32 protein-coding genes (2 of these 32 running past the window's edge) are annotated in these 57,671 nt (G+C 36.7%); 31 read left to right on the plus strand and 1 reads right to left on the minus strand.

The window, feature by feature from the left end:
• The 17 genes from EZJ43_RS09460 to EZJ43_RS09535 all read left to right on the plus strand — a co-directional run.
• A protein-coding gene (locus EZJ43_RS09460; RefSeq protein ID WP_133262466.1) for a SusC/RagA family TonB-linked outer membrane protein crosses the window boundary here: on the plus strand, positions 1 to 1,404 show its final stretch. The gene continues 1,764 nt to the left of window position 1, outside the view; the window shows 1,404 of its 3,168 coding nt (coding positions 1,765-3,168); the start codon falls outside the window, past its left edge; it ends in the stop codon at positions 1,402 to 1,404.
• 16 nt (positions 1,405 to 1,420) lie between these two features.
• The gene (locus tag EZJ43_RS09465) at positions 1,421 to 2,956 is read left to right on the plus strand and encodes a RagB/SusD family nutrient uptake outer membrane protein (protein WP_133262467.1); all 1,536 of its coding nucleotides are present in this window, start codon (positions 1,421 to 1,423) and stop codon (positions 2,954 to 2,956) included.
• 20 nt (positions 2,957 to 2,976) lie between these two features.
• Positions 2,977 to 3,708, plus strand: a complete 732-nt coding sequence (locus EZJ43_RS09470) for a hypothetical protein (RefSeq protein ID WP_133262468.1) — start codon at positions 2,977 to 2,979, stop codon at positions 3,706 to 3,708.
• Between the two features lie 34 nt (positions 3,709 to 3,742).
• Positions 3,743 to 5,413, plus strand: coding sequence for a DUF5008 domain-containing protein (locus EZJ43_RS09475; RefSeq protein ID WP_133262469.1), 1,671 nt, complete (start codon positions 3,743 to 3,745; stop codon positions 5,411 to 5,413).
• Between the two features lie 23 nt (positions 5,414 to 5,436).
• Positions 5,437 to 7,140, plus strand: a complete 1,704-nt coding sequence (locus tag EZJ43_RS09480) for a DUF4983 domain-containing protein (RefSeq protein ID WP_133262470.1) — start codon at positions 5,437 to 5,439, stop codon at positions 7,138 to 7,140.
• Between the two features lie 22 nt (positions 7,141 to 7,162).
• The gene (locus EZJ43_RS09485) at positions 7,163 to 9,109 is read left to right on the plus strand and encodes a M60 family metallopeptidase (RefSeq protein WP_165953126.1); all 1,947 of its coding nucleotides are present in this window, start codon (positions 7,163 to 7,165) and stop codon (positions 9,107 to 9,109) included.
• Positions 9,110 to 9,121: 12 nt separating this feature from the next.
• Positions 9,122 to 10,840, plus strand: coding sequence for an alkaline phosphatase family protein (locus EZJ43_RS09490; RefSeq protein ID WP_133262472.1), 1,719 nt, complete (start codon positions 9,122 to 9,124; stop codon positions 10,838 to 10,840).
• A 395-nt stretch (positions 10,841 to 11,235) separates the two neighbouring features.
• A complete protein-coding gene (locus tag EZJ43_RS09495) occupies positions 11,236 to 13,284 on the plus strand; it encodes a hypothetical protein (protein ID WP_133262473.1) in 2,049 nt (682 codons plus the stop codon).
• 270 nt (positions 13,285 to 13,554) lie between these two features.
• A complete protein-coding gene (locus EZJ43_RS09500; protein ID WP_133262474.1) occupies positions 13,555 to 14,817 on the plus strand; it encodes a metallopeptidase domain-containing protein in 1,263 nt (420 codons plus the stop codon).
• Between the two features lie 147 nt (positions 14,818 to 14,964).
• On the plus strand, positions 14,965 to 16,245 hold the full coding sequence (locus EZJ43_RS09505) for a M24 family metallopeptidase (protein ID WP_133262475.1): 1,281 nt from the start codon (positions 14,965 to 14,967) through the stop codon (positions 16,243 to 16,245).
• Positions 16,246 to 16,297: 52 nt separating this feature from the next.
• Positions 16,298 to 18,718 carry an alpha-amylase family protein gene (locus tag EZJ43_RS09510; protein WP_133262476.1) on the plus strand — a complete coding sequence of 807 codons (2,421 nt, stop codon included), beginning with the start codon at positions 16,298 to 16,300 and terminating at the stop codon, positions 18,716 to 18,718.
• 181 nt (positions 18,719 to 18,899) lie between these two features.
• On the plus strand, positions 18,900 to 21,503 hold the full coding sequence (locus EZJ43_RS09515; RefSeq protein WP_133262477.1) for a sugar-binding domain-containing protein: 2,604 nt from the start codon (positions 18,900 to 18,902) through the stop codon (positions 21,501 to 21,503).
• 78 nt (positions 21,504 to 21,581) lie between these two features.
• Positions 21,582 to 23,828 (plus strand): alpha-N-acetylglucosaminidase, encoded by a 2,247-nt coding sequence (locus EZJ43_RS09520; RefSeq protein WP_133262478.1) that lies wholly within the window; start codon positions 21,582 to 21,584, stop codon positions 23,826 to 23,828.
• Positions 23,829 to 23,927: 99 nt separating this feature from the next.
• A complete protein-coding gene (locus EZJ43_RS09525) occupies positions 23,928 to 25,367 on the plus strand; it encodes an alpha-L-fucosidase (protein ID WP_133262479.1) in 1,440 nt (479 codons plus the stop codon).
• Between the two features lie 109 nt (positions 25,368 to 25,476).
• On the plus strand, positions 25,477 to 26,859 hold the full coding sequence (locus EZJ43_RS09530) for a glycoside hydrolase family 28 protein (RefSeq protein ID WP_133262480.1): 1,383 nt from the start codon (positions 25,477 to 25,479) through the stop codon (positions 26,857 to 26,859).
• A gap of 82 nt (positions 26,860 to 26,941) precedes the next feature.
• Positions 26,942 to 27,124, plus strand: coding sequence for a hypothetical protein (locus tag EZJ43_RS17105; protein WP_165953127.1), 183 nt, complete (start codon positions 26,942 to 26,944; stop codon positions 27,122 to 27,124).
• A gap of 10 nt (positions 27,125 to 27,134) precedes the next feature.
• Positions 27,135 to 29,621: a beta-galactosidase gene (locus EZJ43_RS09535; RefSeq protein ID WP_133262481.1), complete on the plus strand. Its 2,487-nt coding sequence runs from the start codon at positions 27,135 to 27,137 to the stop codon at positions 29,619 to 29,621.
• A 502-nt stretch (positions 29,622 to 30,123) separates the two neighbouring features.
• On the opposite strand, the gene EZJ43_RS09540 is transcribed toward EZJ43_RS09535, so the two are convergent.
• On the minus strand, positions 30,124 to 30,930 hold the full coding sequence (locus EZJ43_RS09540; RefSeq protein ID WP_133262482.1) for an L-rhamnose mutarotase: 807 nt from the start codon (positions 30,928 to 30,930) through the stop codon (positions 30,124 to 30,126).
• Between the two features lie 470 nt (positions 30,931 to 31,400).
• Here EZJ43_RS09540 and EZJ43_RS09545 point away from each other — a divergent pair, with 470 nt between their 5' ends.
• The 14 genes from EZJ43_RS09545 to EZJ43_RS09610 form a co-directional block, all read left to right on the plus strand.
• Positions 31,401 to 33,665 (plus strand): glycoside hydrolase family 3 N-terminal domain-containing protein, encoded by a 2,265-nt coding sequence (locus EZJ43_RS09545; protein WP_133262483.1) that lies wholly within the window; start codon positions 31,401 to 31,403, stop codon positions 33,663 to 33,665.
• A 220-nt stretch (positions 33,666 to 33,885) separates the two neighbouring features.
• On the plus strand, positions 33,886 to 36,561 hold the full coding sequence (locus EZJ43_RS09550; RefSeq protein WP_165953128.1) for a glycoside hydrolase family 3 C-terminal domain-containing protein: 2,676 nt from the start codon (positions 33,886 to 33,888) through the stop codon (positions 36,559 to 36,561).
• Positions 36,562 to 36,921: 360 nt separating this feature from the next.
• Positions 36,922 to 40,074: a SusC/RagA family TonB-linked outer membrane protein gene (locus EZJ43_RS09555; RefSeq protein ID WP_133262485.1), complete on the plus strand. Its 3,153-nt coding sequence runs from the start codon at positions 36,922 to 36,924 to the stop codon at positions 40,072 to 40,074.
• Positions 40,075 to 40,102: 28 nt separating this feature from the next.
• On the plus strand, positions 40,103 to 41,575 hold the full coding sequence (locus EZJ43_RS09560; RefSeq protein WP_133262486.1) for a SusD/RagB family nutrient-binding outer membrane lipoprotein: 1,473 nt from the start codon (positions 40,103 to 40,105) through the stop codon (positions 41,573 to 41,575).
• Between the two features lie 203 nt (positions 41,576 to 41,778).
• Positions 41,779 to 43,197 (plus strand): glycoside hydrolase family 28 protein, encoded by a 1,419-nt coding sequence (locus EZJ43_RS09565; RefSeq protein WP_133262487.1) that lies wholly within the window; start codon positions 41,779 to 41,781, stop codon positions 43,195 to 43,197.
• A gap of 275 nt (positions 43,198 to 43,472) precedes the next feature.
• Positions 43,473 to 44,558, plus strand: a complete 1,086-nt coding sequence (locus EZJ43_RS09570; protein WP_133262488.1) for a mandelate racemase/muconate lactonizing enzyme family protein — start codon at positions 43,473 to 43,475, stop codon at positions 44,556 to 44,558.
• A 3-nt stretch (positions 44,559 to 44,561) separates the two neighbouring features.
• Complete coding sequence (locus EZJ43_RS09575; RefSeq protein ID WP_133262489.1) at positions 44,562 to 45,323, plus strand: SDR family NAD(P)-dependent oxidoreductase; 762 nt, start codon at positions 44,562 to 44,564, stop codon at positions 45,321 to 45,323.
• Positions 45,324 to 45,329: 6 nt separating this feature from the next.
• Positions 45,330 to 46,271, plus strand: a complete 942-nt coding sequence (locus EZJ43_RS09580; RefSeq protein ID WP_133262490.1) for an aldo/keto reductase — start codon at positions 45,330 to 45,332, stop codon at positions 46,269 to 46,271.
• Complete coding sequence (locus EZJ43_RS09585; protein WP_133262491.1) at positions 46,272 to 47,294, plus strand: zinc-binding alcohol dehydrogenase family protein; 1,023 nt, start codon at positions 46,272 to 46,274, stop codon at positions 47,292 to 47,294.
• A gap of 22 nt (positions 47,295 to 47,316) precedes the next feature.
• Positions 47,317 to 48,945 carry a sodium:solute symporter family transporter gene (locus tag EZJ43_RS09590; protein WP_133262492.1) on the plus strand — a complete coding sequence of 543 codons (1,629 nt, stop codon included), beginning with the start codon at positions 47,317 to 47,319 and terminating at the stop codon, positions 48,943 to 48,945.
• Positions 48,946 to 49,107: 162 nt separating this feature from the next.
• Positions 49,108 to 51,573 (plus strand): glycoside hydrolase family 95 protein, encoded by a 2,466-nt coding sequence (locus EZJ43_RS09595; RefSeq protein ID WP_133262493.1) that lies wholly within the window; start codon positions 49,108 to 49,110, stop codon positions 51,571 to 51,573.
• Between the two features lie 97 nt (positions 51,574 to 51,670).
• On the plus strand, positions 51,671 to 53,896 hold the full coding sequence (locus EZJ43_RS09600) for a S9 family peptidase (protein ID WP_133262494.1): 2,226 nt from the start codon (positions 51,671 to 51,673) through the stop codon (positions 53,894 to 53,896).
• A gap of 1,061 nt (positions 53,897 to 54,957) precedes the next feature.
• Positions 54,958 to 56,514, plus strand: coding sequence for an L-serine ammonia-lyase, iron-sulfur-dependent, subunit alpha (locus EZJ43_RS09605; protein ID WP_133262495.1), 1,557 nt, complete (start codon positions 54,958 to 54,960; stop codon positions 56,512 to 56,514).
• Positions 56,515 to 56,626: 112 nt separating this feature from the next.
• Positions 56,627 to 57,671, plus strand: partial view of an aminopeptidase P family protein gene (locus EZJ43_RS09610; RefSeq protein WP_133262496.1) — the 5' portion only. The gene runs 338 nt beyond the window's last position; the window shows 1,045 of its 1,383 coding nt (coding positions 1-1,045); the start codon lies at positions 56,627 to 56,629; the stop codon falls past the right edge of the window.

Genomic DNA, 57,671 nt, shown 5'->3' on the forward strand with positions numbered 1-57,671 from the left:
AGTCAGTTATCATATAACTACAAACAAAAATATATAATCGATTTGAATTACCGTGTAGATGGAACATCATCGAATGGGCCAAATGCAGGTTATAAGAAAAACCCAGCGATTGCTTTAAAATGGAACTTTGATAAAGAAAACTTTATGCAAGGATTTAGTAAATGGTTAGATTATGGCGATTTTAGATTAAGTTACGGATCTAATATTCAGCCAAATGGAACTATTTATGATGCTTATGGCCGTTATGCCGGTGGTCCGAAGTACAACGGTCAAACTACTGTATTGCAAGATTTAGGAATATTGCCGAATTTAGATTTGCAACCAACTAAGGCAACAACTTTAAATGCAGGTTTTGATATTTCGGTATTGAAGAATAAATTTACCATTGCATTTGATACGTACTACAAACAGAATGATAATATTTTTCAACCTAAACCGCTGTCAGAAACTACATCATTTGCTAGTATCGCATCAAACGAAATTAGTAATGTAAATTACGGTTACGAGTTCCTTTTAACTACCCGTCCATTAAACACTACAAGTCCGTTTAAATGGTCGTTAAGTGCAAATTTTGCAATTAATAGAGAGGTATTAGCAGCCTTGCCAGATGGATTGCGTGAGAAAATTTACGAAGACACGTCAAACCCGAATCTAGATCAGGACACTTATTTTAGATTAGGTACAAACTCACTTTCAAATTATCTATTTAATACAAAAGGGGTTTACAGTACAAATGGCCAAGTAGCAGTAGATCCAATTACGGGTTTGCCGCTTAGAGTTGGGGGTAAAGGCCTTGCTAACTATTTTAGAGCGGGTGACCCAATTTATGCGGATATTGATGGTAACTACGTTATCGATGATTTTGATAAAGTAATTGCGGGTAATTCCCAGCCCCAAATTACAGGTGGTATCAATTCGTTGGTAACTTGGAAAAACTGGAGTTTAGAAGTTAATGCTTCTTTCACTTTACAAAGAGATATTTTGAATAATGCTTTGGCACAACAGTTTTTAAATTTCAACAACCCTACTAGTTTAGGTGGTCTTTCACCTCTTTCAGGCTATAATGTATATTCATCTCCTGGTCAAGTTGCTACCTATGGTACTCCTTACGATTTTTTAAGAGCAAGGTTGATTAATCCCTTTAGATACTCGCAAACGCTTTTCCAAGAAGATGGATCTTATTTTAAGCTTAACTCCATCAAGGTTTACTATAACTTCAATCAAAAATTTACACAAAAGTTTGGTATGAATCGCGTTAGTATAAATTTAACAGCTTCAAATTTAGGTTTTATTACAAATTATTCTGGGCCTAACCCCGAGAATGTAACAGCGCTAGGTAGAGATAGTTCAGGTGGTTATCCTTTATCTAAAGAGTTTGCTCTTGGTTTAAACGTAGAATTTTAATAACAATACAATAAACATGAAAAACATAAAATATCTTTTACTTGCGTTATTTATTTTTCTCGCTACCCCGGGTTGCAAAAAGTTTTTAAACGTAGAGCCGATTGATGCGCTTTCGGGAAATAATTTTTGGAAGTCTAAAACAGACGTGGAAAACTTCATGAACGGAATCTATTATAGATTAAGAGATAAAGTAGGTGGCACGCAAGATTTTTACAACTTCAACGAACGAAGCTTCTTCCCTATGTTGGAAATGAGAGGTAACTTTATAAACTCTAATGGTTTTGAAGGTAGCCAAACCGTTTCGAATTTGGTAAATAACAACATGAACGCTATTTACTATGGTAATGGAAGGTTTGATTATTTAGCACAGCAAGTGATGAGTTGGAAAGTATTTTACGACATCATCGCAGCGTCAAACATTTTGATTCTCGAATCAGATAAGGTGCCATCGAGTAGTTTGTCTGATACAGAAAAGAAACAATACAAGGCACAAGCAGTATTTATGCGCAACTTGAGTTACTTATATATTTGTAGGCTTTTTGGCGATGCTGTTTATTATACAGATGCCTACCACAGTAAACCATTACCTAGAATAGACCAAGTTGAGGTAATGGATAAATGTATTGCAGATATGGCAGCTTACAAAAATGATTTGCCGGTTGCTTATGCTGATGCGAGTTATAAGGGGTTTAGGCCTACCCAAGCAAGTGCTGATGCGTTAATGATGCACCTGAATATGTGGGCATCTGCTTTTACTAAAAATGATAAAAATGTTTACTATAGAAATGTGTTAACTTTAATGGCCGATCTTGATAAATATACGGCCTATAAAGTTTTACCAATTACGCCTGCGAATACAAAATTAATTTTTAAGGGCAACAGTGTAGAGAATTTATTTGGGGTATTGCAAAGTTCCAATACTGGAGAGTCATTTTCTCGCACGGCTGGGTATTCATTTTATTTTTCACATTACCCTTATGCTGGTAACGTAACACAAACTAATAGCTTTTTGTCTTATAGTTCTTATAATATTTCACTTTTATTTAAGCCAGGCCAAGCAGACAATAGAAAGGATATTTGGTTCGATAACTATGATAGCGGGAATGGTAGTTTTCAATTTAAAAAATTTGCAAACACTTTTTCTACTGGATCAGGTTCTAGCAGTTATGTTGGAAGTGATGATGCAGCGATAATATTTAGATTGCCTGATGCCATTTTATTGGCTGCGGAAGCAGCTGCAGAGCTTGATAATGATGACTTAGCTAGAAGTTTAGCAAATAGAATTACTGCGGCAGCGGGCGCATCGCCGATTAGTATTGGTGGAGAGTTTTTAAAGGATTTAATTTTTCAAGAGCGGACTAAAGAATTAATTGGTGAAGGACAGTTTTATTTTGATTTGGTGAGGACAAAGAAAATACTCAATTTCAAATATACCGCAAATGCAATGTCTGTTTCAGATTACAATGCAAAAGCATGGACATGGCCTTTATATCTCTCGCCAGAAGAGAAAGCGGCAAATCCATTTTTAGTTGGTAATAGTTTTTGGAATTAATAGTTATGAAAATGCATAATATGAAAAAGTTTTTATTTTTAATGCTGATAGCAGCAACAATGTTAGCTTTCGGCTGCAAAAAGTATTATTTTGATGGTGGTTTGCACCAAGCAAATTACAGTGGCAATATGCTACAATATTTGCAATCAAACCCCGCTATGTTCGACTCTACAGTTAGGGTGATAAATTTAGCTGGCATGAAAGATGTTATTGAAAAAGAGCAGGTTACTTTTTTTGCGCCACCAAGTGGATCAATATTTAAAACCATAAAGCGGTTAAATCAATATTTAAAATTTAAAGGAAAGGATACCGTTTCAAAATTAGAACAGATTAAGCCGGAAGTTTGGAGAAACACATTGGCCGAGTATGTATTTAAAGGGAAAAATCTGCTTAAAGACTATCCTCAAAGAGATACACTTTCTTTTGTGGCTTTTCCGGGGCAAAGTTATACTTCTTACGATGGACGCATCATGAATGTTGGCGTAATATTTAACGATGTGGTAGTTCAAAATGGTGAGGGCTCAGTTGTATCAAGAGTAGCTTACGCAGGCTATAGGCAATTATATCTTGCGTATATTCCCGATTTATCTAATCCAAAGGTTTCTTTGGTAAATATTCCGGTGGCAACTTCAGATATACAACCTACTAATGGTGTGCTACACGTTCTTAATAGAAACAGGCATAATTTCGGTTTTGATACCGACGAATTTATAGACCGTGCCATCTCGGCTGGAATTACGCCAGCACCTTAAATTTATTTTGATATTTTATAAATACAATAAAAATATGACAACAAAAATTAAAAATTATAGAAGCTACCTAACCATGTTTGCATTTTTAGTAGCGTTAGTTGTTGTTTCTTGTACTAAAGAAAAGCAGTTGGGCGTAAACCCGTACGACGGCAGACCGCCATTAGGTATTTCAATTTCGACCAAATCTATTGATCAAACAGAGGTAAGTTCGGGCGAATCTGTAGAAGTAGCTGTAGGTGGATTAAAAATGAAAGATTATAAAGACGCAGACATAAAAATCTACGTTAATGAAATTTTAGCACCTTTAGCCTCTAGAACTGATACAACGCTAACATTTAACGTACCCCTTGATGCCAGTACTGGTAGCATGTGGATTACCGTTAACAACCAAACTTTTTTTGGTCCAGTAATTAAAATTGCAGGTAAGGTTGAGGTTGATGATCAGTTTAAAATTGTCAATGGCCCATCTAATTTACTTGGAAGTAATACCGTTTTCGATATTGAAAAACTGCCTAGTGGTAAGTTTTGGTTGGGTGGTGCTTTTACTGATTTCGAGCAAAAAGGTACTCAAAAATTGCCGATCGGCGGTATAGTACAAGTAGATGCCAGTGGTAAGTACACTACCGAGGGTATAGATTTTGGGAAAGGTGTGGGCGGTGGAGCTGGTGTAGTGTTTACTATGGCGCGAATACCTACCGGAACGCAACAGGACAAAGTAATTATTGGTGGAAACTTCTATAGTTTTAATTCTACAAGAGTAAATAGACAAGTTTTAAATAGCTTAGCTAGATTAAACGAAGATGGTACGCTAGATAGTATTGTGGTACAGGTTGCTAACCCTAAGCCTGGTGAAACTTATAAAAATTTAGACACCGTACCTGCATTTAATGCAGGTGTTAATGGTTTCGTAACTAAAGTAATCCCTTTTGGAGATAAGGTGTATGTTATTGGCGATTTTACGAGTTTTACCAGAATATTTTATGATAACTCTACCTACGACCAAAAATATTACGATAACACGAAGATGAGACAATTGGTGAGGGTTAATGAAGACGGATCGTTAGATTCAACTTTTCATTACAATAAGTTAACACGTCAAAGTGCGATTGGTGCAAACGGTGGTATAAGCAGTGCAATTATGCAACGAGATGGTAAATTGATTCTCGTAGGTTCTTTTACAACTTTTAATGGCACTCCAGCTAACCGTATTGTACGCCTAAACTTAGATGGTAGTGTGGATAACAGCTTTAATGTTGGGTCTGGTGCTGATAATGACATATACACGATCCGCTACAACGAAAATACAGATCAAATAACATTGGCCGGTTTGTTTACCAAATTTAATGGTAAAAATTTAACAGGTTTAAATTTACTTAATGCTGATGGATCAAATAACACTAATTTTGTACCTTTAAAGACAGCGGGCGGAGTAACTAGTTTTGCTGGACAACTAAATAATGGAAAAATTATTGTTTCAGGTTCATTTAAGACGTATGGAACGTATCTGCGACAAGGATTTATGATTTTGAACAGTGATGGATCACTAGCTGTAGGTTACAACAATACTGGTGGTTTCCAGGGCAACATTACAGATATGGTAGAAACGCCGTTGTTTAATGGTACGCAAGTAACTTTTGTAGGGAACATTCAAAGGTTTAATACTATTCTTCCGCATAACGTACTTCGAATTATTATCAAAGATTAATTCAATTTCTAACCTAACAGATTATGAAAAAAAATATAAATAAAATTCTTACATCGCGCTTATTCCTAATTGTGTGCTTTTTTGGTACTATTTTAGGTGCATCGTCTTGTAACAAAGAATTCAATAACGTGTTGCCACAGTCATTTAAGAATGACACTGCTGGTTTGGGTGCAGGTAGTAAGGTCTTGTATATCATTTTAGACGGAGTTAAAGGGTCAGAACTACAAACCTTAGCGCCAACAAACATTACCTTATTAAATAGAAAAGCTACGTATTCTTTTGATGCGTTGTCAGATTCTAAAACAAACGTGATTACAGATGCATCGGCATGGACAACTATGATCACCGGTGTCGATTATACCAAGCATCATGTTACATCAGAAGATTTTGCTGGGTTAGATTTACAAGCTACGCCTACAATTTTTAAGAGAGTTAAGGACAACAAAGCTAACGCACGTACCGCATCCTTTGCATCAGTGGCTTTATTTAATGATAAGTTGGCCGGTGATGCAACCGTTAAACAGACTTTGGCAACCGATGTGGCAGTGAAAACAGCAGCAGTGAGCGAAATATCGGCAAACAATCCTACCCTTGTAGTGGCTCAATTTCATGGAGCAGAAACTGCAGGCATACAGGGCGGTTTTGTATCAACGAATACTAACTACGCACAATCTATTAAAACTTTAGATGGATATGTTGGCGAATTATTAGCTGCTATTAAGGCACGTAAGGCTTATGGAAGCGAAAATTGGTTAATCGTTATTTCTTCTAACAAAATAGGCGGCCCCTCTGGTGGCGATTTTAGTGCTAATCCATTTGAGGATCAATCAAGGAATATTTTTATGGCGTATTATAATTTAAAATTTGCGCCCACCAAGGTCGCCAAACCCGATCCAAATAGTTTTCCTTTTACAGGTACGGCACCTCGTATCTCGGGTGATAAGTCTGCAGTGCAAACCAATACAGCTATTGGCAACTTTGGTAATACTGGAGAGTTTACCTACATGTTTAAATGGAGAGATGATAACGGGAATGGTCAATATTATCCGTATTTTATGGGTAAACGACAAGATTTGGGTGCAGTGCACGGTGGCGACCCTGGGTGGACATTGTTAAAGGCTGGCAATGATTTTCAGAGTTATATATTTGGAAGTAGAATAGACAAGGGTGATAGTATGTCTGATGGAAAATGGCACACTTATGCATTTACGATTCGTAACATAAATGGAACTAGGACTTTTACTGTTTATTTTGATGGACAAAATATAGGTAGCAGAGGCTACACTAATACAGATAATAACTTCCCATTGAGACTGCAAGGCGAACCAAATAACGGTATTAACATGTTGTTTAGAGATATTGCCTTATTCAATGTTGGGATGAATGACGCTGATGTAGCTAAAACGATGAGGTCTCAGTTAGCTCCTGGAGATAATTTTTACGACAAACTAATTGGTTACTGGCCTGGCGATGAAACTGAGGGAACCATTATGTATGATAAAGTCGGTAATAATAACTTTACATATAGTGATGGCATGCAGTTTTCAAGTTTTGAAGAGATTTCTCCAAATATTTCTCCAAGACTTACTGAAGATACATTTAGGTCTGTACCTAATGCTGTGGATGCGCCTTTGTTAGTTTATAATTGGTTAGGTATTGCCGTTTCTTCGCAGTGGAATTTGTCTGGAAAATTGTTTATTCCAAAGTTAAATTTACCTACAAATTAATTTTAAAATTATGAAACATAATATGAAACATAATCTTCTTACAAAATTAATCGTATTATCCTGTATAAGCGTTTTCTTTTCTTGTAAAAAATATGGTTACGATGTTCCGGATGGTTATGCAGATGCATCAGGCAATGTAGCTAACGGACAGATAGACACCAATATGAAGTTTATTGATAAATCTTTATATGGTAAAGCTAGGGTTTTTCCTGGTTTGGTTGATGTAAGTGAACCACGTGTTAAAGATGCCAAATTTACATTAGATTTAAATTTTACGGATCAAACAGCACAAAATTTAAGAATTGCTGTAGCCCCTCAGCCTCAGTTTAGTACTGGCTATTACGCAGCACCCGGCGAGTTGATAAAAATCGTTGTACCTGCTGGTATTGAAGGTTTAACGATGCAAATTGGCGGTCATACTGATGATTTATCCGCTTCTACTTCATTGTTAAGAGATCCAATAATTTACATGCGTCAAATTTTGTATTCGGGCGTAAATTACGTAAGAAATCTTTACGGAGGTACCATATACATCAATGCAACGCGAGCATATCCAACGCCTGTTCAGTTTACCATCTCAAATGCGGTTGTTTCGCCCGATTTTATTTTGGGTGTTTCTAATGATGCAAATTGGGTGGCACAAGTTAAAGCATCCAAAGTACCATGGTTGGAACTTAGGAGCAAGCGCGTAATATTTTTAGTGCCAAGAGATAAGATCGTTGCAAGTTTTAGTTCTGCGGAGCCTTACACCAATCCAACAGCCACTATGACTAAATGGAATGAAGTGTTTGATCTTGATTACAATGGGTGGATGGGCTTATCTGATAATGCACCAGACATACGAGATAGAAGTCCACAAGGGGCTTGGAGAGGTGCATTAGACATTCAAATAAGTGAAGGCTATGGACACAGTGGTTTTCCATTTATGGCTTATGATGATGATTATTGGTTTGGCACGTTTGCCAGTTTTAAGAATGTTACCACAAGCCAAAATATGTGGGGTGCCTACCATGAATTTGGTCATAACATGCAGCAAGCAAACGTTTGGAGTTGGAGCACACTTACCGAAACGACCAATAACCTTTTTGAATTTAAAATTGCTAAAAGAATTGGTGCAGATTTCAGTTCATTGCACCCAGCACCACCGGTAGAGTTTCCAAAAGCATTGGCTTATGCAGCTGATAATCGTTTAGGCAAAAATTTCGATTCTGATGCAGGTATGAATGATTACTTTAGAAGGCTGGTTCCGTTTTTACAAATTTTTGAGAAATATGGTTACGGTGCAATGACTTATTTATATACAGAAGCACGTCATGCGCCTAGGTTGAATTTCAATGATATTTCAAAACATAATTTTACATACGAGAAATTGTCTGATTATGCTAGAACAGATTTAGCACCGTTTTTTAGAGCTTGGGGTATTACAATAAGCGATGCAGTAGCGGCAAAGGTTGCTGGCAAATATCCAGCACTTACTACAAATTTGTGGGCTTATAATCCACTTACAGGGCAGGGAGGAAACGATACGTTTCAAGAACCTTTTACCACTTCTATAGTCTCTGTAAGTTCTGATGACCAGGGTGATGGTTGGGGTCCCGAGTTTTTGGTTGACGGAGATTTTTCAGATGGTGTTAATTATTGGTCTTCCTTTAGCAATAATTATCCTATTTCAATAGTAATACAAGAAGATAATGCAAGTCCTAAATATGTAAAGGGTGTTAGGTTTGCTAATCGGAATCCCTATGGTCTTGATAGGCATCCGGGTAAAATTGATATTTATACAAGTTTAGATAATATAACCTATACTCAGTCTGGCACATTCAATATGGACAACTCTATAGGCGCACAAGATTATATTTTCGCCGGAGGCCCTATATTAACAAAGTATGTAAAGTGTATCATCCGGAATGGAACACCGGGCGGTCAAGACTTTGTGTCTTTATCAGAATGTAATCTTATTCAGCCGTAATACTCTAATACTATGAAAAATCAAAAGTTATATACATTATTTATTTTTGCCTGCGCTGGTCTGTTGATGACAGCTTATACAGGCTGCAAAAAGTACGACAATCCACCGCCTGTATTTGAAGATTTAAAAGATTTATCTACAATTCAGCGAAAAATTCTAATTATCAGTATCGATGGGCTTACTGGGTCGGAGCTAAAAAATGTTGCGCCAACAAATATTGTGGCCTTACAAAAAACTGGTAAATATTCTTATGATGTACTTAATTCTGCAGTGGCTACAGATGCATCTGGATGGGCTTCATTATTAAAGGGCGTAACTTACGGCAAACATCAAATAAGTAAGAATTCTTTTGATAGAGACTTAACTGCCACAACGGGCGATTTCGAAGATGCATTAAATACTTACAGAAATATATTCGATTTCGTTTCAGAATTCAAATCTGTAAAAACAGCTGTAATAACACCCTGGTTACCACTTAGAGGATATTTAACCAATACAGATTTTTCGCCGATAGTAAATACAGATTTAGCCGTGAAAGATTCTACTGTTAACATTATTGCCAACCAAACTCAAATTGGTGCACTAATTGTTAACTTTAAAGATGTGGAAGCGGCAGGCGCAAACGGAGGCTTTGTTGCAAGTAATGCAAATTACAAGAATGCAATTATTAAAGCTGATGAGTATGTGGGTAATATTACCAAAGCATTGGTCGCTAGAAAGAATTATGCCAAAGAAGATTGGTTGGTAATTGTCACTACAAATCATGGTGGCAGTAGTGATGCGCCCGAAAAGGGATTTGTAGTCCTTTCTAATCCTTCAATAAAGCAACAAGAAGTGAAAAAGACAGGCTATAACGCGCCCTATTTTGGTAGTTTTTATGCCCAAGCAACACCAGGAAACAAAAGTACTGACTTATTTGATGTTGGCCTTACCAATAGCATTACGGTGCAAATGGATACTAAATTTGGAAATCAAGACTACTATCCTACTTTCTTAGGTAAAAGTACAGGTTTAAGCGGTGGTGACATTACTGGCTGGACCTGGAATCACTACGGAGACGAATGGTATGTTACTATAGGAGGTACAGCAAATGGGGGTTATGGTAAATATCAATTAGCTGCAACGGTTGCCCCAGGTACAGCTTGGCATACCTTAACTATGGTAATTAATACGACAGTTAATGGGCAAAACGTGCCTACTGCAAGAACGTTAAGGCTTTATATGGATGGAAATCCTGTAAGTGATGTGCGAGATGTATTAGATAGAAAAAGTCTCTCTACCCCAGCAATGTTTAAATTGGGTAATATTGTGAGAGGTAATCCTTCTGCCCTTGCCACTTTCTATGCGGCTAATTTAGAATACTTTAACATTGCATTAGATGATGCCACGATTAAGGCTAATTATAAGCTTAAGGATTTAACTAAACACCCTAATTACGCAAATTTAGTTGGTTATTGGCCAATGAATGAAGGTGCGTTATCTGTATTGAATAACAGTATAGCCGGTGGCACGAGCTTAAATTTAGCCAACGATTACGCTTGGACTAATTTTTCTGATGCATTTCCAGCAGGATCTTTAGTTGATGCGACAGCGACAGGAGTTTCTATTATCCCTACGACTTCTGATGTGGCTGCAAATGCATTGTATTGGATGAAAATTAAGATTTTGCCTGCTTATGATTTTGAAGGTAATCCATTCCTAAATAAGTTCGAAATTGAGTTTTTAAAGTAATTAGATACCGGCCTTGTAGGTTGCAAGGTAAATTTTAATAAACTTGGCAAAATTATTTTTGCCAAGTTTTTTTGTTTTAAAAGTAGAAGTTAGTATCAACGTAGTTAAATAAATGCCTATACTTAAAACTGTATCAAGTTGTTTTTAACCTGAGTTCGATAATTAAACTTTACTAAGAGCCTTCCTGAATGAGATTGCTTCGTTATTCTTCCTTGCAAAGACGGTCTCGTGGTCTCGTCTTTGCGAGGAACGAAGCAATCTTAAAGCGAAATACATGACTTAATTAGTGCTATTGCCTTTAAACGTTGAATAATTATCGAACTCAGGTTGCACAACCTGTTTTTTTCAAAAAAAAGCATACAAACACTAATAAATGATTTTAAAAAACAAATTAGATGATTTCAATATTTTACAAACTTTACAAATTTACAGGTAAGTACAAGAGTTTCCTTGCGTTAACTGTTCTTTGCACAACTGTTCTTAATGTTTCGGGACAAAAGCGTAGTAACAATACATTAGTTACTTACAACATTAAACAAGATATTATAGTTAGCGAACCAGTTAGCCCCTTGTTGTATGGTAATTTATTAGAATTAGGTTTTGGTAGAAGTGAGAATATTTGGGCTGAATTGCTTTACAATAGAGATTTTGAATTCGATAAGCCTTATTCTAACGAAGGTTGGTTAACTTATGATCGCAAAACCCCTCAATTGGAAGATTGGTGGCATTCAGGCTACGAAGAATCTAAGTGGCATTTTGTAAAAGCCAATACAGATAATTCTTCAACCGGCGAAAGGTTAACCACAGGTTATTGGCCAACTGCACATGGGAAATTCTTCGTTACTTTAGATAACAAATCTGGTAACACACCAGTATATTACGCTCAGGACAGTTTGTATTTAAAGAAAGGTGTAGGTTACCATTTTTCTGGTTTGTTCAGTAACGGAACTTTCTTTTCTGGAGATCAATATGGCAGAAAAGTAGAAGTAATCGTTGGTTTATATCCAAATGGTGATTTTACAAAACCAATAGTCGAAAAAACTTTCAGTATCAATAGCAATCAATTTAATAAGTTCGAAACCGACCTTCCGCCTACACAATATGAAGGTAGAGCTACTTTTGCGATAAAATTAGTTGGCAAAACAAATTTATCTTTCGATTTACTTTCGTTAATGCCTTCAAATAATGTTAAAGGTTGGAATGGCGATGTGGTTAAGTTGATGAATAATAGTGTGCCAGCTGGTATTATTAGGTTTCCTGGTGGTTGCTTCGCATCACTGTACAACTGGCGCGATGGTATCGGTAAAACAGAAGATAGGCCGGTGAGTTACGATACCTGGTGGGGAAATATTTTTACAAACGATATTGGCACAGTTGAATTTGTAGATCTATGTAAAGAAACAAAAGCTGAACCATTATTATGCGTTCCGGTAATGTTTGATACACCCGAAAACGCTAGAGATTGGGTAGATTTTTGTAACAACCCGAACAATGAATTGAGAAATAGAATTGGCAGGCCAGAACCTTTAAATGTAAAATATTGGGAATTGGATAATGAAACATACAGAAGGCTTGATGCGATAAGCTACGCTAAAAAATGTGTAGAATTTGCTAAGGCAATGAAAAAGGTTGATCCTACCATTAAACTGATAATGGGTAATTATTTTGTGTTTCACGATAAGTTTGAAGAGATGCTTGAGATTGCCTCGCCATACATAGATATTATTTCGAATAGGGGCGGTAGTGTAGAAGAATTAACCGGAGACTTAAAAGTTCTTGCCGCTTTTAATGCAAAGCACAAAACAGATATTAAATTATGTCATACAGAATTTAGAGCACCTTTAGAAATTGAAGGACCCGCAGCAGATGGTTTAAACAAGCCGGTAAATGAAAGTAAAGAAAGTTTGTTTACTCAAAGTGTACGTTGGAAACACGGATTGAGCATATTGGATCAGTACATAAAATATCAAAAATTTGGTGGTGCATTTGCTTTCGCAAATTTGGTAAATTACACCGATGGATGGGGAGAAAACGAAATAAATATTGCTAAAGAAGGACCTTTTTTATCAGCGGTAGGTAAATCAGTAGCGTTTTTAAATAAATTAGCGATCTCTTATCCTTTAAAAATTGAGAATGAAAGTGCAGTTAAAGATGTTGCAGTTCAGGCAGCTTGGAATGATAAGAAAGACCAGCTAACTATTGTTGTTTTAAATTTTTCTACTCAAAAGAAAAGCTTAAGTTTTAATATTGAGGATTTGAAAAATCAATTTAAAAACGATCAAAAAGTAATTACGCTATCAGCAAAAAGCTTAATGTCTTTTAATTCGCCAACTGACAAAGAAGCTGTTAACTCTATCAATTCGACGATGAACATAAAGAATAAGAAATTTGTATTGAATGTCAATGCAAATTCTGCAACAGCGGTAGAATTTATAAGTAAATAGGGTTTAAATTTAGAAACTTTAATTTTTTATAAACCTATCCATAACCAATAGATTTTATTAAGTTTTTAATGCCTAGTCCTTCGGGCAGAATGGGCATTATTTTTAAGCAATCTTTTCATAAAACTGCTAAACTAGGGATTTAAAGAAATCGCTTCAACTTTTCAAACCATTTGAATAACACAGTTTTGGTTAACATAGCGCAATGAATTGTTAATTTAACGATATTATTTGCTTTGATAAAAAGGTAAGTTTGGAATTAATTTATTTTATATGAAAAAGTTTTTGCCTCCATCACTAAAAACCGCGCTGTATTTAACTGCATTTGTTTGCCTTATTTCAGTAAATTCGTTTTCAAAAGTGCAACCTAAAAAGCAACACGAAACTTCAAATAATGCTAGCGAAATTATTAAAGTAAAACCTAAAAAACTGAAGGGATTAATTATTTTAATTGATTTTTCTGATGCGCCTGCCAACATTACCCGAGATAGAGCGGATAGCGTGGTTAACGGACTAAATTATACAGAACCCACAGTAACATCATCAGTAAGAAAGTATTGGCTAACACAGAGCAGAGGGAACATCGATATAAAACATGATGTTGTTGGATATTTTAGAGCACCACACACTGCAGCGTGGTATAAAGCGCAAAATTGGACTTCATTTCTTACGCTAAGTAAGCAAGCACTAGCATGGTTTAAAAAAACTAACCCTAATTACGATTGGAATTCTTTGTCTATTTCTAATGATAAAGGAGAAGAAGGAACTTTTCTATCGATGAATTTTTTTACCACAGATTGGATTGCTGGCTCAGGCGGAACACATCGCATAGACGATTGGACCGCACCAAATGGGAAGAAATTGGGTCAAATTACAGCACAAAATTTCATTTCACCTTGGGATAAAAATATAAACCTGTTTTGGATTTGCCATGAAATGGGTCACAGCGTGTGGGGTGTGCCAGATACTTACGACCATGACGGAAGTTCATCGGGTACGGGTGCATACTCGGTAATGAGCGGAAATAGGAGTAACGGACAGGTAGAGGCTTTTGGGGCGCCGTTTTTAGTTGAACAAAAATGGGTAAAAGTTGTCGATATTAAAGCGAATGAAAATTACGTGATAACTGAAGATGGAAATACCGTGTTTCGATGTAAAAATCCATCAAATCCAAAAGAATATTATCTAATCGAAGCTCGAAAAAAATCTACTTTGGGCAATGAGATGATCCCTGCAGAACGAGGGCTATTAATTTGGCATGTTGATGATAATGTTAAAACCACCAATGATAAGGGAGATATGACGCCTGCTTTGCATTATGCCCATGCTATTGTGCAAGCAGATGGTAAATTTGATTTGGAACATGGTAGAAATAAAGCTGATGCCGGAGATTATTTTGTAGAGGGCAATACGCTAAACAGTAGCACAACACCGAATGCTAACTGGTGGGATGGAAAGCCCTCAATCTTAAATATAAGTAGCATTAAGTTTTTACCAAATAATCAAATTTCTTTCTTTAACGGACCTAATCGTTAGGGTTATAAATAGCATCCTATAACTTTTGTAAAGTGTAGCTCATGTTATTTCGAAAGCATTAATATCGGAGCGAAAATTAGCAATAAATTACTGCATTAAAAATAAAGTTGTTACAATCACTAAATCAAAAATGGTTTAACTTAGTTTATGATTTTAAAACGAAAAGATTTTCTTAGGGCGAGCGCAATTGTGCTTTCTGCAAGTATTATTCCAGGGATTAATCAATCTTTTGCTAATGAAAATTTTTCTCGCACGGAAGAATCGAATCAACCACCTTTACTTTCTGGTGATGCCAACCCGATTACAAAAGAAGAGCGAGAAGGTCGTATTGCCAAAGCTCAAGCTTTGCTGGTAAAAAACAAAATGGGTGCGCTAATATTAGATAGTGGCACTTCATTAACCTATTTTACAGGTTTAAAATGGTGGCCTAGCGAAAGAACAATGGTTGCCATAATTCCGGCAAGGGGAGGGGTAAAATATGTTTGTCCGGCTTTTGAAGAAGGTAGATTTAGAGAAGGTTTAACCATTGGAAATGAAGTTTATATTTGGCAGGAAGATGAAAGTCCATACCAACTAATTGCGAAGGTTTTAAAAAACGCTGGTATTGTAAGTGAAGCTATCGGGATAGAAGAAGGCACGCGATTTTTCGTTTACGACGGTATTCAAAAAGCAGCGCCAAATTTAAAGTGTGTAAGTGGCGATCCGATTTCGGTAGAATGCCGAATGATAAAATCGGATGCAGAAATAGCTTTGATGCAAAAAGCAAACGATATTACCTTAGCGGCGATAAAATTCGGCGTGAGCCAATTAAAAGAAGGCATGTCACAAGGTGAATTGTCTTCAATTATTAATAAAGCACAGCAAGATTTAGGTGGCGAACCAGATTTTGCACTGTGTCTATTTGGAAAAGATGCTGCGTTTCCACACGGTACAAAAACACCGGCAAAATTAAAAAGAGGAGAAATTGTACTGATGGATGTTGGTTGCAGAGTGCACGGCTATAGCTCAGACATTACTAGAACTATTGTTTTTGATGCCGAACCCACCGCTCGCCAACTTTTTGTATGGAATTTGGAAAAAGAAGCGCAGACTGCTGGTTTTAACGCTGCCAAAAACGGAATGCCATTAGGGGATATTGATAAGGCAGCACGTAAAGTAATTACCGATGCAAAATTTGGTCCCGATTATAAACTACCTGGCCTGCCACACAGAACCGGCCATGGAATTGGAATGGATGGCCATGAATGGGGCAATGCATTAAAAGGAAATGAAAGATTATTGCAACCCGGCATGTGCTTCAGCATAGAACCCATGATTGCCATACCCGGCGAATTTGGAATACGTTTAGAAGATTGTGTACACATGACTGCTGATGGCCCAAAATGGTTTTCAAAAACAAGTAAATCATTAACAGATCCTTTTGGATAAAGAAAATTAAACTTATAAAATCGACACACTAATAACCTAAATAAATTCTAAAATGAAAAAAAAAATAGTCAATTACACCGTCTTAATGCTCTTTTTAGCGCTATCGCTTAATACTTTTGCGCAAAAAGTATTGGTTAAAAAGAGCGATGAGCGCGTATCTATTTCAAATGCACTATTTAGCTTAGATTTCAATTTAAAAAGTGGCGAATACAAAGGCATTGATAAAAAAAATAATAAGACTGTATTTGCTAACGCCCGTTTTGATCTCGATGCTGGTGGTTTTGGTTGGGAAAGAGCAAAATATAATTACAGTTTTACCGAGTCGGCCATTGCAGATACCTTAGGAAAAGGTGTTCAATTATCAATTAAGCACGTACCAATGCAAGGTTATGCTTTACCTAGAACCCTAGAAATTCGAATATATGAGGATTTACCCTTTGCCGTATTGGGTTTTAGCGTAACCAATCCAAATAACTATACTGTTCGAATTAAGGATGCAAAACTTCTTGATAAAGGAATATTGTTTCCAAAACAAAAAATTGAAAAACCACAAACACTTCGTGGTGGTGCAGGCGCCGAGCCAAATTTTGTAGAGCAAACAATGGATATGACAGCCTACAATTCGGCTATGCTTACCGCTAAAGTAGATAATAACAGATTTACAATTGTTGCAGGTGGATTGAAATATAAAGAATTTTTAAGAGAGGTTAGGCTTTCTGCCAAAGACCAAAGCCTAACCATTTCTGTTGAGGATCCTCAAGGAAAAAATATTCCTGCTAAACAAACTTACCAATCTTCAGATGATGTTTTCTTAGATTTTGTTACGGTTGATCCATTTAAATCGCTTGAGACTTACGGCTTAGCGATGCGAAAAGCCAATAGAGCAAAACCAAATATGTACAATTTTCCTACACTTTGTGGTTGGTTGGTATCGCAAAGTGAGTACGGCGATGGTAAACCTAGAAACAATTCGCCAGCATTGGTAGAAGAATTGAAATTGGCTAAAAAGAATGGTTTTATGAACTATACACCTGTTGCCGTTCGTTTAGAACCTGATGGTTATTGTTATTCTAATTTTGGAGATACACAACAAGGCTGGTGGGATAATAAGCATTGGGCGGATAGCAATATAGTTGTGCCAGCTTTAATGAAGCCTTACGAAACTTTTGGAAAGTTTGATAACGCTGTTCGTGCATTGGGTGGCATTCCTTTTACGTATTTTCAAGGTTCGTTACCAAGTAACGATTTTGCATTGGCTCATCCCGATTGGATGTTGAACAATGATATTTCTATGTTGCACGCGGAACATTATCACCACATGCCTTTTGTAAAATACGATTTTACTGATCCGGGTTTTAAGGCTTACACTTTAAATATGTGGAAAGGACTTGGTGCTCAAGGTTTACGAGGAATAAAATTCGATTATCCAGAATCTGCTTGGGCTAAAGATGGTGGTTTTGAAGATAAAAGTTATACCACTACTTCGGCTTACCGCCAGTTATTTCAATTGTGTAGAGAAGGACTTGGACACGATGCTTTTATACACGAGCGTGCACTTGGCGAATACGGCACACCGCGATTAGATATCACTGCCGGTATAGTAGATTTACAGCGTGTATGGGATGATACAAGTGATTTTGAGCCAGAAATGGCTTCGAGAATTGGTTTGCGTTGGTATAAAAATAGAGCAGTTTTTAGTTATTATCCAGATGGAAAATCGTTGTTAAATCCAAAAACTAAACAGCCATTACCCACAAATGAAAGAAGAACAATGCTTACTCAAATCGGCTTAATATCTGGCAGATTAGAACTCGCAACGGCTTTTGAAAACATCACAAAAGAGATGAAGCACGATATAACCAGGTTATACCCAGTATTGCAAGAAGCAAAATCTTTTCGTCCGGTGGATATGTTGATGGGCAAAAAAAATCCAGAGGTTTATGTTTACGATATCAGCCCATCTTGGTCGCAAATTATACTGTGCAACAATACAAAAGAAGCTAAAAATGTCTCTGCTCCTTTGTCTGGTTTAGAATACGAGGTAGGTTCATTGGGTTTAAATCCTGATAAGAAATACTACGTTTACGATTTCTGGAACAATAATTTAGTAGGTGTTTTTAGTGGAAAAGATCAATTGAACATTCCATTAGAAAAAGAGCAAGCATTGGTTTATTCTGTTCACGAAGTTGAAAATCATCCTCAATTTATATCTACCAACAGACACATTATGCAAGGTATGATGGATTTGGAAAACGTAAAGTGGAACAGTCAAAACAATCAATATTCTGGAACATCGAAAGTTGTGGGTGGCGAAACCATGGAAATTGTGATTGCACTAAATGGAAAAAAAGCATTAAAAGTTAAGGTTGATCAAGGTAAGGCTTCAATAGAAAAGACAAGTAATGGTCTTCTTGTGCTTAAAATAAGCACTAAGAATAATGCTTCCGTAAATTGGACAGTTTCATTTAATTAAATGAGAATTCCCCTTGTGTAGGGTTGTGAATCATTTTCATAATGCCCTATGGAGCAAATGTAGAAGAATTGAATTTCGCATTAAGATGCACCCAGACATGCTGGGCGCATCTTAATGCTTTAATTACAGCGCATTAATTAAGTTAAAATAAATCATTAATAGGATAAATAAAGAAATTACGATGGCAACAAATTCTAGAAGAAAATTTTTGCGTAATGCTGGTATTGGGATTGCCGGTTTAACTATTTTACCTAAAATAAATAGTGCATCTTCAATTATTGATGAAGAGAAAGCGACAGCACTTAGCGAGAATAAACAGGTAGATCAAGCAGTTGAGGATTTTTTAGCTGGAAAAACCAATAACCCGTATTTAAAACGATACGAGGATTTAACGCTTAATTCAGCAATTTTTGAACAAGGTAGCTATGTTTTGCAGAATGATCACATTGCTAGAAATATAGAATGGAACAAAGGTAAAGTTACTACAACTTCACTTACCAATAAATTTACGGGCGAAACTTATCCATTAGAGGGAAACGAATTTACAATTAATGTGGAGGGCATTTCATCTCCATTAACGGCCAACGATTTTTTAGTTAAAAATGCAAAAGTCGATACCATAGGAGATAAAACTCAAGTGGTTTTAAATTTAAATTCATCAAAAATTCCAGATTTAAATCTAAAATTGATTTACGAACTCAAAAAAGGAGATTTTTTTGGTCGGAAATGGTTGGTTTTAGAGCCGAATCCACACATAGAATTCGGTATTACTGCAATCGAGGTAGAATCTTTAAATTTTAAATCTAAAGTAAATTGTACCCATCAAGGCAACGGACAACCAGTTTATTTAGACAATTTGTTTTTGGCAATGGAGTGGCCAACAGCCGATAATACTTTTAAGGATGGAAAATATACCACTACACATTGGCCAGCATGGAATATCGCTAAAGAAACGAATTCTAAAATTGCAGTGTGGGGCGCAACGCCTCAAGGCGAGGTTTCTAACTGGTTTTTAGAGAAATATGTCCCAACCATTCGAGCGACTGCTCCAAAACCAATTTTAGTTAACAATACATGGTTTGATAGCACTGGTGCGAATCTTAAAGATTATGAATCTACACTTAAAGGCTATCGAAAAGATTTATTTGCGAAGCATAATATAGAGTTACAAAGTTTTGTAATTGATGATGGGTGGCAAAATTTGGAAAGTATTTATCAGCCAAAATCTAAAGAAGGCTTTGAAGCACTACAGAAAGGAATTGTAGATATTTTGCCCGGTTGCGAAATGGGTTTATGGTTGCCAATAAGTTGTGCTGGTCCAGCCGGAGATCGGGTTTGGGGCCTTAAAAATGGGTATGAAGTAACTATTTTGCCGAAGCATTATGGCGATAGGGAATATTATACCTATTGTTTATTAGGTAAAAATTACACCAAAACTTTTAAAGAACGCGTAGATTATATCATTAAAGATTTAAAAGTAAACTACTTAAAACACGATTTTAATCCAAATAAATGTGCTACGCCTGGTCATGACCATCGGATTACCGAAGGTGCTGATTTAGAAAGCCAAACAGAAGGAAGGTTTTTTTGGATGGGTTATATGAGGGAAATCGAACCGACAATTTATTTGAACTATACTTCGGGTATGAATTTAAGTCCATGGTGGTTAATGGGTGCCGATTGTATTTGGTTTGGCGGATCTGATTTTGAAGGTATAGGAACAGGAACAGGAAGAGATCGGGTTATTAATTACCGAGATAGACAAATGTATCTAGAGTTTGTAACCAACAATAACCAATTCCCTACAAACGCCATTATGACGCACGGTATTATCAAAAGTAATGCTTGCATGAACTGGAAAACCCCAATTGCAGATTGGGAGCGCGACGTATTAATGTATTTTGGTAGAGGGATTATGATGTGGGAATTGTACCTCACGCCAGAATTGCTAACCGAAAAAGAATGGTCGTTCTTGGCAAAGATTATTAAATGGGCGAAGAAAAATAATAAAGTGCTATCGCACAATACTAGATTTTTATTAGGCGACCCAACTAAAGGCGAGCCTTATGGCTATGCACATGCTGAAGGCAATAAATGTATTTTGTTTTTAAGAAATCCTGGTGAAACCAACGATAAACATTTGCTGGTACAAGATGATTTTAAAGTAATACATACCGATGTAAAGGCAGACATTCCAGCTAATTTTATGGATGTTAATTTCGACGACAAAAATTGGGAAAGCGTTACGCTACCTCGAACAAATTGGAGAGGCATTTATGAAACAAAATATGTTGCTTATAGGCATGGGTTCAAAGTGCCAAGCGAATGGAAGGGAAAAGATGTTAGGTTTATGTTCGAAGGCATTCAAGGAGATACTGTTATTTATTTGAACGGTAAACAAATAGCTACGCATGATGATTGGCAAGAGCCATTTGAAGTTAAATTGGCTAATTTGATCAATTACGATAAAGAAAACCACTTGGCTATTTTTGTTGAGAAGAATGTTATAGAAGGCGATAGCGGATTTTTTAAGCAAATGCGAGAAGAATATCGTGTAGGAATATTTATGGAAATTTATTTAGGTATTCGTGATGAAAGTCCTAAACCAATTTCATTTATGCTTTCTGAAAAAACTTGTGGCTTTGATAAAAAATATTCAAAAGCAAAAGTAGATTGGTCGTACCCTGAAAATAAGAAAAATCCGGGTTCGTTGAAAATTGGCAAACCTTTGGAACTTATGTTAGCGCCAGGCGAATTGAGGGTATTGGAATTAACACTTTCTTAATCTTTCATTTAGATATTAAATTTTTTAGCAGAAACTTTAGAAATCTTCAATAACGAAATTAACTTAACGAATAATTTAATGAAAAAATTTGCTGTTTTGTATTTGCTCCTATTCGTATTCCATGTTAGCTTCGCTAATAGTAAAATAGAACCATTACCTAGCAAGAATGATATAGCGCTTCAAAATGCCTACGCTTTAGCAAAAAGGGTATTGGGAGCGCGTTCAAGTAATTTTGTATTTCAACTAGATAAAAAAACGGAGGGAAAAGATTTTTTTGAGGTTTCAGCAAAAGGCGAAAAAATACTTGTTAAAGGTAACAATGGCGTATCGCTCGCATCTGGACTGAACTGGTATTTGAAAAAATATTGCAATTCCCAATTTTCAATTATTGATGAGCACATTGCGTTGCCTAATAAATTACCGTTGCCATCTTCTCCCGAAAGAGTAGAAACTGATTTTAACCACCGGTATTTTTTTAATGTTTGCACGTTTAGTTATACCATGGCTTGGTGGAATTGGGAGCAATGGGAACGCCAAATAGATTGGATGGCGATGAATGGCGTCAATTTTCCACTTGCCATAACTGGTCAAGAAGCCGTGTGGACAGAGGTTTATAAAGAATTAGGTTTAAGCCAAAAGCAAATAGATGATTTTTTAGTGGGACCTGCTTATTTACCATGGTCGTGGATGGGCAATATTGATGGTTTGGGAGGCCCTTTACCACAATCGTGGATAAGTAAACACAAAACGCTTCAACAGCAAATTCTTAAAAGAGAGCGTGCATTTGGTATGAAACCAATTTTGCAAGCTTTTACAGGTCACGTTCCAGAGGCGCTTAAAGAAGTTTTTCCACAAGCAAAACTCCGCAAAACGGGTAACTGGTCTGCAGGTTTTGGTGGAACTAATTTTTTAGATCCGTCAGATGAATTATTTCAGCGCATTGGAAAGTTGTTCATAAAAAAGCAGACTGAAATGTACGGAACGGATCATTATTATTCGGCAGATTGCTTTAACGAAGTTAATCCCGATAGCAACGACCCAACTTTTTTAACGAATGTAAGTAAATCGGTCTATCATTCTATGGCAAGTGAAGATCCAAAAGCTGTTTGGGTAATGCAGGCATGGTTTCTTTATTATAGTATTGATAATTTTTGGAAAGAACCGCAAGTAAAAGCGCTCTTTAATGGCGTGCCAAATGATAAAATGATTGTGCTTGATCTTTATGGCGAAGTACATCCCGTTTGGAAAACTCAATCTGCTTTTTTTGGCAAAAGTTGGGTGTGGAATGTATTGCAAAATTTTGGTGGCAGAACCAGTATGAGCGGTAAATTGAACGATATCACAGCTAACCTAAAAGATGTGATTAACAGCCCCGATAAAGGAAATTTCTCGGGTATAGGTATGTCGATGGAGTATTTCGGAAATAACCCAGTGGTGCAGGAATTAACAATGGGTATGGTTTGGGATAAGCAAATTCCTGATGTAAAACTATGGCTTGGCGATTATGTTAAAAATAGATATGGCAATAAGAATAAGTACGCTGTACAAGCTTGGGAGGGTATGCTTCAAACCGTTTATAATGCTAACGCGCAAAATGGTACTTTTTTATGTGAAAGACCTGGGTTTTATGATTCGAAATTCGAATATCGCACCAATCCGAAACCAGATTATGACCCAAAAGTTTTAGGCCACGCTTTAGATAATTTGTTGAAATGTGCTGATGAGTTTAAGACTTTAGATACCTATCAGTTTGATGTGGTAAACCTAACTAGGCAATATATAAGTCCGTTAGCTTATTACTGGATTTTAGAACTTCAAGATGCTTACGAAAAGAAAGATCTTGATCGATTTTTAAAGGTAAAGGCGCAATATGTTGATTTAATAAAAGATTTTGATTTACTACTTGCTACCAAGAGAGAATATCTTTTAGGAAATTGGATAGAAGATGCGAAAAGATGGGGGGATACGAAAGCTGAAAAAGACCTATACGAATGGAATGCCCGAAACATAATAACCCTTTGGGGCGAGAAGTTTACTGAAGGAGAGTATGATGATTTAAACACGTACGCTTACAAACAATGGGCGGGAATGTTTACCGATTACCATTTGGTGAGGTGGAATAAGTTTTTTGACGAAGTAGAATATTCTTTGCGCAATAACGAAAAGTGGGATCGAGCTGATTTTCTTAAATGGTCTAAAGATTTTGAAACGAAGTGGTCTCACAAACACGATACTTTTCCGACTACGCCGAAAGGCAATCCGGTAGAGGTATCGATGCAAATGTTCAACAAATACGCCACTTTTATAAACAATACCACAAAATAATTAATATAGCAGTTACGGTTCTTTATCAAATGCATTGAATCAGTTAACAACTTAAAAATAGACACACAAATAATCAAATACACACTAAATTAAAATCACATGAAATCGTTTAATCTTTTACTCTTATTTCTTTGCTTCTTCGGCATGGTTTGCGTTGCGCAAAATAAATCTACAGCGTTATACCAACCCAATTGGAAATCGCTCTCCAAGCATCAAACACCGGAATGGTTTAGAGATGCAAAATTTGGAATTTATACCCATTGGGGCCCAAATACTGTTGCCGATGAAAATGCACCTAACGATGAGGCGCAATGGTTCGGTATGAGAATGTATGTAAAGTCGAACCCGGTTTTTGGGTATTCTAAAGAAACTTTTGGCGATCAACATCAATTTGGATACAAAGATTTTATTCCCATGTTTAAAGGAGAAAAATTTGATGCAAAAGCATGGGCACAATTGTTTGAAGATGCTGGTGCAAAGTTTGCTGGGCCAGTTGCAATACATCATGATAATTTTGCCATGTGGGATTCTAAACTAACTAAATGGAACAGCATGCAAATGGGGCCACATAAAGATATTGTGGGCGAGTTAGAAAAAGAAATTAAAGCAAGACACATGTATTTTATGACTTCCTTTCACCACGCTTATGCTTGGCAATATTATGATGCGGCATTTGAATATGATGCTGCGGATACGGCTTATGCTGGCCTTTATACCATGCCACATAAACCAAAAACTCCAGAAAGTGAACCTTTTAAAAAATTATGGCTCGATAAAATTAAGGAGGTTGTAACTAAATACAAACCATCGTTAATTTGGTTTGATATGGACTTTAACGATAATCTACTTGATATCGACAGACAGAAAATGTTTGCTTTTTATTACAATTGGGCGAATAAAAACAATATTAAAGGTGTAGTTACTCAAAAAGGAGACGATGTTCACAAATATACAGGTGTATTAGATTTTGAGCGAGGGAAAGAAGATAAAATAACGAGTTATCCTTGGCTTACAGATGATTCTATGAAAGGGGATTCCTGGTTTTATCAAAAATCTGATACCTCATGGAAATCGCCAAATGAACTAATTAACTTCCTAAGCGACATTGTTTCAAAAAATGGCAATCTGCTTTTAAATGTTGATCCGATGTCCGATGGTTCCTTTAATCCGCGTACAGTTTCTACATTAAAAAGCGTTGGAAAATGGTTAAAAGCAAATGGCGAATCAATATACAACACAAGGCCATGGGTAACTTATGGCGAAGGGACCGAAAATGGGATAGGAAGCGTGCGTTACACCAGAAGCAAAGACAATAAAACCATTTATGCTATTGTTTTAAATGGTTCTAATAATGATAGACATATTGTTGATCTAAAATCAATTACAAAAGAAAAATACAAAATTAAATCTATCGAAGTTATAAATTCAAATACTCAGGCGAATTGGAAATGGGCCAACGGACATCCGCAGCTAAAAATGCCTGAGCAAAATTTACAGCCTGAAATTAAAGCAGTTGCTTTTAAAATTAAGTTGAATTAATTTTTTAAGTTAATCTGTAGCGTTTTACATCTGATGTGTTCTGTGTAATCGCTACAGATTTTAAGAAATTCACTAGTTTATTTCTTAAATTGTTAACAACAATAACCCGATGAAGAAACAGATTTTTAGCATTATACTTTTACTTAGTGTATTTGCGGTACAAGCCACAGTAAAAACCAAATCTATTTATCGGTCAACAAACGATAGGATAAAGAATACATTTTTCGATATTCGAGATTATGGTGCAAAAGGTGATGGTAAGACATTAAACACGAAGGCGTTTCAAAATGCTATAGATGCATGCAACAAAGCTGGCGGCGGTACAGTGCTGGTAACAGGAGGGAAGTTTTTAACAGGCACCATATTTTTTAGAAGTAATGTTTGCCTGCAAATTAATGCCGGTGCAGTGTTATTGGGCAGTGCAAACATTAAAGATTATCCCAACAATACCGACCGGCACATGTATCGTGGCGAAGCTGAAATGGATAGGTGTTTGATAGTTGCATCTGATGTGAAAAATATTTCAATTACCGGAACAGGGAAAATAGACGGCCAAGGAAAGTTGTTTCCAAATGCGGGTGATCCGCAAGAAAACCGACCAAAAATATTACGGTTTTTAAACAGCACAAACATAAGGTTGAGAGATATTACGATAGAAAGTCCGGCATCGTGGACTACCGAATGGCGCTATTGCAATGATATTGTGGTGGATGGAATTACTATTTTTAGTCAGGCCAATTGGAATGGTGATGGGTTAGATTTTGATGGTTGTACAGACGTGCGTGTAAGCAACAGCTCTTTTGATACAAGCGATGATTCCATCTGCCTTCAAACATCAATGATAGATAAACCAAGCAAAAATGTTGTAATTACAAACTGTGTTTTCTCGAGTAAATGGGCAGGCATAAGAATTGGCTTACTCTCTCGTGGTAATTTTGAAAATATCGTAGTTACCAATTGCATTTTTAACAACCACAGCGATTCAGGATTGAAAATTCAAATGTGTGAAGGTGGCGAAATGAAGAACATGATATTTAGTAACCTGGTTATGAAAAATGTACCGAGGCCGGTATTTATGACCTTTACTAAGCAAAACGCATGGGTTGATGCAAACAATGAAGATAGGCCGATGAAAACGATGACCAATATTCAATTTAACAACATTATTGTAGAAACTGATGCGCGTGGTAAAGATTGCGCATTCGTATTTACAGGTTTGCCGGGGCACCCGATTGAGAATATAACACTCAACAATATTCAAGCAGTTTTTCCGGGCGGCGGAACAATTGCCGATTCAAAAAACATATTAAAAGAATTTACCTCAGCACAATTAGATGGCAGATGGCCAGAATATTTTGAGTTTAAAAACACAGTTCCTGCTTTTGGATTATACATGCGCCACGTAAAAGGCGTGCGTTTGATCAATACAGAATTTACCACAATTGCAAAAGATGAACGGCCTGCGGTAGTTCTGATTGATGTAGTTAAATAAAAACGTTGGCTTTTTTTTACACTTACCACATTATTGCCATTGGTAACCGTTTACTAAGAAAAATAACTTATTGTCAGGCTAAATGAATGAATATTTAAAGAAAACAATTTATATTTTTATGATCGAAATAGAACTTTATAATTTAACTAATAATCATTGTTGTATAACATACAACGCTATCCCCGATATAGGCGATGAGCAATCGAGGCAAAAAAATCATATCATTGTACCTTTAACCAACAGCGAAATTATCGCCAACTTTTAAAAATAAAATCATGAAAATTTTTAGAATAACTCCATTTTTTATAATCACTTTATTTTTGCATAGTGTAGCTTTTGGGCAATCGAAAAATAACACATCAAAATATAATAAAACTGGGATTGAACTTTATCCAAACCTACCTCAAAATGAGGTCAATAAAACGGTAACATACAATAGCAATTGTTTTAAAATAGATGGCAAAGAAACCTTTGTTTATAGTGCTGCATTTCATTATTTCCGATCGCCAAAAGAATTGTGGCGCGATCGATTTCAGAAAATAAAGGCTGCAGGTTTCAATACTGTAGAAACTTATATCCCATGGAATTGGCACGAACTGAATATGCCCAAAGATATTCAAGACGAATCTCAATTTAATTTTTCCGATTTAAAAGAATGGCTGGATATGGCGCAAAACGAATTTGGTTTATATACGATTGTCCGTCCGGGACCGTTCATTTGTGCGGAGTGGGCCGGTGGCGGATATCCAAGATGGCTGGCGAAATTCCGCCCAAATGTAGAAGGGTACTGGCTTAGAAGTAACGACCCCGAAGCAGTTAAATGGAGTTTGCATTGGTACAAAGCAGTTTGCAAATTTATTGCCGATGAGCAGATTACCCGTAAGCCCAAGGGCAAAAAAGGAATTATCATGGTTCAGATTGAAAATGAATATGACTATTTTGATACAAATAATAAAAAGGAATTTTTACAAGCCTTGTATCGGGCTGTTGTAAATGCAGGAATTAACGTTCCTGTGTTCACCTGCCTTACTTCGGAAACCCGGGGGAGTAAGGACAGTTTGCTTTCGAATGTTTTTGACTGCGATAATTATTATGTTGGATTGAATGAAGCCATTAGCTGTGCCAAACGTATGGAAGACTTAAAATACAATCAACCCAATGCGCCAGGTTTTGTTATGGAGTTGCAGGGAGGTTGGTTCTCTACCGTAACTGGGCAGTTGAGCGAAGAAAATGAATCGAACTATAAACATTTTTATGCGATCGGGATGATGTCGATTTTAGGAGGTGCTACTGGTTTGAATTATTATATGTTTCATGGTGGAACTCATTTTGCAGGATGGGGAGCAAGAGGGCAGACCACAAGTTATGATTATAACGCAGCCATCAGAGAAAATGGCGAACTATCCGAAAAGTATTTTGCAGCAAAAAATTTAGGCGAATTTATAAACAAATACCAGCAACAATTAATTCACTCTGAAGGAGGTATTTGTTCATTTAAAAATGCGCCAAGTGAATTGGTTGGAGGCATTCGTGTTGCTGATGATGACACCCGATTTGTTTTTTTACATAATAGTTCACAAAAAAAAATGATTCAGGGAACAGTAACTGTTGAGCCCGCATTAAACGCATCAACTGAAAACCCTGTTTACAACATTAATCAAAATGCCGAAAAAGTATTAATAGCTGTAGATAACAACAGGAAAAACAAATTAACTTCAGAACCATCGTTTGTAATTAATTACCAATTAGATTCTTTAGAAACAAAAGTATTAATCATTCGTCCAAATACAAAAGTAAAAAATGGAACGTGGTGGAGTTATAAAAATATCATTGCAAAGAAACCAACGACAAAAAAGAGTGTAAGAATTGTTGCTGTGAAAAAATATAACGAAGATTTTACAGCCAACTGGCAAAAATTACCACAGTCAGTTTCGTTGCCAGAGTTGGGTGTAAATGATGCCCGTTACACATTGTACCGCTCAAATTATTCATTGAGTGGTGATGAAGCCAAACGCTTTTCAAAATTATTGTTCAATACATTTTCAAGAGATATTTTAAATGTGCAGGTAAATGGCAAAATAGCACCTCGTTTGTATCCTGATGATAAATACGCTGCAACAGTGGCTAGAGATTTTGATAAATCTTTTAAAATGATAAAGGATACCGACTTCGATAATATTTTTAATGTGGCGGGCTTATTAAAAAATGGGCAAAATGAAATTAATGTTGTGTACGAAAATATTGGTCATGAGCATGGTTATTACCCTATGGAAGAATTGTGTGGCATTCATAAAGCAGGATTGAGTGATACGCTAACTGTTATACAAAAACAGCTTGACTGGCAAGTAGCAACTGATTTGGCTGGAGTTGAACACGGTTTCATGGCAAATGATTTCGATGACAAATCCTGGAAAGAAATAAAATTAGATACAGATTTTGTGATTCCCCGTAAAGGCAATGATATTCAGCCAAAAGGGCAACAAGATGCTTTACTTACATGGTACAGAGCTGAGTTTAAGCTGCCTGAAAATGCTAGTGCCGCAGCAACTTGGCGATTGCTTATAAACGCATCGGGCAATGGTTACATATATTTAAACGGGCACAACATTGGCAGGCATTGGGAGGCAGGTCCACAGCGTGAATTTTATTTGCCTGAGTGTTGGTTAAATCGTGGAAAAAATCAACAAAATGTAATTACGCTGGGTTTACGACAAACAGTGAATGGGTCTGTAATTAAAGGAATGGAAGTTTCGGAGTATTAAATATTGTACATTATTATAGAATGAATATAATAATTCGATGCTTTTACCTTCGCTGGTCAGCTAATCATTATTGCCGCTAAACTTGGTGTTTGACCAGCGATTTTTCGCACGCTAACATCTATTGAAATCGAAGAAGCTGAATTTATTTGCTATGCACATTTCAATTATTCGCAATAAGTCCTAGTCCTTAACAGGGCATCAGCGTGAGTCCTCGTTAAAAGTTCATATTTTTAACGAGGATTTTTTTGTTTGGTAGAACAGCTGATGAGGCGCCTCAAAACAAATAATTTAAGAAATTTTAAAAGAATTAAATTTTGCGTTGTCCAATACTCCGTTTTTTCCGCCAGCTATCCTAAGGGCATCTTAAATGCTTTTATGGTTAATATGTTCGCAACCTTTCTACGCCACGTTGCGTTTTCCGCTTTCGCATGCTTGTCGGTTGCTAGAAATGACGCCGGGGCCGAAATATCACTCGATTTAATAAATTTCTAAATTTTAGTTTCTACAACTTTTCCATATCCTGCCATTTTTCTTGAATTGAAGAACCCGGCGCTATACGCTGAAATTTAGAAACATGATCTTGCCATTCTTTCTCTTGCGGGAGTTCTTGCCACTTTGGTCCAGAAACCGCCATGTCAAAACCTGGTCTTGCATCCATAATTAACATAGCACGATAGCCATCCAAGTAAATTTCCATATCCTTCACGCCAATAAATTTCATGTTTTTGGTAATCTGTGGCCAAGCTTTCCCCATGCTATGTACTTCTTTATACTCCTTAAGCAATGTCGAATCTTCATTTAGCAAAAGCGTCCAAACAAATCTTTTGTGCGCACCAATAGCTGTTTTTAATTGTCCATCACTGGGTGTGTAAATGGCTTTTTGGTCTAATTCGTAAATGCGCTCCAATGCAGCTTCACTTGTTAAAAACGGTTGGTTTATAGCTTTTAAGTTTTTGGTGAGTTTAGAAACTTCCTTTATTTGCTCAAATGCTTTAAGCGCAGTTTCGCTATTTAGAGTGTGTTCAGCATCTATAATAAAGAAATAATCATCGTCTTTTTTATAACAGTTAGCGCCATTAAGGCCAAATTGTTTCGCCTCTTTATTAACATCAATCCAATTAATTTTGCGCAACAATACTTCGATTTGCTTATTATTTGAATTTAAAGAATACGTAAATCGTCGAAATTCGACTTTAGCGTCATGATCTTCCAAGTTTAATTTTTCTTCACTTTTTTCGGTTTTTGTGGGGTTTGAACAACCTGTGACACAAAGCGCAAGAATAAGTACTGATCCGCTTAAATTTTTCATTTTGAAGGGTTTTGATTTAAATTTGATTAGAAAGCTAGTTCGATGTTAAATAGTTTATAGCGTAAATTAGTAAATGCAAAATAACTAATCCGCATTTTAAGTAAATATTTTTTTTTGCATAGGAAAACTATCGCTAAGCAGGGTATTTAAAGTCTTTGCTATTTTTTAAATTTAATTAGATGCAATAGAAAAAGCAACTGAATGCTAGTGGATCAAACTTGAATAATAATGCATTCCCTCAAAATAAAAACAAATAACGCAACGTTGCCATTTTTAATGGAAAAAACTGCGATTTAATTCGTAATAATCAACTGATTTAGTTATACTTGCTAAATGAAATGCAATCGATTGCATTGAGTATAAACTACAGTTGTGTGGAGTTACAATAAACTGTGTTTAACCATCGAAAAATTCGAAATTAAATTAAGATAACAGAAGTTAAAACAATAATACCAATAGCAAATAAATTTATGAAACGAACAACATTTTTTTTAGCCTTTTTTGTTGCAAGTATTACACTTTTCGCACAGCAAAAATTACCTTATCAAAACCCTAAACTTCCGGTAGAGGATCGCGTTAAAGATTTGCTTTCACGCATGACCTTGCATGAGAAAATTATGCAAACGCAACACATCCATGGCACCAACCCGAGCCACAGCCTGCTCAAACTCGATACACTTTACAAAGGAATTAGTTACGGTTGCGTGGAGGGCTTAACCCATACTGCCGAAAACTACGCCCAATCGCTAATTACCCTACAAAAATACATGCTTACAAAAACACGTTTGGGTATTCCTGTAATGACGTGTGCCGAAGGTTTGCATGGTGTAGTTCAAGATGGTTGTACTATTTATCCGCAGGCATTGGCAATGAGCAGTACTTTCAATCCTGATTTAATAAATAAAATGACTAAAGCGGCAGCGCTTGAGGCAAAAGCCATTGGTATCTACCAAGTATTATCGCCTGTTTTAGATATTGCGCGCGACACCAGGTGGGGGCGTGTAGAAGAAACCTACGGAGAAGATCCTTTGCTGATCGGTATGATGGCATCGGCTTTTATCAATGGTTTTCAATCACAAAACGTAGTATGTACACCTAAACATTTTGTGGCGCACGGTTCGCCAACTGGTGGCATAAATTTGGCATCCGTTAGTGGTGGCGAGAGAGATTTTAGGAGTATGTACCTTTTACCGTTCGAAATTGCGATTAAAAACACCAATCCACTTTCTATTATGAACAGCTACAACTCGTACGATGGGCAACCTATTGCCAGTTCGCATTATTACCTTACCGAAGTTTTACGCAATCAGTTAGGCTTTAAAGGCTACGTATATTCTGATTGGGATGCTGTAGATATGCTTCGTTCTTACCACAAAACAGCTGCTGATAAAGGTGAAGCTGCCAAACAAGCTATTGAAGCTGGTATTGATGTAGAAGCATCGAGTGATGATTACTTGGATTTGGAGAAAATGGTGGGCGAGGGTAAAATAGATATAAAAACCATCGACCAAGCAGTAAGTCGTATTTTGTACGTAAAGTTTAAAAGTGGTCTTTTTGAATATGAGTTTCCTAATATGAAGAAACTAAAAACTGCTATCCATACTAAAGAAAGCGTTGCAATAGCCCGCGAAATTGCTTCAGAAAGTATTGTTTTATTAAAAAATGATAATATACTGCCCTTAAGTACAGAAAAATATAAATCAATTGCTGTGCTTGGTCCAAATGCTGGTAATGTACAGTTTGGCGATTATAGTTGGACTCGATCTAACCAATTTGGTGTTACGCCACTACAAGGTATTCAAAACTTAGTCGGTAAAACAGTAAAAGTAAATTATGCCGCTGGGTGCGATGTTTGGAGTCAGAAAAAAGACGGTATAGCTGAGGCAGTAGAAGCTGCGAAAAATAGTGATGTAGCTGTTATTTTTGTGGGTACGCAAAGTGCATCACTAGGTAGAGATTATAAAGATGCCACTAGTGGCGAAGGTTACGACTTATCCAACCTTGATCTTCCGGGTGTGCAAGAAGATTTGATTAAAGCCGTAAAAGCAACTGGCAAACCAATAATAGTTGTTTTAGTATCGGGTAAGCCACTTTCAATTCCCTGGGTTAAAGATAATGCAAATGCGATTTTAGCGCAATGGTATGGCGGAGAGCAACAAGGTAATGCTGTCGCAGATGTTCTTTTTGGTAAAGTAAATCCTTCTGGAAAACTTTCAATTTCTGTTCCGCAAAGCGTTGGTCACCTACCTTGTTACTACAATTATTTGCCAAGTGATAAGGGAATTTATCGCGAAAGAGGGACGCTTGACAAACCCGGAAGAGATTATGTCTTCAGTAGTCCGGATGCACTTTGGAATTTTGGGTATGGATTGAGCTACACGAATTTCGAATATAAAGAAGCCACGTTAAGCAGTGAAAGCCTGACAGATAAAGATACGCTGAACATTTCTGTACAAGTAAAAAACGCTGGTAAAATGGATGGAAAAGAAGTGGTTCAAATTTACGTTCGCGATGTTGTTAGTTCGGTTGTAACACCTATCCATCAATTAGAGGCATTTAAGAAGGTGCTTATTAAAGCTGGTGAAACGGCTACCGTTAATTTACAACTGCCCATCTCTGATTTATTTTTATACAATAAAGATATGAAGCGTGTTGTAGAACCTGGTGAATTTGAGATTCAGATTGGGAGCTCATCAGATAATATAAAAATTAAGAAAATGATAATGGTGAAATAAAAATTAATTGAGTAGTGATTCAAACGTCGATATAAATAGAATCTAGTAAAAAAGCATTTAAGTGCAAATAAAAAGTATAATTGAAATCAACATGACTAAAAAGTTTTCAGCACAAATTAAATTGCTATCTAAAATATCGATTTGCCTACTGTTAGCGCAACTATTCGTTCAAACTAGCTTTGCCCAAAAATTAAGTTCTAAGTCTGCAAAGTTACAGAAGATGGCGAAAGACAAAGGCTTAATTTATTTAGATACCCGATACTCTTTTAAAGAAAGGGCGGCCGATTTAGTATCTAGAATGACTTTAGAGGAACAAGTAAGTCAGCTTCGCACCAATAAAGTAAAAGGCATACCAAGATTGGGCGTGCAGGAATATTTTTATTGGAGTGAAGGACAGCATGGTATATATGCCATGTTTGGAAATCTTAAAAATGGAGGCGTTCCAAGTAGTGCAGAATTGGGTATTTATGGCGATACAAAAGCAACAAGTTTTCCTGTAAACTTTGCCACTTCAATGAGTTGGGATCCAAAACTGATGTACCGTTCTGCTGTTGCTATTGCAGATGAAGCACGTGGCTTTGTAGATAAATCACTTTTTGGCAACAGTTACAATAATATTGGAGAATCTATTACCAACTACGGTTACTTAACCTATTGGGCGCCAACTATTAATTTAGCGCGTGATCCACGTTGGGGGCGTACAGATGAAACCTTTGGTGAAGATCCTTACCTTACTTCAATAATGGGCGCTGCTTATGTTAATGGCTATCAAGGGCAAACGATGGAAGGAAAATCTGAAACTGGCTATCTAAAAGTAGCTGCAACAGCTAAACACTTTGCACTTAACAATGTAGAAAATAATCGTCACGGCCTCTCTTCAAATACCGATGACGAAACGTTGCGTGATTATTACACCAGTCAATTTAAATATATTATTGAAAAAGCGCACGTGGCAGGTTTAATGACTTCATACAACGCAGTGAATGGTACGCCAGCTGTTGCAAATACCTATCTTATTTGCGATTTAGCCCAACGCACTTTTGGTTTTGACGGCTACATTACCTCAGATTGTGGTGCAATAGGCACGGTTTACAACAGCTATCCATCAGGTCATGCTTGGGCGCCTCCAGGTTGGACTTCCGATAAAAATGGATCAGCTGCAATATGGACAAACACCATGACTGGCAAAACCATTTCTGGTGCAGCGGGTGGACAGGCTTACGCTGTACGTGCGGGTACAACGCTTAATTGTGGTGGCGATGAAGCGGCACTAAAAAATGTAGAAGAAGCATTAAAAGTTGGCTTGCTTAGTAAAGGCGTACTTGATCGTGCATTGATAAGTGTTTTTACAATACGGATGAAAACTGGAGAATTCGATCCTCCTGAGAAAGTAGCCTACACGAAAATAAAAAAGGATGTAATACAAAGTGTAAAGCATCAATTGCTTGCCACAGAAGTTGCAGAGAATAATTTAGTGTTACTTAAAAATGATGCAGTTGGCGGTTCAACAAATAAACTGCTTCCATTAAATCCTTCAAAGTTAAAAAAGGTAGTAATCGTTGGTAATCTGGCTAAAAAATTAACGTTAGGTGGTTATTCAGGAACGCCTAGTTTTACAGTTAGCGCTTTTGATGGAATTGCAAAAAAATTGAAAAGTATTAACTCGAATATTGAAATTATCTTCGACAGCATTGGCACTTCAACAGACGCCACAAAAGCTGCAATTTTAAGCGATAAAGTAAAAGCAGATATTAAAATTGCAGATTTGGTCATGGTTTTTGTAGGTACTGATTCTATTATCTCTCACGAAGACCACGATAGAGCAAGCATTGCGATGCCAGGTAACTATGATTCAATGATTTATCAGGTTGCTGCGGTAGGTAATCCAAATATGATTTTAAACATTCAAGCTACCGGGCCGGTTCAAATTGACATGATTGAAGGGTTTTTTCCAGCAATTATGTTTAGCAGCTATAATGGGCAGAGTCAAGGTACTGCTTTAGCAAATGTATTAGTTGGTGATAAAAACCCAAGTGGACACCTAAATTTTACTTGGTATGTAGATGACACACAGTTGCCAAACTTTTCAAACTATTATCTTAAACCTAAGGAAACCAATGGTTTGGGTAGAACTTATATGCATTTTACCGGCAAACCATCTTTTCCATTTGGATATGGATTGAGTTATAGCCAATTCAAAATAACCAATGTTCAGGTATCAAATAAACAAATTTCGCCAAATGATAGCATTAACATAAGTTATAAAGTAACAAACACGGGCAACCTAAAAGGCGAAACGGTTTCGCAACTTTATGTGGCTGCTCCAAAAGTTAAGGGCGCTCAATTGCCAATTAATAAATTAATGGGTTTTCAAAAAACGAATAATTTAAACCCCGGAGAAAGTCAGAATATAACTTTAAAAGTTTTGGCTGCAGATTTAGGTTTTTGGGATAAAAAGAAACTTAAAAGTGTAGTAAACAATGGTTCGTATAATTTTCAGGTTGGTTACAACGCCAAAGATATTGCAGATTCTGTTGCAGTGGATGTTAAAGGTGATTTAAATCCAAAAGTTGCTCACGTTACGGTTGCGCCAGAAGATTTGGTGTATAAAGAAGGAGAAACAATAGATTTGAAAGCCAAAAATAAGTGGATTAAAAGTACAGTTAATATTGCTTTAGAAGATAATCACACCATTGCCGATAATTTAGTTGAAGCAGTAAATAATGACGGATCTTTTGTTGATATATCAAAAGCAAATGTAAAATACAGCAGTGATTCTACATCGGTTGCTACCGTAAATGATTTAGGCATTGTAAAAACTGTTGGGAAAGGTTTGGCTACAATTACGGTAACCGTAAACGGGGTGTCCGGAAACACTGTGATTGTAGTGCAATAATAATTTAGATTAAATTTCCATCTATTAAACAATTTAACACTAGGAGCGTAGTCGATTGCTGTAAAAGCAACTCTACTACGCTCTTTTTCATTACCTTCTATTGATAAGTGACGAATAATGAATATATGTGTTAAAATAGGAGCATGATTCGCAATAATAATACAACCAATTGCTAATTTAAACTGTAATTTTCAAACCCAATTTTACTTTACAACTAGCTAAAATAGTGTAAATGGAGGTGGTAAGAAAATTATTTTTTATGCCAAAATACAACAAGGATTTGTCCATATAGCGGTATATTTCTTTAGTATAACTTTATTAACTTAGTATTTAATTAATATTAACCAAATAAACCATTTTATGAAAAGAACACTACTATCTACGTGTATTGTTTTCATTTTGCTCGCTTTGCAATTATCTGTAAGCGCACAGGATAAACAAATTACAGGTACTGTGAATGATCAAACAGGAAAGGGTATTCCTTCTGCCACAGTTAAAGTTAAAGAAAGTAAATCAGTTACCCAAGCTAATAACCAGGGTAAGTTTACCATTAAGGCATCTGCGGGCCAGCATTTGGAAATTACTTCCATTGGCTACGCTTCAACTTCGGTTCTTGTTGGTAGTGATACTGATTTGAAAATCACGTTAAAAGATGGCGATAAAGAACTTGGAGAAGTTGTTGTTACCGCTTTAGGTATTAAGAGAGAAAAACGATCTTTAGGTTACGCCGTGCAGGAAATTAAAGGTGATGATGTAAATGAGGCTAAAGATCCAAACATTGTAAATTCACTTTCGGGTAAAATTTCTGGTATCCAGGTTACCAGTGGGGGTAGCTCTGTTGGGGCGTCATCAAGGATTACCATCCGTGGTAACGCATCATTGGGCAGTAATACGCCTTTATTTGTGGTTGATGGTACGCCAATTAACAATTCGGCTGCTAGTTTAGATGGAAATGGTGGGTTGGATTACGGTAACGTAACATCTGATATCGACGCCAATAACATTGCCTCGGTATCTGTTTTAAAGGGTTCTGCAGCATCAGCGCTTTATGGTAGTAGGGCAGCAAATGGCGTAATTTTAATCACTACGAAAAAAGGAAACGCCGGAGGTAAAAATTTCGGAGTAGATGTAAGCAGTTCTTTTATGTCTAATAAACCTGCTTATTTTATAAAAACTCAAAATCTATATGGTGGTGGCGATAGGGGTAGTGAGTATGATTGGAAAAAACTTCATCCAGAGCTTTCTTATCAAGACTATGCGAAGCAATATTCGTATAATTGGATAGATGGCAATGGTGGTGGCGTAAATGATGGTAACCCAGTAAGTTGGGGGCCGAGAATGGATGCAGGCCTATTGTTAGATCAGTGGTCAACAGGGCCAAACAGCCCTTGGATTTCGAGACCAAATAGTATCGCTGATTTCTATCAAAATGGAAATAATGTAGAGCAGAATGTTTCTGTATATTCTAAAGGAGAAAAGGCTTTTGGAAGATTAGGTTTTACAAGATCGGATAACAAAGGTTTAGAATACAATACCGGACAAAACCAAAATACCTTGAGCGGAAGCATTACCTTAACCCCTTCCTCAAAATTCTCTATCGAAACCAATGTTAATTATTTAACAAAAGATCTTGATGTTTCTCAAAATGGTTATTATTCATCAATGCAATATCTTCAATGGTTTCAACGAGATATTGATATTCCGTACATGCGCCAACAATTTGATAAGCAAGGGAATGTTGGAAACATTTCGCCTTTTTTAGATAATATGTATTATTCGTTAACCAATACAAATAAGTTAAATAGAAATAGATTTTATGGTAACACAACAGCCAAGTATCAAATTAACGATTGGTTAAATATTCTTGCAAGAGGAGGTACCGATTTTTATAATGAGTACAGAAAAGGAATCGTCCAAGCAGGAAGTGCGGATAATGTTGCGAAAGGTAGAGGTGGGCAGTTTAATCAAAGCCAAAACTTTAATCAAGACACAAATGCAGATTTGATTTTAAGTTTCGATAAGCAAATTAGCGACTTCAGAATTTCTGGTTTAGTTGGCGGAAATTATAGAGATGTAACTTACAAAAGTATGTATTTAAGCGCCCCAGATTTGACAGTGGCAGATGTATTCAACATAGCTAACGTCAAAGGTACACCTGGAGTAAGTAATTACGACTCGCAAAAGACAACTGAGAGTGTATATGCCTCAGCAGATTTTTCTTACAAAAACTACATCTTCTTAGGCTTAACTGCCCGTAACGACTGGAGTTCAAGTTTGCCAGCAGAGAAAAGATCTTACTTTTATCCTTCAGTTAATTTAGGTTTTATCTTTACCGATGCTTTTAAATTGCAATCTGATGTACTAACTTATGGTAAAATACGTGCTAGTTTTGCAAACGTAGGTGGAGATACAGGTCCTTACCGTCTGCAAAATACCTACAGCGGAAGTAGCTTTGGTGGTGTGTCTATATTTAATCAAGGACGTGAAAAACCTCCAGTAAACCTAAAGCCAGAGGAAACAAGATCTTTTGAGATTGGTACAAATTTAGCCTTTTTTAAAAATAGAATTAATTTAGATTTTTCTTACTACAGACAAAAAACAGTTAATCAAATCTTATCAGTTCCAGTTTCATCGCCTACAGGTTTTAGTTCAGCACTGTTAAATGCGGGAGAAATTAGCAACAACGGAGTTGAGTTACAGATTAATGCCGGTGTTGTAAAAAACCCTACTGGTTTATCTTATGATGTAACCTTAAACTTCGCTACAAATAAAAATACGGTAAATAAACTTTACGGTAATTTACAATCTTATATTATAGGTACTGGCCCAGGTGGAGTTCAAACAATTGCGGTTCCGGGTAAGGCTTGGGGTACTTTATACGGTTTAGGTTTTGTTAGAGATGCGAATAATAACATTGTAATTGATGGAAATGGTGTGCCAGCAACCTCTACAGATGTTAAAGAATTGGGTAATGTTACACCAAAATGGACAGGTGGCTTACAGAATACATTTAGCTACAAAAAAGTACAATTGAGTTTCTTGGTTGATGCGAGATGGGGTAGCGATTTCTTTAGCACTACTTTGTGGCATGGTTGGGCAAATGGAAGTGGGCCTGCTACTGTTGCTGATAATGTTAGAGAAACCGGCTTAGTTGTGCCAGGTGTTTTAGCCGATGGTACGCCAAATACCAAACGAGTTTCTGCTCAAACTTATTATGGTGGAGACTGGTTGTGGAATAATTTAGAATTTCCAATTGTAGATGGTTCGTTTGTTAAGTTAAGGGAGATGACGCTTTCTTATCCGTTTAATGTATCTAAAATTAAAGGCATTCAGTCATTGAGGCTTACTTTGTTAGCCCGTAACGTTGCCATGTTGTACAGATCTAAATTGGCAAGAGTGAATGGCATCGATCCGGAAACAGGTTTTGGTGCTGGCAATAATGGCGTTGGATTTGAAGATTTTCAATTACCAGGCGCCAGAAGCTTCGGATTGAAATTAAATGTTGGTTTCTAAAAAAAAATAACCCCAAAATTTAAAAATTATGAAAAAAATATATAAAGCTAAGTACCTAATTGCGCTGTGTGCAATCATGGCACTTACATCTTGCAAAAAGAGTTTTGATGAAATTAATCAAAATCCAAATTCGCCAACTACGGCACCCGCTACTAATATTCTTGCTAGAGGTTTAATTACAACAGGAAATACTTTATTTGGAACGAGGCTGGATATCTACTATGCTGGTTCTTATTCTGGTATGCTGGCATCAATTGCTACAGGTGATTATGAATATCGTGTGGATATAAATAACGATATGTGGAATAATCTTTTTACGGGTATGAGTGTTTTTGTTGATGCTGGTGAAAAGGCTAGTAAAGATGGAAATACAAACCTGCAAGCTGCAGCGTTAACGATGAAAGTATATGCAGCGCAAAAAGCGACCGATATGTTTGGAGATATGCCTTACGCACAAGCTTTTAAATTAAATGATGAGATTCTTTATCCAAAATACGATAAACAAAAAGACGTTTATACTGCCATGTTTGCCGAGCTTAAAACAGCGGCAGATCTTTTTAAAACCGGAAAAGGTGCTCTTGGAGCAGGAGATTTTCTATTTAAAGGGGATGCAAAGAAATGGCAAAAATTTTGCAACTCTTTAAGGTTACGTTTGGCTATTAGGGTTTCGAATATCGATGCAACCACTGCAACTAATGTAATAAGGGAGGTTTTAACTAACCCAACCGATTATCCAATTATGACAAGCAATGATGATAACGCATACTTTTACTACCCAGGTGTTGCGCCAGATGAAGAACTTTGGTTTGAAGATTCAGGTGTAGGCAATAGAGCATACGGCAGTTTCCGTATGGGCGATGTATTAATTTCGGCTTTAAAAGCAAATGGCGATCCTCGCCTGCCAGTTTATGCAGTGCCTAATAAATTTGGAGTTTATAACGGTTATAAGTTTTCTAGTACACAACGCCAAGATCCGCTTAATACGAGCGATAATGTATCTCAAATTGGAGATAGATTTGCAAATGATTCGAAAGGATTTTCTCCTTACATGAATTGTGCTGAGGTATATTTTATTTTGGCAGAAGCTTACAAGCGTAACTTAGTTACAGGCGATGCAGCTGCGGCTTATACTGCAGGCGTTACCAATTCGTTAAAAGAAAATGGAGTAAGCGATGAAGATATTGCTACTTTTTTAGCTAAGCCTGCAGTTAATTTTAATACAGCAACTTCTACTCAACTTCAAAAAATTGGCACTCAGAAATACATTTCTTTATTTAAACAAAGTGTAGAGGCTTGGTCTGAAGCAAGACGAACAGACATTCCTTTGATGACAGGTGTATCGCAAAACTATGCAGCAAGTCATAATCGCCCGCCTTTTAGAATGAGTTATGCAGATCAAGAAAGAACATTAAACCCAGATAATTTTCCTTTTAATGTTAAAGTTGTTGATATTTTTTGGGGCGACCAAATGTGGTGGGATACTAGAACTGGTGTGAACTAAAAATTTTAATTTTATTTAATAAAGTAGTGCTCAATCTTAAGGTTAACAATAATTGTTAATCTTGAGATTGAGTTTTTTTTTACCTACATCATGATGAGAATAGAAATCATTTTGAAGCTGCTTATCTCTTTTTGTACCTGATATTAAATTTTATACAATCTGATCACATACTAATATCATCCTCAAAACACCAACCTTAATACATGAAAAACCCAAATAAAACGACAAAAATTTTGAATAATACACTGCGATTAAAAAAGTTAATGCTAATGTTATTATTTTGCTTTCCATCAGTTTTATTCGCAAAAGACTATAATATTTCCGACTATGGCGCTGTGGGCAATGGAACTACCGTTAACACAATTGCCATTCAAAAAGCAATTGACGACTGCACAAAAACTGGTGGAACGGTCCTCATTTCAAACGGTGTTTTTATTACCGGTACAATCTATCTAAAAGACAACGTAAACCTAAAAATTGAGGCCGGCGCAACACTTAAAGGGAGCGGTGATATAAACGATTACACCACCGATACCTATAAACACATGTATAAAGATGAGTTTGATATAAATCGATGCCTCATTTTTGCTAAGGACGCTCAAAATATAACCATTTCTGGTGGCGGTACGGTTGATGGTAATGCAAAAGTGTTTCCCGTAAAGGATGATAAGGACGAAAATAGACCGATGGTTTTTCGTTTTGTAGCATGTACAAGATTAAAAATGCTTGATATTTTTATCACAAATACACCCAGCTGGGCAACTGCGTGGCTATATTGTACTGATATTGTTGTTGATCGTGTTACCATTAACAGTACGGAGCTTTATACAAATGATTGCTTAGATTTTGATGGTTGTGTTAACGTAAGAGTTTCAAATTGCGATTTCAGTGCTTCTGATGATTGTCTGTCTCTTCAAAGTTCGAGAAAAGATAAGCCTTGCCGTGATATTACGATTACCAACTGTACGTTTACCAGTAAGTGGGATGCAATCCGCATCGGTTTACTATCACGAGGTAATATCGAAAACATTACGGTTAGTAATTGTGTGTTTAAAGAAATAGGTCATGTTGGTATTCAGTTTGAATTATGTGAAGGTGGCGAAATGGGAAATATGGTATTTAACGGTTTATCGATGCAAAATGTGCGCGTGCCGATTTATATGGCACTTTATCAGCAACGTGCAGCTGTAGATGCGCCAATGGAAATGGCACCGATTGGTAAAATGAAAGGTTTTATTTTTAGCAACATCACTTGTAAATTTGAAAAATTAAGGAGCGATTGTCCGGCTTTTAAAGAAGGTATAACGCCTAAAAACTCTCTAATTTTTATCAGTGGTTTACCTGGCCATAAAATTGAAGACGTTCAGATAAACAACATGATTCTTGAAACAAATGGTGGGGCAACTAAAAAAGATTTTCAAAACGTAAAAGTGCCCGAGCTTGACTTAAAATACATAAAAAATTGGTGGGCTGGAATGTATCCATTCGATCGCGACAGTATCGTTTTACCTGCAAACGGTGTTTATGCACGCCACGTAAAAGGATTAAAACTCAACAATGTTGTGGTAACTACGAGAAACCCCGATGAACGTCCTAATTTCGTAATAATTGATGGGAAATAAATAAGATTTCCAGTTAATTAATCTGCAATATTGAAATTGAGCCCACACAATTACATGGCGATAAATTTTAATTATTTTTCTGCTGATTGATTTTAAGTGCCCAAATTAAAGAATTATGCCAAAATACGACAAGAATTTGGACGTATTGAGCAGTTTTTTATATTTTAGTAATTGTAATTTTAACTTTCGTTTTTGGCGATTTTAACTAACCAACAATTTTATCTACACAAATTTTAGAAGTTCAATAAGCTTTTTACTAACCAATAAATTATAACATGAATAAAGATCTCGCCATCCGCGGTGCGAAAATTTACAAAGCAGCCACAACATTAAAAAAACCAATATCTGATGCAACACATACCCTTTCCGAAATTTCTTTCGTAGTACTGCGTATAGAATTAGAAAATGGTATCATCGGTGAATCTTACATGCTCACTTTTCAATATTCGCCAAATGCAATTATTGGCGCTTTAAAAGATGTGTTGCCGGTAATTAAAGGTTACGAAGCAAATGAAACTGGCGCAGTTTATAAAAAATTAGATGAATTGGCAGAATATTTTGGCAATCAAGGTTTACTCAGGTGGGCTCAGGCTGCGGTAAACATCGCAATGTGGGATGCATGGGGTAAATATTTAAAATTACCTGTTCATAAAATTTTAGGCACACATAAAGAACAAGTTGCTATTTATGGCAGTGGCGGATGGATATCGTACTCTGTAGATGAGTTGATTGCAGAAGTAACCGGTTATATCGATAGGGGATTTAAAGCTGTAAAAATTAAAGTTGGCTCGCCAAAAGTGGCTACAGATATCGAAAGATTACAAATCGTGCGTAAAGCCGTAGGCGATAAAATCGATATTATGATGGATGCCAATCAAGGTATGGAATTGCCAGCAGCAATAAAATTGGCCACAGCAGCTAAAGATTTAAATATTCATTGGTTCGAAGAGCCTGTTCATCATCAAGATTTTCAATCGTACGAAATACTTAAAAAGCAAACTGGTATTTCTTTAGCCATGGGCGAACGCGAATATGATACTTTGCCATTAAGAGAATTGGTAAGTAGAAACGCATTGGATATTTGGCAACCAGATATTTTGCGTATTGGCGGTGTTGAGGCTTGGCGAGAAAGTGCAGCATTGGCGAAAAGTTTTCATTTGCCAGTATTGCCTCACTATTATAAAGATTATGATGTGCCTTTGTTGTGTACAATTTCAAATGGTGTGGGTGCCGAATCGTTCGATTGGGTAGATCCATTGATAGATAATCCAATGGTTATCCAAAATGGTTTTGCTAAACCACATGATTTACCAGGGTGGGGCTTTAACTTTTTGGATGAACACTTAACAGAAATTAAATAAGATATGGGATTAGAACAGTTTTCCCTTAAAGGAAAAATAGCTTTGGTAACTGGTGGCGGCACTGGTATTGGCTTGGGCATTTCTAAAGCTTTTATAGCGGCTGGCGCGCAAGTAGTTATCACCGGTAGGAGAGAAAGTATATTGGCAGATGCAACGAAGGAACTCGGTACCGCTGCGCATTATATAGTTAACGATATTACCGATTTGGCAGCTATTCCCACACTTGTTGAGGGCATCGAAAAAAATATTGGAGCGATTGATATTCTTGTTAATAATGCAGGCATTAACCATAAAGCTTGGGCACAAGATACAACTGATGAAGATTTTGCCAGAATTATACAAACAAATTTATTAAGTGTTTTTAGTTTAACTCGGGCTTGTGCAAAAAATATGTTGGCCCGTAAAAAAGGCTCGATAATTATGATTAGCTCCATGGCAGGCTTATTTGGTATTGATAGAGTGGTGGCTTACAGTGTTTCAAAAACCGCACTTACAGGTATGGTAAATGCAATGGTAACCGAATACTCTAAAGATAATGTTAGGGTTAATGCAATTGCGCCAGGGTGGATTAATTCTGCTATGTTTTTAAAAGCAATCGATCAAGATGTAGCACGAAAAGAAAAAATCACAAATCGCATTGCAATGGATCATTTTGGAGAACCGGAAGACATCGGCAATGCCGCTTTGTTTTTAAGTTCTGATGCTGCAAAGTACATAACCGGAGTTATTTTGCCAGTAGATGGCGGAGCAACAGTTAATTTTTAAAAAATTATGGAAAGACCAAATTACATTACGGGAGATTATACAAAAAGTGTTGCTTTCGGCAACAAAAGTCGCTTAGTTTATGGCACATCAGGCTTAGGTGGCGTATGGGGAAGTGTACAAGAACAAGAATCTATTGAAGCTATATTATTCGCTTTAGAAAATAAAATATCGGTTTTTGATACTGCGCCTTCATACTCAAACGCAGAACTTTATTTAGGTAAAGCCTTAAAGCAGTGGAATGGAGAAAAACCTTTTATCAGCACAAAAATTGGTCGTTTACAAGCTAGTAATGCTTTTGATATTAAGCTTGATTATTCTACAGAAGGTATGAAACGTAGCCTAGCCAATAGTTTAGAACTTTTGGGCTTAAGCAGTATAGATTTACTTTTTCTTCATGAGCCACATTTAGTGCCAGAAGATGAAATTGAACGCATAATTAACGATTTAAAAGATTTTAAATCGCAGGGACTTGTTCAAAATCTGGGCGTAGGTGGCAATCCTCCATTAAGTTTTATGCCTTACATCACTAAAGAAAATTTTGATGTAGTATCTGGCTATCTGCGTATGGATGCTTGCAATCTTAACGTTTTCAACGGAGAAATTCAACAATATAAAAAAGAAGGTATTGCGTATTATGCCGCTTCTGCTTTGCATTTTTCGTTACTTGGAAATCGATTCGAAAAATATAAAACTGAAGGTGTAGATGGCGATTTTATTGTCGAAAAAGATCTTCAAAACGCAATTGCCGTAAAAGCAATTGCCGATGATTTGGACATGAGTTTACCCACATTAGCGCAACGCTATCTTTTTTCTATAAATGAGGCCGATAGAATTGTAATGGGCGCTAGAAATTTAGCACAAATTACGGCAACCGTAAAAGATTGGGAATTGGGAGTATTACCAAAAGAAATATTCGAAAAAATCACAGATTTAATTGTTTCAGCTTAAATGAAAGTTATAACGTTAAACAAACCTGGTGAATGGAAGTCATCCGAAGCACCAATTCCAACAAAAAATTTAGGTAAAGATGAAGTTTTGGTAAAAGTAAAAAAAATTGGTGTCTGCGGTACCGATTTGCATGCTTTTAAAGGTAGTCAGCCTTTTTTTAGTTACCCACGAATTTTAGGTCACGAACTTGCAGTTGAGGTTGTTGAAATTGGCAACGAGGTTAAAAATGTAGCCATTGGCGATCTTTGTTGTGTAGAACCTTACTATAACGATATTGAAGGACAAGCCGTAAGAAGAGGAAAAACAAACTGTGGTGAGCACCTAAAAGTTTTGGGCGTGCATGTAGATGGTGGCATGCAAGAATATTTTACTTATCCTTCAAAGTTCTTACATAAATCGGCAACATTATCGCCCGATCAACTGGTTTTAATTGAGCCTTTGGCTATCGGTTATCATGCAGTAGATCGTGCACAAATAACGGCTAATGATATTGTACTTGTAATTGGAGCTGGGCCAATTGGCTTATCAGTTGCGTTGTTTGCAAAGTTGAGCAATGCCCGTGTAATTGCAATGGATGTAGATGAGAATAAGCTTAAAAAGTGTAAAGCAATTACTGGTATAACCGATACTTTAATGGCTACAGAAAATACATTAGCTGATTTAACTACGCTTTTAAACGGAGATTTGCCTACCATAATAATCGATGCAACAGGAAATTCTGCCAGTATGATGAATACTTTTAATTTAGTTGCAGCTGGCGGCACAATTGTATTTGTTGGCTTATTTTTAGGCGATGTAACCTTTAATGATCCTAATTTTCATAAAAAGGAACTTACACTAAAAGCAAGTCGTGCGGCGATGAGTGAAGATTTTGATAAAATTATAAAATTGATGGAAACTGGAAAAATAGATACACAGTTATTTATCACTCACCGAATTAATTTCGATCAGGTAACTTCTGAATTTGAGAAATTATATGCTTACGGAGGTGATTTGGTAAAAGCAGTAATAGATTTAAACTAAAGATAAACTAAAAACAAACTAAATGCATATTTCTTATATTGACATGGCCATCATCGCCATATACCTAATTGGTATAGTGGTAATAGGTCTTTGGGTTGGTAATGGCTTTAAAAAGCAAAGTTCCAACGAATATTTCCTTGCTGGCAGATCGCTGGGTTGGGGCGTAGTTGGGGCATCTTTATTTGCCTCAAATATTTCAACCATTCATATTGTTGGGTTCGCAGAATCAGGCTTTCTTTCAGGTTTATCTGATGGTATTTTCGAATGGATGGCCATTCCTTGTTTAGTATTTTTGGGTATTTTTATTACCCCCTATTACTTTAGAAACAAAGTTTCTACCATTCCCGAATATTTTGAAAATCGTTTTGATGGTACATCAAGAACTTTTATGGTTGTTTTTGCAATTTTAACGGCATTGTTAATCCACATTGGTATAAGTTTATATGCTGGTGCAACCATTATGAAAGAATTTTTCGGCCTTGATCAGTTTTGGGGCGTATTGATTATTTCTATTTTTACAGCCATCTATACCGTATTGGGCGGTTTAAAAGCAGTAGCTGTTACAGAATCAATTCAATCTGTAATTTTATTGGGTGGAAGTATTTTAATTACAATATTCGGGTTATATATGTTACCAAAGGTTGGTATTCATGATTTTGCAGGTTTTAAATCACATATCCGCACGGGAAGTTTATCCATGTTGCGTAGCGATCATACCGTTAGTAATATTGGTGGTATTCCTTGGTATGCTGTGTTTTTAGGTTATCCAGTTTTAGGCATTTGGTATTGGTTTACCGATCAAACTATTGTACAGCGTGCATTGGGTGCAAAATCAGAACGCGATGCTAGACTTGGACCAATGTTTACGGCCGTACTTAAACTTGCGCCAGTGTTTTTTATGCTTTTACCCGGTATGTTGGCCTACATACTGTTTAAAGACAAGATTATGGCTGCCGGTGGCGGACAAACTTATTCTATTTTAGTGCGCGAACTTTTACCAGTTGGTTTAATAGGTGTTGTAATTGCATCACTTTTGGCTGCTTTAATGAGTTCTGTAGCTGCGGCACTAAACAGTTCTTCTACGTTAGTGTCTTTAGATATTGTGAAGAGAATCCGTCCAGAAACTTCTGATAAGCGCTTGGTAAATTTAGGTAAGGTAACCGCTTTAGTTGTAATGGTGATTTCCATTTTGTTTTCTATGGTGGCCGGCTCCAAAGGAGGATCGATTATTAGTATTGTAAACTCAATTGGGTCAAGTATTGCACCTTCCATCTCTGCCGTATTTATTATGGGTTATTTTTGGAAACGTGGTACAAAACAGGCAGCAAAGGTTACTTTTTCTGTGGGCTTAATTGTTGGAATACTTATGTTTTCATTAGACTTTCCAGATGCTAACGGCGTTAAATTAATAACCAACACTTGGGGCGTTATTTTTATGATGCAGGCTTGGTGGGCTTTCTTATTGTGCTGTATCGTTTTTGTGGTAGTAAGTTTATTAACGCCTGTGCCAACTGTAGAGCAGCAAAGCCATACATTTGATGGTAGTGCATACTTTACAAAAATCAAAAGTATATTCGACTATAGAATAATTGGAATTTCAATTTTGGTTTTGCTCGCAGTACTGTGGATTGCGATAGAAGTAATGGCTTAAAAGTAGGTATAACCGCCAAAAATATTATCAATAAAAGATAATTAATAGACAAAATTGGGATAGGTATTGATTGCAAAATCTTATAATTTCACATTTTACCGTTAATTTTGAACACACACGAATTGAATTATAAATATTAAACACACTAACACTGAAACTGAAATGAAGAAAATCATCTATTTTTTATGTTTGTCGCTTACTTTTGCTTACTCAAAGTCCAAAGCCCAAACTGATAAGACGAATCAAAACATTCAAGAAAAATCTTTTGATCCTGCAACACTTTTATGGTACACTAAACCTGCAGAAGTATGGGCAGATGCACTACCTGTAGGTAACGGGCGCATAGGCGCTATGATTTACGGCAGGCCAACAGAGGAAATTATTAACTTCAATGAAGAGACGTATTGGTCTGGTGGACCTTATTCTACGGTTGTAAAAGATGGTTACAAAGAGTTGCCAAACATCCAAAAAATGATTTTTAACGGAGAACCTATTAAAGCACATAAGCTTTTTGGCCGTACGTTAATGGGTTATCCTATCGAACAACAGAAATACCAAGCTTTATCCAATCTTCACCTTAACTTTAAAAAAGAGGCTGTTGAAAATTACACAAGGTCTTTGGATTTGAAAACAGGTATAGCAACCGTTAAATATACTGCTAACGGTGTTAACTATACCAGAGAGGTTTTAGCTTCGGCGGTTGATCAAACCATTGCGATACGTATTACTGCTGATAAACCTGGAAGCATCTCTTTTGATGCCCAATTGAGAGGGGTACGCAACGAAACGCATTCCAACTATGCTACAGATTACTTCAAAATGGATGGTGTTGGAAAAGATCAACTAAAGGTTACCGGAAAATCAGCCGATTATATGGGTATTGAAGGCAAGCTGAAGTATGAAGCACGTATCAAAATAATGCCAGAAGGCGGTACTATGGATTTGGATAACGATACCCAAACCGTGCTTACTGTAAAAAATGCAAACTCAGTTACTTTGTATTTTGTTGCTGCAACAAACTTTGTAAACTATAAAGATGTTAGTGCCGATCAGCACCAGCGTGTGGAGGATATGTTGGCAAAAGTGCAGAAGACTTCTTTTCCTGAAATAAAGAAAAATGCGGTGGATGATTATAAGAAGTATTTTGATAGGGTTTCGCTCACACTACCAGCAACACCAAATTCTTACCTCCCAACGGATGAGAGAATGGTAAAAATACAAACATCACCCGATCCTCAATTGGCTTCATTGTGCTATAATTTCGGGAGGTATGTACTAATTTCTTCTTCTAGACCAGGTACACAGCCAGCCAATTTACAAGGCATTTGGAACGATAATATGAACCCAGCTTGGGATTCAAAATATACCACCAACATTAATTTGGAAATGAATTATTGGGCGGTAGAATCAGGAAATCTTTCTGAAATGGCACAGCCTTTATTTAAAATGGTAGAGGAACTTACCGATCAAGGATCACAAGTGGCCAAAGAGCATTATGGTGCTAGAGGTTGGGTATTACATCAAAACACAGATATATGGCGCGTTGCGGCACCTATGGATGGGCCTACTTGGGGAACATTTACAACTGGTGGCGCATGGTTAACCAATCAGTTATGGGATCATTATCTGTTTACACAGGATAAAGAATTCCTAAAAGAATTTTATCCGGTAATGAAAGGATCTGTTGATTTCTTTATGGACTTTTTAGTTCCATTTCCTGGAAAGGATTGGTTGGTAACAAATCCGTCAACATCTCCAGAAAACCCACCAGAAGGTAAAGGCTACAAATACTTCTTCGATGAAATTACCGGTGGATATTATTTTACCACAATTACAGCTGGATCTACCATCGATATGCAGATTCTTAAAGATTTATTTAAGAACTATGACGAAGCAACTAAAATTTTAAACAAAGATTTAGATTTTAATAAAAAAGTTCAAGCAGCTAGAAAAAGATTGGTTCCATCACAAGTTGGTAAAAACGGAACTTTGCAAGAATGGGCAGAAGATTATGGCCAAATGGAACCAAATCACCGTCATAATTCCCATTTATATGGTCTGTATCCAGGAAATGTAATTTCGGTTGGCCGTACGCCCGAACTAATAGAGCCTGTAAAAAAGGTGCTTGAATTAAGGGGCGATGGGGCATCAGGATGGTCTAGAGCTTGGAAAGCAAACTTATGGGCGCGTTTAAGAGATGGCGATAGAGTAAATAAAATTTTTAAGGGATATTTAAAAGATGAATGTTTTGTATCGCTATTTGCTAAATGCTTTACACCAATGCAAGTTGATGGAACTTTAGGAATGACCGCTGCGGTATCCGAAATGCTTTTACAATCTCAAGAGGGTTACATTGATCTTCTTCCTGCACTTCCTTCAGAATGGACGGATGGTCAGTTTAAAGGCGTTTGTGCTCGAGGCGATTTTGAATTAGATTTTAGCTGGAAAAACAAAGCCGTTACTTCATTGGCAATACTTTCAAAAGCAGGAATGCCATGTGAGATTAAAGCCAGTAGTAAGGTAAAAGTATTTTTGGACGGAAAACAGGTTAGTATTAAAAAACTTCCAAACCAAATCGTTCAGTTTAATACGGTAAAAGGTAAAACATATACCGTAAAAGGAATTTAATTAACGCTTGTATTTTAAAAATTAACCTAAAATATCTCATAGGCTTTGGGAAATCCAAAGCCACTTTAACAACAGAAACAAATAAAAAAAAATATCAATGAATTCCAAAGGAACCTTATCATTTCTAATCCTTTTTGTTGTAGCAGTGTTAAACAGCGCAACATCTTACGCTCAAACTGATCTCACCTTACACGATATTTATGCGAGTAATACCTATCGATCTAGTGGTTATGGAACCGTTAGGTGGCTAAAAAGCGGGCAGGGCTATTCAACTGTAGAGGCCAATAAAGATGGTGGAAGTGATATTGTTGAATATGATGCAAAAACTGGCGCAAAAACAATTTTAGTTAATGCAAAACAGCTAACGCCGAAAAATGCCAAATCACCTTTATGGATCGACGATTATGAATGGTCTGCAGATAATTCAAAGTTGTTGATTTTTACCAATACCCGAAAAGTATGGAGATACAATACCCGTGGCGATTATTGGGTGTTGAATCTAAAGACAGGAAATTTACAGCAATTAGGTAAATCGTTGGTGGGTAGTACTTTAATGTTTGCGAAATTTTCTCCAGATGGTGCAAAGGTCGGTTACGTAAGTCAGCAAAATGTTTATGTAGAAAACATTGCCAATAGTACTGTTAAACAATTAACTTTCGACGGTGGCAAAAATATCATTAACGGAACATTTGATTGGGTTTACGAAGAAGAACTAGATTGTAGAGATGGGTTTAGATGGAGTCCTGACGGTAAATTTATCGCATACTGGCAATCAGATACAAAAAATATTGGGACGTTTTACTTAATTGATAATATAGATTCTTTATACTCAAAACCAATTCCGTTGCCTTACCCAAAGGTTGGCACAAAATTATCAGCGGTTAAAGTTGGCGTAATTTCTGCCGATGGTGGAAAAACCAATTGGTTTAAAATTCCTGGCGACCCTACAAATAATTATTTAGCTAGAATGGAATTTATTCCGAATTCGAATGAAGTAATTGTGCAACAATTAAATCGTCCTCAAAATACCAATAAACTTTGGAAATGCGATGTAAAAACCATGTCTATCAATAATATGTACACCGAAAAGGATGGTTCTTTTTTAGATGTACATGATGATACGCGTTGGGTAGATGGCAACAAATACTTTACTTGGACAAGCGAAAAAGATGGCTGGAATCACCTTTACAAAATATCTAGAGATGGACGAGAATCAAAACTGATTACCGTAGGGGATTTTGACGTTGTTCAAATTACAACAATTGACTCTAAAAACGGATATGTTTACTATATCGCTTCGCCTGATAACTTTACACAACGTTATTTATACCGAAGTAAGTTAGATGGTGGCAGCAAGGCTGAAAGAATTACGCCAGAAGCATTGCAGGGGCAAAATGCTTACCAAATGTCTGAGAATGCAGAATGGGCTATTCATACTTTTCAAAATTCTACTACACCGCCTGTAATTTCGTTGGTTAGCTTACCAAACCATAAAGTGGTTCGTACTTTGGTGGATAATCATTTATTAAAAGAAAAATATGACGCATTAAAGTTAAATGCAAAAGAATTTATAAAAATTGATATCGGAGATGTGAGTTTAGATGCTTGGATGATTAAACCAAGAAACTTTGATCCAAATAAAAAATACCCTATTTTATTTTATGTGTATGGAGAACCGGCTGGCTCTACCGTGCAAGATGATTGGGAAGGTGGCTCGTTATGGGATCAATATATGGCACAACAAGGAAATATTGTGGTGAGTATAGATAATCGTGGTACAAAAACACCTCGAGGTAAAGCTTGGAGAAATTCAATTTACGGCCAAATCGGAATATTAGCTTCTCAAGATCAGGCAAATGCCGCTAAAAAATTATTTGCAACTTATCCATTTATCGATCAACAAAGAGTAGGTATTTGGGGTTGGAGTGGCGGTGGCCAAATGACGCTTAACTGCATGTTCCGTCACCCGGATATTTACAAAACTGGTTTGGCACTTGCGTTTGTTTCAGACCAACGTTTATATGATGCAACCTACCAAGAGCGTTATATGGGTTTAATTACCGATAATGCGAAAGGTTATCACGATGGTTCGCCAATTAATTTTGCTAAAAATTTAGAAGGAAAGTTGATGATTATTGCAGGTACTGCCGATGATAATGTGCACTATCAAAGTTTCGAAATGCTTTCTAACGAGTTAATTAAACAAAATAAAATGTTTAATATGATGTCATATCCAATGCGTACGCACTCCATTAACGAAAGAGATAATACAACTTACCATTTAAGAGAAACGATGGCTAAGTATTGGAAAGAGAATTTATAATTATTAAAATTGTTATTGCGAGGCATGAAGCAATCTTTCTGGTAAAGGTTGTCCAATGCTTTAATGACAACAAATAAATTTTTAGAAAAGAGAGTGTTATAACCTAAGGTCGATAATTAATTAATATGTTCGAGAGTCAAAATGGTGTTTTGGGTTAAAGCGGCCGTCACCCTGAATTTAGTTCAGGGTCTTTATAGCAGGAAAGATGCTGATCCCGAAAAATTCGGGACAGCATGACGAGAAGCCTAAGCGTAACGTCAATAGAGCATGATTACCAACGTAACAGTTGTCAAACTCAGGTTTGTACGAAAAAACCGTCATTGCGAGGCACGAAGCAATCTTTACAGCTAAGATTGCCCAACAGCTTTAATGACAACAAATAAATTTTTAGAAAAGAGAGTGTTATAACCTAAGGTCGATAATTAATTAATATGTTCGAGAGTCAAAATGGTGTTTTGGGTTAAAGCGGCCGTCACCCTGAATTTAGTTCAGGGTCTTTATAGCAGGAAAGATGCTGATCCCGAAAAATTCGGGACAGCATGACGGGAAGCCTAAGCGTAACGCCAATAGAGCATGATTACCAACGTAACAGTTGTCAAACTCAGGTTTGTACGAAAAAACCGTCATTGCGAGGCACGAAGCAATCTTTACAGCCAAGATTGTCCAACAGCTTTAATGACAACAAATAAATTTTTAGAAAAGAGAGTGTTATAACCTAAGGTCGATAATTAATTAATATGTTCGAAATTCAAAATGGTGTTTTGGGTTAAAGCGGCCGTCACCCTGAATTTAGTTCAGGGTCTTATAGCAGGAAAGATGCTGATCCCGAAAAATTCGGGACAGCATGACGAGAAGCCTAATCGTAACGCCAATAGAGCATGATTACCAACGTAACAATTTTCGTACTCAGGTTTGCGCGAAAAAACGGTCATTGCGAGGTACGAAGCAATCTTTCAAGCTAAGATTGTCGAATACTTTAATGACTAAAAAATCGTCATTGCTAGGCACGAAGCAATCTTTACAGCTAAGATTGCCCAACATTTTAGAAACAAATTAACTAAATGAATAATTACCCGAGTATTTTTAATGATGTAATTGGCCCAGTAATGCGTGGCCCTTCAAGCTCTCACTGCGCGGCCTCGCTCCGTATCGGGCGACTTTGTAAAGACCTTATGGACGGGGAAATTACTCATATTTTAATCGAGTTCGATCCAACAGGTTCATTGGCAGATACACATACCGGGCAAGGTTCGGATATGGGTTTGTTTGGTGGGTTTTTAGGTTGGGAAGCCGATGATGAACGCTTACCGAGATCGGAAAAATACATAGCCGAGGCTGGAATAACGATTGAGTTTGCCGTACGCGATATTAAAGCTGCGCACTTAAACACTTATCTTATTACGCTAACTAATGATAAAGAAACGAGAACAGTAACTTCTATTTCTACCGGTGGCGGGATGATTGAAGTGGTCGCCATTGATGGTGTTGATGTTTCTATGTTAGGCGATTTTTACGAAACTTTAATTTATTGTAAAACAACCGATAAAATTGTAGAACTGATAAAAGCAGAAATGCCTTTCGATCATATTATGCTGCACAATGGCGATGCAACTTTTATTCAAATAAAGGCACAAGGGTTTCCAAGTGAATCGCTACAAGCGAAACTAGCAGCTTTAGCGGATTTTATATCCATCAAAAAATTAGGTGCAGTTTTGCCCGTTTTATCCCGCAAGGATGTAGCTGTTCCTTATACAACTTGTAACGAAATGCTGGCGTACAATAAAGATAAAAATCTGTCTTTGTTAGATTTAGCCATTCTTTATGAGCGTGAAAGAGGAAATATCTCTAAAGAAGAAGTTGTAGAAAAAATGCGCAAAATTGTACGCATACTAAAAGACTCTATTAAATCTGGTTTGCAGGGTACGGAATATGCCGATAGACTTTTGGGTAGCCAATCTGTTAATTATAAAAGTGCACTCGAAAAAAATAAACTGGTAGGTTCAGGCGCTATCGACAATGTGGTGATGTACGTTTCTGCATTGATGGAAGTAAAAAGTTCTATGGGTGTTATTGTTGCTGCACCTACGGCAGGTTCATGTGGTACTTTGCCAGGCGCCATCATTGGAAGTGCAGATTTTTTACAGGTTTCTGAAGATGATGCTGTAGAAGCCATGTTGGTTTCTGGCTTAATCGGTATTTTCATTGCTACCCAATCTACATTTGCAGGCGAAGTAGCAGGTTGTGGTGTAGAATATGGTTCTGGTGGTGGCATGGCTGCGGCCGCAATTGTTTACATGCAAAAAGGCACATTAGCGCAATCGCTCGCAGCTGCTTCAATGGTATTGCAAAGCACACTCGGCATGTCGTGCACGCCGATAGCAAATAGGGTAGAGGCTCCATGTTTAGGAAACAATATTATGGCTGCAACCAATGCTGTTACATTTGCAAATATGGCATTGTCTGGCTACGATCCGTTGCTCCCATTGGATGAAGTAATTGAAACCATGCACATTATAGGTATGGCAATTCCACACGAATTTAAGTGTACAAATATTGGCGGTTTATGCGCAACAAAAACTGCAAAAATTTTAGAGGCAAAATTAAATTCTTTAAACTAATTTATACAGTTTAAAGCAATTTTCTGTAAATGTTGCGGTGATTTATTGCTAAATTTGAATTTAATAAGTGTCAGTCAAATCATGCCATTAGGCATCATCAATCTCAATAAAAATGTTTAACAAAGAAATTTATATAGATAGAAGAAGAAAACTTTTAAGCACTGTAAATAGTGGCTTAATTTTGTTAATGGGTAATGAAGAAAGTAGTATAAATTACCACGATAATCAATATCCTTTTAGGCAAGACAGTAATTTTCTTTATTTTTTCGGCATTGATAGACCAGGATTAGTTGGTTTAATAGATGTTGATGCAAATGAAAGTATGCTTTTTGGCGATGATGTTAGTGTAGAAGACATTGTTTGGACCGGCCCGATGCCTTCTTTGGCGCAACAAGGATCGGAAGTTGGCGTTAGTAAAACTGCCAATTACAAAAGCGTACACAACTATTTAGATAAGGCTTTAAAAGCAAAGCAACATATTCACTTTTTACCACCTTACCGCCCAGAAAATGCGGCGAAGTTGAATTACTGGCTAAATATTCCGTTAGAAAAACTTAAGGATGAAAGCAGTGTAATACTTATAAAAGCAATTGTAGCGCAACGTGCGGTGAAATCTGCAGAAGAGGTTGCAGAAATTGAAATAGCTGTAAATACAACTATTGATATGCAAACTGAAGCTGCAAGATTGGCGCAAGATGGTGTTTCTGAAACACATATTGCCGGCGTAATTCACGGTATTGCGTTAAGTGCTGGCGGGCACCTTGCATTTCCAACTATTTTAACAGTAAACGGACAAATTCTGCACAACCATTCTCAAGGTAATATTTTGCACAACGGGCAAATGTTATTGGTAGATTGTGGCGCAGAAACCGCCATGCATTATGGTGGCGACCTTACGCGTACTTCGCCAGTAAGCCAAAAGTTTACCAGCAGACAAAAAGAATTATATGATATTGTTGTGGATGCACACGAAGCTGCGGTTAACTTTTTAAAACCGGGTAAATATTATAAAGATGCACATTTATTGGCTTGCGAAACTTTAGTAAATGGATTGAAAAGTGTGGGTTTGATGAAAGGCGACACTAAAGATGCTGTTGCCCAAGGTGCACATGCCATGTTTTTTCAATGTGGTTTAGGCCATTTAATGGGTTTAGATA

The organism is Pedobacter changchengzhani, from assembly GCF_004354365.1.
In the GTDB taxonomy this organism is placed as follows: domain Bacteria; phylum Bacteroidota; class Bacteroidia; order Sphingobacteriales; family Sphingobacteriaceae; genus Pedobacter; species Pedobacter changchengzhani.

Excerpts from the sequence above, each read along its gene's own strand:
- EZJ43_RS09465 (WP_133262467.1), top strand. The coding sequence starts at position 1,421 with ATGAAAAACATAAAATATCTTTTACTTGCGTTATTTATTTTTCTCGCT.
- EZJ43_RS09470 (WP_133262468.1), top strand. The coding sequence starts at position 2,977 with ATGAAAAAGTTTTTATTTTTAATGCTGATAGCAGCAACAATGTTAGCT.
- EZJ43_RS09475 (WP_133262469.1), top strand. The coding sequence starts at position 3,743 with ATGACAACAAAAATTAAAAATTATAGAAGCTACCTAACCATGTTTGCA.
- EZJ43_RS09480 (WP_133262470.1), top strand. The coding sequence starts at position 5,437 with ATGAAAAAAAATATAAATAAAATTCTTACATCGCGCTTATTCCTAATT.
- EZJ43_RS09485 (WP_165953126.1), top strand. The coding sequence starts at position 7,163 with ATGAAACATAATCTTCTTACAAAATTAATCGTATTATCCTGTATAAGC.
- EZJ43_RS09490 (WP_133262472.1), top strand. The coding sequence starts at position 9,122 with ATGAAAAATCAAAAGTTATATACATTATTTATTTTTGCCTGCGCTGGT.
- EZJ43_RS09495 (WP_133262473.1), top strand. The coding sequence starts at position 11,236 with ATGATTTCAATATTTTACAAACTTTACAAATTTACAGGTAAGTACAAG.
- EZJ43_RS09500 (WP_133262474.1), top strand. The coding sequence starts at position 13,555 with ATGAAAAAGTTTTTGCCTCCATCACTAAAAACCGCGCTGTATTTAACT.
- EZJ43_RS09505 (WP_133262475.1), top strand. The coding sequence starts at position 14,965 with ATGATTTTAAAACGAAAAGATTTTCTTAGGGCGAGCGCAATTGTGCTT.
- EZJ43_RS09510 (WP_133262476.1), top strand. The coding sequence starts at position 16,298 with ATGAAAAAAAAAATAGTCAATTACACCGTCTTAATGCTCTTTTTAGCG.
- EZJ43_RS09515 (WP_133262477.1), top strand. The coding sequence starts at position 18,900 with ATGGCAACAAATTCTAGAAGAAAATTTTTGCGTAATGCTGGTATTGGG.
- EZJ43_RS09520 (WP_133262478.1), top strand. The coding sequence starts at position 21,582 with ATGAAAAAATTTGCTGTTTTGTATTTGCTCCTATTCGTATTCCATGTT.
- EZJ43_RS09525 (WP_133262479.1), top strand. The coding sequence starts at position 23,928 with ATGAAATCGTTTAATCTTTTACTCTTATTTCTTTGCTTCTTCGGCATG.
- EZJ43_RS09530 (WP_133262480.1), top strand. The coding sequence starts at position 25,477 with ATGAAGAAACAGATTTTTAGCATTATACTTTTACTTAGTGTATTTGCG.
- EZJ43_RS17105 (WP_165953127.1), top strand. The coding sequence starts at position 26,942 with ATGAATGAATATTTAAAGAAAACAATTTATATTTTTATGATCGAAATA.
- EZJ43_RS09535 (WP_133262481.1), top strand. The coding sequence starts at position 27,135 with ATGAAAATTTTTAGAATAACTCCATTTTTTATAATCACTTTATTTTTG.
- EZJ43_RS09540 (WP_133262482.1), bottom strand. The coding sequence starts at position 30,930 with ATGAAAAATTTAAGCGGATCAGTACTTATTCTTGCGCTTTGTGTCACA.
- EZJ43_RS09545 (WP_133262483.1), top strand. The coding sequence starts at position 31,401 with ATGAAACGAACAACATTTTTTTTAGCCTTTTTTGTTGCAAGTATTACA.
- EZJ43_RS09550 (WP_165953128.1), top strand. The coding sequence starts at position 33,886 with ATGGCGAAAGACAAAGGCTTAATTTATTTAGATACCCGATACTCTTTT.
- EZJ43_RS09555 (WP_133262485.1), top strand. The coding sequence starts at position 36,922 with ATGAAAAGAACACTACTATCTACGTGTATTGTTTTCATTTTGCTCGCT.
- EZJ43_RS09560 (WP_133262486.1), top strand. The coding sequence starts at position 40,103 with ATGAAAAAAATATATAAAGCTAAGTACCTAATTGCGCTGTGTGCAATC.
- EZJ43_RS09565 (WP_133262487.1), top strand. The coding sequence starts at position 41,779 with ATGAAAAACCCAAATAAAACGACAAAAATTTTGAATAATACACTGCGA.
- EZJ43_RS09570 (WP_133262488.1), top strand. The coding sequence starts at position 43,473 with ATGAATAAAGATCTCGCCATCCGCGGTGCGAAAATTTACAAAGCAGCC.
- EZJ43_RS09575 (WP_133262489.1), top strand. The coding sequence starts at position 44,562 with ATGGGATTAGAACAGTTTTCCCTTAAAGGAAAAATAGCTTTGGTAACT.
- EZJ43_RS09580 (WP_133262490.1), top strand. The coding sequence starts at position 45,330 with ATGGAAAGACCAAATTACATTACGGGAGATTATACAAAAAGTGTTGCT.
- EZJ43_RS09585 (WP_133262491.1), top strand. The coding sequence starts at position 46,272 with ATGAAAGTTATAACGTTAAACAAACCTGGTGAATGGAAGTCATCCGAA.
- EZJ43_RS09590 (WP_133262492.1), top strand. The coding sequence starts at position 47,317 with ATGCATATTTCTTATATTGACATGGCCATCATCGCCATATACCTAATT.
- EZJ43_RS09595 (WP_133262493.1), top strand. The coding sequence starts at position 49,108 with ATGAAGAAAATCATCTATTTTTTATGTTTGTCGCTTACTTTTGCTTAC.
- EZJ43_RS09600 (WP_133262494.1), top strand. The coding sequence starts at position 51,671 with ATGAATTCCAAAGGAACCTTATCATTTCTAATCCTTTTTGTTGTAGCA.
- EZJ43_RS09605 (WP_133262495.1), top strand. The coding sequence starts at position 54,958 with ATGAATAATTACCCGAGTATTTTTAATGATGTAATTGGCCCAGTAATG.